This is a genomic window from Thiospirillum jenense, from assembly GCF_014145225.1.
Lineage (GTDB): Bacteria > Pseudomonadota > Gammaproteobacteria > Chromatiales > Chromatiaceae > Thiospirillum > Thiospirillum jenense.
In genome coordinates, this window is sequence record NZ_JABVCQ010000027.1 from 1 (window position 1) to 47,044 (window position 47,044).

Below are 47,044 nucleotides of genomic sequence, written 5' to 3' on the forward strand. Positions count from 1 at the left end.
GTTAGTAAATAATGGACGATTCACAAATTATTTTCAATAAATGCGATGAGTTGAGACTTTGATGCCGCGCCAACTTTAATCGCTTCCGCTTCACCCTCTTTAAATAAAATCAGGGTTGGGATACCGCGCACATTAAATCGTTCCGTCACAACACGATTGTCATCAATATCAATTTTTGCAATCTTGAGACGTCCGGCGTATTCAAGCGCGATCTCCGCCAATATAGGCGCAATCATTTTACACGGTCCACACCAATTGGCCCAATAATCCACCAATACCGGCAGCGGTGATTGCAAAACTTCTTGTTCAAACGTTGCATCAGTGACATGAATAATCTGTTCATTCATGGTGTATTTAATCTACTCAGTGGGTGCATTATAATCGCACCGTTTTAATTCCTACGTTTTATTCTGTTAAATAATCTGCAATTCACTGACCCGCAGGGCTGCAAACATTTGACATTAATCATGCGTGGCATTGTCAGTCAAGGCAGCAATCTTGCGTTCAATACGAGCGCGGCGTTGTAAATCAGCCACAACTTGTTCAAAGTGCGCCTGCGCCTGCGCCGCCGTCAATACCCGCCGCTCTTCCGCCTGCGCCGTTGCCTCCAACGCGCCATCTTCGACCACCGTCACGCGCACCACAAACGCATCAGCACCCAACCGCCCAGCGCCATCACTCGCTTGACCGACAGCAGGTCGCGGCAATGTGAAAGCGTGATCTAAAATCGCCGCCGGCACCTTGTCACTATTACGCGACACTGCACCACCACTGGTCACGGTGAACTGTTGCGCGACAGCCGCAAATTCCTCGCCCTGTTGTAACCGCGCCAACATCGCCTGCGCTGCCGCAAAGGCCGCGTCAGATGCCGCACGTTCTTGAATTTTATTCACAATTTGCTCACGCACGTCGGCAAATGGCTTTACCGCCGCCGTGCGATGCTCATCAAGCCGCAACACTAATGCTTGCATTTGACTGGGATCCGGCTCCAGCACCTCGCTGTTATGCGCGAGGTTCAACACCTCATCACTAAAGGCGGCGGCGATGACTTTTGGATCAGCAAACATCCCCGCCCCGCCCGTCATGCGCGTGATCCAATCACTGGTTTCGATCTTGAGACCAAGGGCTTCCGCCGCCGGCACTAGACTATCTGGCGTTTCATACGTCAAGGTCGCCAGCCGCTCGGCCTGGTCAAAAAACTGCTCTTCTGCCGAAGTTTTCGCCAATTCTTGCGCCAACTGATCGCGTACTGCCTCGAAACTTTGCACAATTTTTGGCGTGATCGCCGTCACTTCAATCAAATGATACCCAAACCGACTGCGCACAGGTTCACTCACGACCTTGGGTGCAAGCTGAAACGCCATTTGTTCAAATGCCGGATCAAGCATTCCGAGTTTCACCTCACCCAATTGTCCACCATTGGCGGCGGTGGATGTGTCCTCCGACTGCGCCTGAGCCACTGTGGCAAAATCTTCACCGTTCACAATACGGTGGCGCAATTCCAACAGCCGTTGTTTAACTGCCTCAGTCGCGGCCGCATCCGCCTCGGCGGGGACTGTCAACAAAATGTGGCGCACGTGCCGCTGTTCAGGCGTGGTGAATTCGGCCAGCCGTTCGGTGTAACGCGCCCGCAAAGTGTCTTCATCAATCGTGGAATTTGCCGGGGCGGCGGCGGTCGAGAGTTGGAGATAATTCACCCGCACCTGCTCAGGAGTCGAAAAGAGTGCTTGATTATCCTGATAAAATTTTTGCATCACCGCTTCGGTTGGCGCTTCTTTTGGCATGAACGCGGTGGCGGGCAGTTGCACAAAACTCACAGTGCGCTGTTGCCGCAACAGACGCACGGCAGCATCAATATCGGCAGTCGTCGCAAATGCGGTTCGCGTGATCGCACGTTCCAACTGCATCGTCTGCAACCGCTGGCGCAAGTCATCTTCGTAAGCTGTTGGCGTCGCACCCTGAAGCTGCAACACGCGCTCGTAAGTGGCTTTATCAAATTGACCGTTATGCTGGAACGCCGGTTCGGCCAAAATTGCGCCACGAATCAGTTGATCTGACACCGCCAAGCCGAGCGTGTGTGAAACATCCAACAGCAACGTTTCACGAATCATGCGCGCCAGCACTTGCTCGCGCAGAGCCTGACCACCGAACAACTGCGGATCGTAGGCCGCGCCAAGCTGATCACGCAGCTGCTGACGAGTCTGCTGCACTCGACGATTAAATTGCCACTCGGTGATTTGGGTGTCGTTGACAGTGGCAGCGAGCGGTTCACTGCTAATGCCCAAGTAGGATTGGATGCCCCATAGTGCAAAGGGAACGCTGATGAGGATGATAATCACCCACGCGAACCATCCCTGCGCACGCTCACGAATCTGCTGCAACATGGCACAAATTAGCCGTTGGTATTTGATTTAGATTGATCGAGGAAAATAAAACGGGGTATCAGCATAGGATACCCCGTTGTTAATAGAGAGATGGCGGAGTGGACGGGACTCGAACCCGCGACCCCCGGCGTGACAGGCCGGTATTCTAACCGACTGAACTACCACTCCTAAAATCGAGAGCCTAACTAGCGGCGAGGTTTAATTTACAACGGTTGGGCGGTATTTGCAAAAAAAAATTCATCAACCCGCATTTACCCTGCTGACGGCGCCCGCGTTGATCTCGTTAATTATTTGGTTTTATTGAATTTATTTGGTGTGTGATCGGGAGTTAGCCGCCGCCCAATGTTGCTTCACGTCCACTGCCGATTTAAGACATGGGTGCATGACTGCGCCACTGTTCCGCCTCTTCGGTGGTGAGGTGACGCGCCTCTTCCTCCAACATCACCGGGATCGCATCACGAATGGGATAGGCCAACCGGGCTGATAACGACAACAGCTCCAAATGCTCGCGGTCATAAATCAACGGCCCTTTGGTCACGGGGCAAACCAGTATTTCTAATAAACGTGGATCGAGCATACAAAAATTCCTTCAATTTTGGTCATTCGGTTATCTATTCTATTGCGGCCACAGCAGCGACCGCATGAGTACACATCAGCCAGTATAGATCAACACCTATACTGATTATCAACACAATCTAGTGGCGCACAGGATACGGCAGTCTATACTGGACATCAAGTTAAGTTACCTCAGCACTCATTATTGACCGAGCGGTGAATACGCAATGGTAACTGACTTGTCGGTCTGGCAGCGTCTTGACCCACGCTTTCATTTTTCAACCTTGCAGAGGATTGTCGCGCATGGCAAAAACTTATCACGCGGGCGTCAAAGAATACCGCGAAACGTATTGGATGCCCGAATACACGCCAAAAGATACCGATCTATTAGCCTGTTTTAAGATTACCCCGCAAGCGGGTGTACCGCGTGAAGAAGCTGCCGCCGCTGTTGCTGCCGAATCATCAACCGGCACTTGGACGACAGTGTGGACGGATTTATTAACTGATCTGGATTATTACAAAGGGCGTGCTTATGCGATTGAAGATGTCCCAGGTGATGATTCCTGCTTTTATGCCTTTATTGCCTACCCAATTGATTTATTCGAGGAAGGCTCGGTTGTTAATGTCTTCACGTCATTAGTCGGCAATGTGTTTGGCTTCAAAGCCGTGCGCGCCCTACGATTAGAAGATGTGCGTTTCCCGATTGCCTATGTAATGACCTGTAATGGCCCGCCGCATGGGATTCAAGTCGAACGCGACATGATGAATAAATACGGCCGCCCAATGCTGGGTTGCACCATTAAACCGAAATTAGGGTTATCCGCCAAGAATTACGGCCGCGCTGTGTATGAATGTTTGCGCGGCGGTTTAGACTTCACGAAAGATGATGAAAACGTCAATTCACAGCCGTTTATGCGGTGGCGGCAGCGCTTTGATTTTGTCATGGAAGCCATTGACAAATCTGAACGTGAAACTGGTGAACGTAAAGGCCATTATTTAAATGTCACTGCCCCGACGCCAGAAGAAATGTATAAACGTGCTGAATACGCCAAAGAAATTGGTGCGCCAATTATTATGCACGATTACATTACCGGCGGCTTCTGCGCCAATACCGGTTTAGCACAATGGTGCCGTGACAATGGCGTGTTATTACACATTCACCGCGCCATGCACGCGGTATTAGATCGCAATCCGCATCACGGCATTCATTTCCGCGTTTTAACCAAAATCCTGCGCTTATCCGGCGGCGATCATTTACACACCGGCACGGTTGTCGGCAAATTAGAAGGCGACCGTCAATCCACGCTCGGTTGGATTGATTTATTGCGCGAATCCTTTGTTAAAGAAGATCGCTCACGCGGTATTTTCTTTGACCAGGATTGGGGTGCAATGCCAGGCGCATTCGCTGTTGCTTCGGGTGGTATTCACGTTTGGCACATGCCGGCATTAGTCACTATCTTCGGTGATGATTCGGTTTTACAATTCGGTGGCGGTACGCTCGGCCATCCGTGGGGTAATGCCGCCGGCGCCTGCGCCAATCGCGTGGCATTAGAAGCCTGCGTTGAAGCGCGCAATCAAGGCGTGGCAATTGAAAAAGAAGGCAAGGATGTCTTAATGAAAGCAGCGGCGAGTAGCCCCGAATTGAAAGTTGCTATGGAAACTTGGAAAGAAATCAAGTTTGAATTCGATACGGTGGATAAGCTCGACGTGGCGCATAAATAAGCCCCTTGTGCCGTGTGTTATTTCAGGTGCGAATAAAATTAGATAATACCTGTTTGATTCCACCTGAATAGCCAACCATAACATTAGCATCCGTGTGGAGTTGTACTAACGATGAGTGAAATGCAAGACTATCAATCAAGCCTCGGCGATCCAAGCAGCCGTAAATTTGAAACCTTTTCATATTTGCCAGCGATGAGTGCCGATCAAATTCGCAAGCAAGTTGAATACATTGTGCGCAAGGGTTGGAATCCAGCCATTGAACACACCGAACCAGAAAATGCGTTCGATCATTATTGGTACATGTGGAAATTACCCATGTTTGGCGAAACCAATATTGATACCATTCTGGCCGAAGCCGAAGCCTGTCATAAAGCACATCCGAATAATCATGTGCGCTTAATTGGCTTTGATAATTATGCGCAGTCAAAGGGCGCAGAAATGGTGGTCTTTCGCGGCAAGGCGGTTTAATTCGGCATTTCAAACCACTTGAAATGTTGACAATAAAACCCCTGTGCCGCACCCCAGCGGGCGGGGGTTTTTTATTGCAATACGAATCAGTTTTTAACCCAGTTTTTTGGTCAAACGCATTGACTTATTGCATGACCCCAGCGTGAGGTGTATCACATGAGCGACATCAACTGCGATCAGTATCTGATTAAAACAGAACCCTACTATCGCTCCGTCCATAATGAAGTTGAATTGTATCAAGCCGCCTATGCCGCCCGAATGCCCGTCATGTTAAAAGGCCCGACGGGCTGTGGTAAATCGCGTTTTGTTGAATACATGGCGTGGAAACTCAATAAACCGTTAATTACCGTCGCCTGTAATGAAGACATGACCGCGTCGGATTTAGTCGGGCGGTTTTTATTAGATATTAATGGCACGAAATGGCAAGATGGACCCTTAACCGTTGCCGCCCGCATTGGTGCGATTTGTTATTTAGATGAAGTGGTCGAAGCACGGCAAGATACCACCGTTGTCATTCACCCGCTCACCGATCATCGCCGCAATTTGCCATTAGAAAAAAAGGGTGAGTTAGTCACCGCGCATCCTGATTTTCAAATCGTCATTTCCTATAATCCCGGCTATCAAAGTTTAATGAAGGATTTAAAACAATCCACCAAACAACGTTTTGGCGCATTAGATTTTGATTACCCAACCGCCGACATTGAAATGGAAATTGTCGCGCATGAAGGTCAGGTTGAGCGTGCTATTGCCGAGAAATTAGTACAGGTGGCGCAGCGCAGCCGTAATTTGAAAGGGCATGGATTAGATGAAGGCATGTCCACCCGTTTATTAGTCTATGCCGCGCAGTTAATTGGTAAAGGGATTAACCCGCAAGCGGCGTGTCAAATGGCGTTAGTGCGGCCATTAACGGATGATCCTGATATGCGCGATACATTGGATGCGGCTGTCAACACCTACTTTTAATTAAATACCAATGCACAGCACTTGGCTAACACGGCGAGGCTTTTATTATGACAGTTGATTTCAGCGCCTATGCTTTTTGCTTGAAAACGGATGCTCAACACGAGTATCAGCAAACGCTTGAAGCGAGTTATCACGAAGCCGCACGAATTATGTCACCACACGGTTTAGAGCATTATCTAACTGGCATGAAAGCCATGTGCGGGTTGAATAAAGGTGCCGATTTGGTCTTGACATATATTCAAGAAATGCCCGGTGTGGCGAAAGAAGTTGGTGAAGACATCATTGCCGAAGTCGTCAGCGCGTTAATGAAATTATCGTCGCACACCTCGGGCACGGTGGTGACGTTAATAATGGCGAGTTTGCCATTAGCGGCCAGTCGTTTAGGCGATGCGGATGTATTGCGTGGTTATTTGAATCTATTACATCAATTGGCCGGTAAAGCACCGCGTGGCTTGCGGCCAATGATGGAAAACATTGATGAGTTATTATCGAAATTGACGCTCGGTGGATTGCGGCGCTGGGCATTGTGGGGCGCTCAGGCTCATGCGCGTGATCTCGATGGTCAATTGGCGTATTTCGGATTGAAAACCGAATCAGCGCGGGCGGTTTTGCAAAAAGAACGGCGCGGCACGTTATTTGTTGACCAGCAGCGTAAATTGAATTTTTATTTGCGCGCATTATGGGCGCGGGCGTTTTTCATGCGCCCGACATCGGGTGATTATGAGTCACGGCAAGGATTAAAACCCTTTATTACTGATTTCCAGATTCATTTACCTGATGCCTTTGATACTTGGCGCGGTATTGCCGGCACGGAGATTTATCGTGCTGCCACCGCTCATGCCGCCGCGCATTTGGTTTATACCACGCAGCCATTAAGTGCGCAGGAATTGCGACCGGCGCAAATGAAATTTGTCGAATTATTCGAGGATGCGCGGATTGAAGCACTGGCAATACGCGATTTCCCCGGCTTGCGTAAATTGTGGTTGATTTATTTCACCGCGCCATTAACACCCGCCGATGATTCAATTGAATTACACCCGATGCTGGACATCATGTTACGCCTGGCGCAGGCGCTGCTTGATCCGCATTATCGTGATGAACTGGCAATCATTAACGATACCGCATTTGATTTTCACCGCGCATTAGACACTCGCGCAACGGATAATCGGTTGAGTTGGGAATTTGGCGTGACCTTTTATAATACGATTGTGCAAAGTGTCGCGCTACCCAATTTGCGCGTATTAGAAAACTGGCCACTGCCGTATCGTGATGATAATCGCTATGTATGGGAATTTAATGAAAACTTATTTGTCACTCGCGGTATTGATTATTTACCTACTACGCATCAGCAGGTGCGCCGTACCGTGAGTGTGATGGAAATGGTTAATGAAGTGGATTGCGAATTGGCGGGTGACGATGCGCAAGAGATTTGGCGTTTAACCACACCATTTTGGCTCGATCAAGAAGGCTGCACCATTAATGAATTGGAGGGGAAGGAGCCAGTTTCAGAGCCATTTCATTACCCCGAATGGGATTATCAGGTGCAATTATCGCGTCCCGATTGGGCAACGGTTATGGAGCGCCGTCAACTACGCGCTGATCCGATGATGATGGATGAGATTTTAATTAAATACCGTCCCGTCGCTAGTCGTATTCGGCATTTAATTGATGCCATGCAACCGCAGGGAATTGTGCGGCGGCGGGGCTATGAAGAAGGCGAAGAATTGGATTTGAACGCGGCGGTGCGGGCGATGATTGATATTCGCCGCGGGATTATGCCTAATCCACGCATTAACATTCGGATTACGCGCCATATTCGTGATTTAGCGATTCTCGTGTTAATGGATTTGTCCGCTTCAACTAATGAAAAAGTCGGGATTAAACAAGGTGAACCGGGCTATGAAGACGCGCCCAGTATTTTGAGTTTAACGCGAGAGGCAACCGGTTTATTAGCGTGGGCAATTGATGCTATTGGTGATCGGTTTGCGGTGCATGGTTTTGCATCGGATGGGCGACATAATGTGCAATACTATCGGTTTAAGGATTTTAATCAATCCTATGATGATGCGGCGAAATCCCGTTTAGCTGGAATGACGGGTGGATTATCAACGCGAATGGGCGCGGCATTGCGTCACGCCGGTTGGCATATTAGTCAACAACCGGCACAAAAGCGGTTAGTTTTAATTATTACCGATGGTGAACCGGCCGATATTGATGAACGTGATCCACAATACTTGCGGCATGATACGAAAAAAGCGGTAGATGAATTGCGAATGCGCGGGATTTATAGTTATTGTTTGACGTTAGACCCACACGCCGACCGTTATGTGGCGCGGTTATTTGGTGAGAATGCCTATTCAATTGTGGATCGGGTGGAGAAATTACCCGAACGGTTGCCGGCGGTCTTTGCGGCCTTGACGAGTTAAGGCGTTTTAATAATGACTATTCATCCTGAGGTGAATGAAAGATGAATCAAAAGTGATATGAGTGACGCGGACTAAACCACCCGCCCGCGTCGAGGTCAGCGCATGATTAGCGCATTAATTGGTTGTAGGGGCGGCAGGCGGCGCAGGCGGTTGCGGCATCGCGGGGTAATACGGCATCCCCATCGGCGGCATCATGTCACGCGGCGGCCCTTGCCAATTGCCACCCATCGGGGCGTGATTTGGACAGGGAACATCATCCCAATTGCGCGGAAAACCATGACGCGGAAAGCCATTTTTGCCCGGCAGCGGGCCAAATACCGCCTCCACTGCCTCTTTTTGCTCCGCCGTCAACTGATCCAACGTGGCACGATATTTGTCAAATTGCTCCTTCATGGCTTGACGCCGTTCCGCCGCAGCCTTCCAGGGCGGCGTCTCTGGCATGTCAATTCCCTGCGCGGCGGCACGCGCACGCGCTTCCTGCCAACGTTTTTCACGCATCGCCATCCGTTCTTCGGGCGTCATGCGCTGCATTCTTTCAGGTGACGCGGGCAAATCGGGCATTTCAAAGCCCAAGCCAGCGGCATATTTGCGCAATTCTTCATAGCGACGATCACGCTCGGCACGGGCTTCGGCATGGCGCTGTTCCATCTGAGCGCGGGCGGCATCCGCAGGTGAGGCGGGTGGTGCCGCTTGCGTTGTGGTAGCAGCAGCCGGCGCCGGCGCGGCCGGGGTAGCATCAGCGGCGAACGCGAGTGGTGCGGCCGCAACGCCGAGCGTGGCGAAGGCGACAGCGAGGGCGGTTTTGCGCAGTTGGGTCATGCAGCAGGTCTCCAATGGTTAGGGTTAAAAAACAGCAAAAATATGTGTTAAATCAAATAGTTTAGTGACAACTCAGATCGCGGCGGTGGCTAAATACGCGATCCGGATGCAGCGGGCAGATCGGCAGTGCACAACGCGATTATTCTATGTGGTTACGGTTGGTTTAGAAAAAAAGCCGGCGCCGTTGGTTTTAACACGACTGGGCAAACCTGTAAATCATTTGTTATTCCAATTCGCTGGCTTTATCATTCAATGCGGGCGGCGGTTTTATTGGCGAATGCCGCGAATGAGTTGGCGCCGTCAATTGCTGATAACGTTCAAATAATAACGCCACCCGCTCGGCATCGCTCTGCAATGTTTGTTTAGAATACGCGGCATCAACGGTGCGATCTAATTGCTGATGCGCTTTTATTAACGCCGGCGGCATCAATACCGGATCATACAGGGTGGCGAGTGATGATTCAGGATATTGATTCCGCGCATCTAATACCGCCTGCGCCGCTTGACTAATTTTATCATGCTGACGAGTGCTGATTGGATCCGGCCACGGGAAGTTATTATAAACAATGTTAATGGAATAGCGATAGCGGCTTTCAAGACGCCCGCACACGGCGCGCACCCATGCCATGTGCATAGCAGAAGTTAAAACACCGAAATGATAAAGCGCGGCATCTGGAATCACTAAATTTGCATCACCGCAAATCACATCACTGTTCATATAACCAACCGGAATATACTTTCGCGTTTCAGATGACACTCTTGGTACTAGCAAATAATTGCCACTTTCAGGTTGGCGAATCTCTCCAAATAACGTTGCTAAATGCGCAAGTTTTTGGGTCGCATTACGCGAACTATTTAGCCGATGTTGCTTCACTTTTTTAATGCGATGCGCAACTGTCGGCATTCGTTTTAATTGTTCAGGTGGGCAATTCATTAACCATAAACACCAGCGTTCAATACCGTTAATAAATTCCTCTGCACCAAGAAAACGTTTTAAGTATTGTAAAGCATTCGGTTCTTGTTGTAATAACTCTGCTTTTTCTTGCGCTGACAAAAGCAAATGTCCGCCATCATTTGGCATTGATCCAAAGATCATTTTGGGAACATTCGAGAGTGGCGTTCGCCGACTTTCTAATAAACAGGTTGGTGCATCAATTAAATAAGGATTGATGTGCGCGCCGGGTTTTTCAATTGGATCAGCTTGCACCGTTGCGTAATCAAACAGGCGTTTATGTGCCACATCATGCAACCCAAAACCAATAATCACACAATGCACCGCTGCTTTACCACTGGCTTCACTCGTCCATTGAAATGTCCGGTGTGCAAAATGAATATTCACCCCGCGCTGAATTAAATCAGACCACAACACGCCGACCTGTTCACCCTGCGTAATTGAATTGGTGGCAACAAAGGCGGTTTTAATAGCGGGATTGTGACGCATATAATCGGTTGCTTTGCGAAACCACGCGGCAACATAATCCAAATTACCCGCGCTTTTGACATCGTGGAATACCGCTGAAAAATCTTGTTTTTGTTCAACCGTTTGATACGCCTTGCCAACAAACGGCGGGTTGCCCAGAATAAAACTTAATTCGGCCGGTTGAATTAGATCGCACCAATCCAATTGCAACGCATTGCCGTGATGAATCGTGACGGATTGCGTTAATGGAATGCGCACATAATATTGGCCGAACTCTTCTGAAATGCGCAGGTTCATTTGATGATCCATTAACCACAATGCCAATTGCGCAATTTGTGCGGGAAACTCTTCAATTTCAATGCCATAAAACTGCTGAATATTACACAACACATTGAATTCACCAACGCCAATTGACGGTGCAATTGCGATGGAATGATTATCACCAAATAAAACGCGCAAAATCTCTAATTCTAATAACCGTAATTCTCGATAGGCAATGACTAAAAAGTTGCCGCACCCGCAGGCTGGATCAAGAAATTTTATATTCGCCAAACGCTGTTGGAATGCAAACAAACGCGGTTTATCGGCTTTAATTTGCTCGAATTCAGCGCGTAATTCATCTAAAAATAATGGGCGAATGACTTTGAGAATATTTTGCTCAGTCGTGTAATGCGCGCCCAATTGCCGCCGCGCCGCCGTGTCCATCACTGATTGAAATAACGCGCCAAAAATGGCGGGTGAAATTTTCCCCCAATTCAAACGAAAACTACGCAATAACAATGCGCGCATTTCCCAATTAAATGACGCGATGGGTAAGGGTTCAGCAAATAACTGTCCATTGATATACGGGAATGCCGCCAATTGTTGATCTAAATGTCGTCCACGTTGTTTGCGCGGGGTATTCAATACTTGAAACACATGCGCTAACCAATGACCGAGTACGACACCATCTTCAGTAGTGCGGTTGACAATTAAATCACGGAATTGATTAACTTCAAAAATGCTGGTGGCATCAGCAAATAAACAAAACACCAAACGCACCAAATACACTTCTAATTCATGCCCGCAATAGCCAGCGTCTAATAATTGGTCATGCAATAACCCCATTTGTTCCGCCGCTTTGACATTCACCGGATCCTGTTCTTGATACACGTTGGTTTGATAACCGGCAATGAATCCGAATAACTGAACGTGTTGATACAGTGCAGCTAATACGAATTCATGCTGCGTGTTATTTTCCAGATCATATAAACGAAACCGCGCAAAATCACTCACTAATACATAACGCGGTAATTCATATTCTTTTAATCCAGCAAAATAATCTGTCGCTTGTTGAAATGCGGCGTCTAAATCTTTACCGCGTGATTTTTGTTCGACTAATAATTGACCTTTCCACAATAAATCAATATAGCCATCACGTCCGTCAATCTTTTTAACGCGATGTTCAAAACTGGCAATGCGTTTGCGGGATACGCCAAAGATATGAAAAAAACCATCCCAAAATGATTTACTTTCGGCCTGTTCGGACGTCTCCTGCTCCCATTCACGCGCAAATTGCAGCGCCCGCTGTTGAATGTCATTCCAGGCAATTGGCATAATAGAATACTGGTCAAATGTTAAGACGACGAGTACAATCACGCAGCAAAATAGATGATTGCAATCACACTGATTGCGCAATTAAAACAGTTTAATCATGTGTATTGGCCAATGCAAATAACGCATGAAACGCGGCCACCACGAGCGTTGAACCGCCTTTGCGTCCTTTAACTGAAATCCAGGGAACATCCATAACGGTTGTTAATTGTATTTTTGATTCAGCCGCCGCGACAAATCCCACTGGTATTCCAATAATTAACGCCGGTCGAATCGCTTCTTCATCAATTAACCGCAATAATTCTAACAGCGCCGTTGGTGCATTGCCAATACCAATTAACGCATTATCTAATAATCCCAAACGAGCGGCTTTGCGCATCGCTTGCGTGGCACGAGTGCTACCTTCACGGTGCGCCGCTTGAATGACATCATCATCATTAATAAACTGATGTGGTTTTAAATGAAACTGTTGAATACGCGAGGTTGATAACCCTGCCACAATCATTGCCACATCGGCAATGAGTGTCCGCGCTGTGCCATGTTGCAGCGCGGCCGTGGCTGCTGGAATTGCAGCATAATGAAATTGGGTTAAACCATTTAATTCAAAATCGGCGGTGGCGTGAATCATACGTCGCACCACTTGCCATTGCTCAGGTGAATAAGTGTGTGCGCCCGCTTCGGCATCAATAATTGCAAAGGATTCACGTTCTATTTCACTGCCGGCGATGGTGAAATGATTATCAAAAAAACCGGTGGTTTTCATTTCTCAATGTCCTAGCGTTGCGGTTGTTTAATGAAATAGCGCAGTTGTGCAGTGACTAACGCCTATTTAATTAGGTTGATACGGACAGCCATCGCACAATAATAGCGTGTCATCTTCATTCGTGATGTGTTTGTCAGGACACGCCCGCTTGTCTAATAAATCAAATAAAGCGGTATCTGTTCCTAATGGTTGAGCGAGTGCAAAAGTCACAGTGGGATAGTGATGACGCAGGCGTTCAACCTGTAATGCAATGCGCTCGGTTAGTCGCCCAGCAAATAGATATGCGGGCAAAATCATAATTTGTTTCATATCCAAGCGTATTTGACGCTGTACCACCGTTTCTAATCGCGGCCAAGTAATGCCGGTAAAGGCTAAATCAATTAACTCGTGGTCATTATCTTCAAATAACCAGCGCGCCATTTTGGCTAATTGACCATTCGCACTGGCATCTGATGAACCGCGTCCGAGTAAAATAACGCCAGTGGTGCGTGGATCAGGCATACCGCAATTGGTCATTAACTGTTGCAATTGACGTTGTAACATCATGCACACTTCATGCCCCATACCTAAATGCGGTGCGCATTCAAATTGATGCTGCGGATGCCGAATACGCGCCGCGGCAATGGCGGCGGGTATTTCTAATTTGACATGCCGCGCTGCATTAAGAATCAATGGAATCACGCGCACTTGCGATGCGTGTGCCGCAGCCTGATCTAATCCGTTATCCAATAAAACATCGTCGTATTCAATAAAACAGGTGGTGATTTGCCAACTGGGATGACGTAATTGCCATTGCGCAATAAATGCATGAGTTTCGCTATTGCCGCCATGAAAACGGGTGCCGTGACCGACAATTAACAGATTCAGTTTTGCAGTATTCATCGTGAGGTGTTGCAATTAAAGTGATGACGGTGAAGCTAAAACATCAAGGATGTTAAGCAGTAAAAATAGTTTAGAATGATGCCGGCTATTTTCAACAAAGTTGGCATTGCAATGCCAATGAAAGCAGTGGGCGTGACTGTAATAAATCACGCACAGAATGCGTTGGTGTCTATGCGGAATTCAATAATAAGCGCTATTATTCATCGCCACAAACGAGTGAAGAACGGAATTGATGTGTGAATTCTGCATCATACAGTTTGGAGGGAGTAATCTCTGGCCAATTGCCCGCGCCGAGGGTCGGACTGGCAATCACCATTGCTTGGTTTTCAATTCCAGCCGCCCGCGTTTTTTCGGCAATATCTTGAATACAACCGCGCACAATTTGCTGCGTTAACCAGGTCGCCTTGTGAACGACCACCACCGGCGCGGTCGCGGCCCAACCGGCGGCGAGCAGTGCGTTCGCCACCGCGTCGAGTTGGGTTGCGGCCAAATAAATGCACAAACTGGTCTGATGTGCGGCTAATTGCGCCAATTGTTCACGAGTTGGCATCGGTGTCTGGCCGGCGATGCGTGTCAAAATCACCGTTTGAGTCACCGCCGGCAGCGTCAAACTTTCCTGCGCGACGGCGGCGGCGGCACAGGCGGACGTGACGCCAGGCACCACTTGCCAATGAATACCGGCGGCAGTTAATGGGCGCGTCATTTCAATTAACGCACCATAAAGACTGGGATCACCGGTTTGTAATCGCACCACCGTTTTATATTGACGCGCTGCATTCATTAACCATGCGGTGATTTGGTCCAGCGTCATGGTTTTTGAATCCTGCCGCTGACAGTGCGCTGAAGCGTATTGAAGTGCGGCAGCATCCACTAATGAACCGGCGTAAAGAATCGCGTCCGCTTGGCTAATTAACTGCCGCCCTTTAACGGTAATGAGATCGGGATCACCCGGCCCCGCACCAACAAACCAGACTGTGCCATTCATAATGCGGGATGATTAAGCGCGGGTAGGAAGTGTAATTAACTGCCGCAGGATCGGGCGGTCAAGATGCGGTTGTAATACCTTGACTAATCCGAAAGTGAACAGCGGTTCAAGCATCACCAGTGCAATATAGGATGCGGCAAATAATGCCCAATTAGAGAGGGCGACGGCTTCATTGCCGATCAGCAGCCAAAACCCGACCATCAGAGTCACGCCAGTATAATAAGCGCCGTCCAATTTGAGAATGGTTGGAATAGTAATCTGGGTAATACGCCGTCCCAAACCATAATGCACGGCAATTAACGGCAGCACCAATGACAGCGTATTGACGCTAAGATGCACTAAATCCTGTGGTTCAAATAACAGACCTTGCAGCAATAAACCGAGTGCAAATCCCAGCAGCGTTGGAATTAAACCAAACAGAATATAAATCGGCATGGCACCGACAAAGTGCAATTCGGATGCGCCCACCGGTAAATGAAAACTCTCCATGAACAGCGAGAAGAATAATGCCGCCAAAATGGTGCGGGGAATTAACAAGGGTTGTTTAAATAACGGCGGCAGCCAGGGGGTTAATACGCCAACTGCGGCGACATTCGCAGCTAATATTTTGGTGGCGGATAAATAACCGGGTTCGATGTGCATACTGAATTAACCTCAATAATAACATGCGCTTTAATACGCACGGGTGCGGGAGAATTAAGCGGGAATAATGACGCGGGGCGCACCTATTGAGGCAGAGCAGGCGGCGGTCGCGGTATTATTAAATAAAAACTTAATATAATGCAACACGCCTGATCGGCTTGAGCAACGCACCCCGCGGCTCCCACCAATACAACGCATTAGGTCGGTCTTCTGGCTCACCATCATTCGGACACCGCACCTTCCCGCATAGTTAATGCAGTGGTTATGAGCGGCGCCGTCAGGTTTACAGCAGCGGGGGCTGCGCCGGATTGGATGTTTTAATGATGTCCAACATTATCACCGGACTTCCCATTTCAACTGATAACGCCATTGTATTATCAGTCACCTAATGCGCCAGCAAAGTATAATGCAGACGATGTTTCGCTGTCTAGTTAAGAATAAACCGGCGGTATTTGCCAACATGAATCATTCGATTTAGCGCGCCGCCATCTGAGCGGGCGCACTGCGATTTTTATTAGCCAGCGCCACTCAGTTTGTTATTTATGCAATTCACTTGGCATGGTATCGCAATCAATGGCATCATGCTTACTTAATTCGTTAAACACCAGTTGATCTAACGTGAGTTCAATAATGATGCGCCACCTGTACACCGCCATTTTTTATTTATTATTACCGCTTGTGGTATTACGCTTACTGTGGCGCTCACGTCACACACCCGCCTACCGCCAGCGCATCACCGAGCGACTGGGCCGCGGGTTATCCGATCACGCCAGCGCCGCCGACGTGTGGCTGCACGCGGTGTCGGTTGGCGAGGTGCAGGCCGCGCAGCCGCTGATTCGTCACCTGCTCAATCACCGCCCGCCGCTGACGCTACTGGTCACGACCACCACGCCGACCGGGGCGCAGCGGCTGACCGAGTTATTTGGGCAACGGGTGCAACATCATTACCTGCCGTTCGATCTCCCCGCGGCGCAGCGGCGATTTTTAGCGCAGGTCAAGCCGCGCCTCGTGCTGGTGATGGAAACCGAAATTTGGCCAAATCTGCTCCACACCTGCGCCGCGCACCGCATTCCCGTCGTGCTGGTCAACGCCCGCCTGTCAGCGCGCTCGGCACACGGCTACGCCCGCCTCGGCGCATTCACCCGCACCACGTTGCAGCAATTCGACCTGATCGCCGCGCAAACTGCCGCCGATGCCGCCCGTTTCGTGCAATTAGGCGCAGATGCCGCTCAGGTGGCGGTGATCGGCAACCTCAAGTTCGATCAAAACGTGCCGGGCAGTTTGCAGGATCGTGCCGAAGCATTGCGGCGAGTGTGGGGGACAAATCGCCCGGTGTGGGTGGCGGCTAGTACCCACGAGGGCGAAGAGGCGGCAATTTTGGCCGCGCATCAGTTGATTTTGCGCCAGCACCCAAGCGCGTTGCTGATTTTAGTGCCGCGTCACCCCGAACGGTTCGAGCGTGTGGCCAATTTGGTCACACGCGCTGAGTTGACGCTGGCGCGGCGCAGTGCCAATCAACCTTGCACGGCGGCCGAGGCGGTGTATTTGGGCGACACGATGGGTGAATTGCCCGCGCTGCTGGCCGCTGCTGATGCGGCGTTCATCGGTGGCAGTTGGGTGAACGTGGGCGGACACAATCCGTTGGAGGCGGCGGCGGTGGGTGTGCCGGTGACATTTGGGCCGAATATGTTTAATTTTCAAGCAGTTGCGCAGTTATTGCTGGCAGAGCAGGCGGCGGTGCAGGTGACAACGGCGGCGGCGTTGGCTGACTGTTTGACGCAGTGGTTGGGGGATGCGGCGCAGCGCAGTGCCATTGGCGAGCGCGGGCGGCGGGTGGTTGTGGATAATCGCGGGGCGGCGGGGCGGTTATTTGAATTATTAGCGCCTTATTTATTTAACATAACGGGGTGTAATGCGCGATGACATGAAACATTTATGCGAATGATGCGGTTTGCAAGCTCACCGCATCCTACGGTCATGTCACGCTTAAAATGTGTGACGCTTAAGTATGGCGGAATAATTCCCACACGGCGCGGAAGTTTTCGCTGTTTGAATCCCCGACCCATTCAAATGCGACCGATTCGGTATTGACAATTTGAATGCCGGCGTGGCGCATTCTTTGAATGGCATTATCGCGGTGGGTGGTATGACGTGAACAAATGGCGTCTTCGGCGACAAAGACTTGATAACCCCAGCGTAATAAACCTGAGGCGGTTTGCATAATGCAAATGTGCGCCTCCATGCCGACCATGACGACCTGTTTGCGCTTGGGTTCATTGGTCAAATTGCGTTCAAAACCGGCGGCGGTGCAACAAGAAAAACAGCTTTTTTCGGTGGCAACCACTTGCGCGGGTAATTGCTCGCGCACTTTAGAGATGGTTTTGCCCAAGCCGGCTGAGTTGTGTTCGGTGGTAATAATTGGAATGTTCAAAATCTTGGCCGCTGTCACCAGCCGCAGCATATTGGTTTCAACACGCGCTAATTCGTCAGGCGACATGGCGGCTGCCAGACGTTCTTGCGCATCAATGATTAACAATTGCGCAGTTGAGCTATAACACAGTGGCATGGAGGCGGGGTTACTCATACTATCAATTATCCTCTAATTACATCATTTAACAATCAATAAACAAACCAATCATTCTGTCATTAATACGTTGGCATACTGAAATCCACTTCTCGCGCCCACGCATCAATGCCACCACGCAAATTGATGACTTGCCGCAAACCGTGGTGTTCTAGATAACGAGCGACCTGTTGACTGCGAATGCCATGATGACAAATGACCACGACTGGGCGATCTGGATCAAGGGTGGGCAATAGGTCGGGAATTTGGCGCATCGGCACCAATTGCGCATTGTCGAATTGACAAATGCTGAATTCCCAGGGTTCGCGCACGTCAAGCAGCAACGGTGGCTCGGGACTGGTACGCAGGAAGGTGGCAAGTTCTGAGGGCATCAGTTGGCGCATGGTTTAACAACTCACATGATTAAAAAACGAAACTACCTGGCTGCGGGACGTTACACAGTGGCGGAATGCAGGTTTCAAACAACTGCTGGCGCTGGATGTCGCCGTTAGATAGGCGGGTGATGAGCCACGCTTGCATCAGCGGCGCTTGACCAATTACCACAAATAACCGTCCACCAAGGGTCAATTGTGCGATCAAATACGCGACGGCGGTCTCATCGGGCAGCGAACCGGTGACGGCAATGGCGTCAAAAGGTGCGCCAATAATGGGGGTATCGGCCGCGAAAATGTCGGCAGTTTGCACCGATAACCAGCCCAACTCGTGCGCTGCCAGGCGACTGTAGGCGGTGTCCACCAGCATCGGATTGATGTCCAAACTGCGCACTTGACCCCCCAATTGCGCCAAACAGGCGGTGACATAGCCACTGCCGGTGCCGATTTCCAGCACCTGCTCGCCGGGCTGGACGTTGAGGGCTTGCAACAGGCGGCCAACGATGCGCGGCGGCAACATTGACTGCTCATCACCCAATGGAATTTCAATATCGGCATACGCCAAATTGCGGTAATCGGCGGGGACAAAATCTTCACGCGGGAATGCCGCCAGCACATTCAAAACGCGCTCGTCTAACACCTCCCACGGCCTGACCTGCTGTTCAATCATATTAAACCGCATTTGCTCAAAATTCGTTGTCATGGTGCGTTACACGGAGAAAATCCCGCCTCCTTTGTATTGTCGGTGACACGGTAGTTGTGAAAATAAAACCGCAGGGGCGGCGCAGACCGTGCCGAGTAAAAAATCTAGTAAGGCTACGGACTTTGTTGCCCAGTGGCAAGTCAGCCAGTTGGGAGTGCGCCCGCCGCAAAAAGTCTCTTAATAATACACTTTTTTGTTAAAAAAAACTACCAGCGGTGCGCCGCTCACATCATCACCACGCAATGATAACGCGCTGTTATTTTGCAAAATCATCGCGCATGGATCGAATTGATGAGTAATAAAAACAATGATATTCCCCGGCAACCAATCGGTCATCTTCACAATAAAACACATCATCACTTTACCGGTGCTTACTTGGCAAAATAGGGCACAAACTGAGTTAGAAAATAATAATCGGTTTATCCGCCCGCGTTCCTGATTAAATCAAGTTATTAAATAGACAGCACCAATCGCACCGCCGCCACCTAAATCACCGTGACAGGTCGCGCTGGTATGCGATAATACGCAAAACGCGGCGCGGGTGCCCCTGCGCGTATCCTTGACACCATGACGCTAACTACCCATGAGTACACAAAAAACCTACCTCGTTCTCTCCGCATTGGGCGAAGATCAACCCGGCATCGTCAACCGCCTCTCCCGAGTGATTTTAGAACACGGCTGTAGTATTGAAGACAGCCGCATGACCGTTTTAGGCGATGATTTTGCCGCGATTTTACTCGTCCAAGGCAAATGGAATACGCTCGCTAAAATAGAAAATCTATTGCCAGAATTGCAACGCCAATTGGGATTAACCATTATTAGCAAACGCACCGGCGAACGCAAACAAGTCGGCAATAAAATCCCCTATATTGTTGATGTCGTGGCAATGGATCACCCCGGCATTGTTAATAACCTCGCCAGCTTTTTCGCCGAGCGTGATATTAACATCGAAGACATGTCCACCAATACTTACCCCGCCCCGCATACCGGCACCCCCATGTTCTCTGTTCACATGACCATTGGCATTCCCGCCGATACGCATATTGCCACACTGCGCGAAGAATTCATGGATTATTGCGACGGCTTAAACCTCGACGCGGTATTAGAACCATTCAAAGGTGAATTCGCTTAAATTAGATCAACCCGTCCCAACTGTATTAGCACACATGTCGGCAACCCCACTCACGCTATTACGCCAACATTTCGGTTATCATAGCTTTCGTGGACAACAAGCCGCGATCCTTGCCCATGTGTGCGCCGGTGGTGATGCCATTGTTTTAATGCCCACCGGCAGTGGCAAATCACTTTGCTATCAATTACCTGCATTACTCCGTCCAGGCACCGCAATTGTCATTTCCCCCCTCATCGCGTTAATGCAAAATCAAGTTGACGCATTACGTCAAGCCGGCATCCGCGCCGCCTTTCTTAATTCCAGTTTAACCCCCACCCAAGCCCGCGCCGTTGAACACGCCTTTATTCAACAACAATTAGATTTATTATACCTCGCGCCCGAACGCATCCTCACCGAACACACCCTCACGTTATTAAAAAAAGTTCCACTCAGTTTAGTAGCAATTGACGAAGCCCACTGCGTATCACAATGGGGACATGACTTCCGCCCCGACTATCTCCAATTAGAACAACTTCGCAGTTTATTACCGCTACACATTCCCTGGTTAGCCCTCACCGCTACCGCCGATGAATTAACCCGTTTAGACATTCGCCAACGACTCGGCTTACAAACCGCCCAACTATTCATTAGCGGATTTGATCGCCCCAACATCCACTATCAAATCCACCAATACAGCAACGCCCGCAGTCAACTATGGCGTTTTTTAAACACACACCATTCCAATCACGCCGGCATTGTCTATTGCTTATCGCGTAAAAAAACTGAAGATGTCGCCACCTGGTTAACCGAACACGGCCGCTGTGCATTACCCTATCATGCCGGTTTATCAACCATCATGCGCAGTCAACATCAAGCGCGTTTTTTACAAGAAGACGGCATCATCATTGTCGCCACCATTGCCTTTGGTATGGGTATTGATAAACCCGACGTGCGCTTTGTCGCCCATTTAGATTTACCCAAAAGTATTGAAGCCTATTATCAAGAAACTGGCCGTGCAGGGCGTGACGGACAACCCGCTGATGCATGGTTATCATACAGTACATACGGCATTTCATTACTGCGCAAATTCATTGAAGATTCGCACGCTGATGAACAACAAAAACAAATAGAACGCGGCAAATTAGACACGTTAATTGGTTTATGCGAAGCAACCACTTGTCGCCGTCATATCCTATTATCGTATTTCGGTGATAACACCCCGCCCACCTGCGGTTATTGCGATAATTGCCAAAACCCACCACAAACGTGGGATGCTACTCTACCTGCCCAACAAGCGTTATCCGCAGTTCATCGCACTGGCAGCCGCTTCGGTGTGAATTATCTTATTGATGTTTTATGCGCAAACGACAAGGAGCCGCGTATTGAACAATACGGACATCATCAATTAAAAGTCTATGGTTTAGGGCGCGATCTTGATCCACAACAATGGCGATCTATTTTTCGCCAATTGATTGTGCGCGGTTTAGTTAAAGTAGATGTCACGCAACACAACAGTCTACATTTAACCGAAAAAGCCCGTCCGGTGTTGCGCGGTGAACAAGCATTGTTATTACGCCAAGACTCATTACCCATTAAATCAAAACGCCAGCCACGGCGCGAGCGGCAGCGCACTCGTACCTCCGTCAATGTATTCACCGCCAATTTCACCCCCGCCGATCAAGCATTATGGCAAGCATTAACGCAATTGCGGCGTGAATTAGCACAAGAGCAAGATGTGCCAGCCTATGTCATTTTTCACGACGCATTATTAGCGCGCATGGTATTAGAACGGCCGAATAATTTTGCCGAATTAGCGCAATTAAGCGGCATGGGTGAATATAAATTGACGCATTATGGCAATGCCTGCCTTGACATCATCCGTCAATTCGACACACCTAATCAGTTGACATGATAAACTCATGCAGCAAATCAGTGTTCAATACTTCTAAATGATTAAATTTAATGACCAGTGCGACTAGAACAGTATTGTTGACATTAAAACACTGGCCAACTTGGCTGCTCATTGGGTTATTACGCTTACTCGTTTATCTACCCTTTCCAATTCTTGCATTATGCGGTTACAGCATCGGACAGGTACTATACTTTTTTAATCGCCGCCGCCGACATGTCGCACTAACCAATATTCGATTTTGTTTGCCCGAATTAAATGAAAAACAACGGCGCCGTTTAATTCGCCAACACTTTGGCTATCTTGGTCAAGCCGCAGTCTGTCAGGGAATAAGTTGGTATAGTTCACGCCGCCGCTTATCTCGCATTGTGCGTATTAAAAATCGCGCTATTATTGACACTTATCTCGCACAACAACAACCCATTATTGTATTAGTACCGCACTTTATTGGATTAGAACTCGGCGGCACCGCATTCACCGCATTAGTTCACTCTGGAATGTACATGTATCAACGCTTGCGCAATCCAATCATTGATGGACAAGTCAAATATGGTCGCACCCGATTCGGCAGTATACCAATTGAACGTCATGCCAAATTGCGCCCTGTATTACGCGAATTAAAACGCGGTACTCCCCTATTTTATTTACCAGATCAGGATGCCGGCAAACGGCGTGGTGTATTCGTGCCATTTTGCGGTATGCCCGCCGCAACTGTGCCGACATTAGGGCGTTTAGCACAATTATCTAAAGCGCGTATCATTCCCGCGTATGCACGTTTTTTACCCTGGGGAATGGGATTAGAATTACGCTTTGGTGACGCATTATTAGACATTCCCAGCGGGGATGACATTGCCGATGCAGCGCGTATGAATCAATTGATTGAAGCGGAATTGCATACCATGCCGGCACAGTATTTTTGGGTGCATCGTCGCTTCAAAACCCGCCCGCCCGGCACAGCAGCAGTGTATTCATATTGAGATTAAAAATAGATGTTTCATTTTAACCGTCAAGCATCACCGCCGACGTCAGCCCCCGCCCACCCATTACAGCGTCACCGCCGCCGTGATTGGTTCATTGGCAGTGCATTGCTCTTTAGTTTAATCATTCTCGTCGAATATGCCATTGGTTGGAGTCAATTACTCACTCCCTGGCGCACTCTTCCATTATCAACAATTTTCATTCTATTCGGATGTATGGCGATCAGTTACACCTTGCGAGCGGTGCGTATTTATGACGATTTTTATTCGCTCATGCGCAGACGTTTTAAAACAACTTTGCGCTTATCTATTCTGCACACAACCGCCAATGTATTATTACCCATGCGATTAGGTGAAGTCGTTTTTCCCTGGCTTATGCAGCGGTATTTTAATCACAATATCTTTGCTGCCGGCGCATCACTTATTTGGATTCGTTTGCTTGACCTGCATTTTTTAGCACTCACTGGTTTATTCATTCTGTGGTTAGTTCAACCCTCGTGGTTATGGATATTTGCCATTTTATTGTGGCTATTCTTATTATTAGCACAGCGGTGGATTGCCAGTTTTGGTCAACGTTGGCGTGGACAAATTGTGCTTAACTATTGGCAACGTGGTGTGTTATTAATCGCCAATGCGGCGCCAGATGACACGATAAAAATGATTCGTCTTTATGTATGGACAGCGTTGAGTTGGATCACAAAATTCATCGCATTTACAACCGTATTGCAACACTTTTTACCGATCACTTTTTGGCAGGTACTCACTGGAGTCATTGGCGCAGAATTATCATCCGTGTTACCATTTCATGGAATCGCAGGCGCTGGTTCTTATGAGTTAGCACTGGTCGCTGCTGTATTGCCTTTAGGTATTAAAGCCACCGCCGCACTGGCGGGCGCTGTTAATTTGCATTTATTTATGCTAAGTTCAAGTATTTTACTTGGGTTGTTGGCGTTATTATTGCGGGTACAGCGAGCAAATGATTAAAATAGCACACAACTTATTTCGTTATCCATTAACACTAATGCGCACAACAGTATCAATCCAACCCGTTTTATTGATTGTATTATGGTTGACAATCTTATTCTCACATGCACCGATGGCAAAAAATTGGTCTGATAAAGAACAATCGGCAACCGTTTTAGTGTTGGGTGATAGTTTAAGTGCTGCATACGGTTTTTCAATTGAGCGTAGCTGGGTAGCATTATTGCAAAACCGGTTAACCCAATTGCAATTACCTTATCAAGTTATTAACGCCAGTGTTTCTGGTGAAACTACCGCAGGGGGAATCACTCGTTTGCCTGGTTTAATTGCCCAAAATCAACCGCGATGGGTTTTAATTGCACTTGGTGCAAATGATGGTTTGCGTGGTACATCACTACAACAAATTCAATTGGGGTTAGAGCGTTTAATTCAGTTAACGCATAGCAATGGTGCGCAAGTTGTGTTAATTGGTGTACGTTTGCCACCCAATTATGGAGTTGATTACACCGAAGGTTTTCAGCGCCTATATCCCACAATCGCGGCCAATATGCGGGTTGCGTTAATTCCTGATTTATTAACCGGCGTTGCGGATAATTGGCAATTGATGCAAGCGGATGGATTACACCCAACCGCCACCGCGCAACCAATCATATTCAATACAGTTTGGTCGAAATTGCAATCTCTATTAACACTGCCGCCGGTGCAAACGTCAGGAACACGCTAATGCAATTGGGAATAGACCGCCTGCTAAATGATGTGCATCTCAGATCAGCATTACGCGGGCGGCGGCTTGCGTTATTAGCGCATCCGGCATCAGTGAATCATATTGGGCGTCATACACTCGACGCCCTAATGACATTTGGTAATCGGGGTGATTTGCATTTAACCGCCGCATTCGGGCCGCAACATGGAATGCGCGGTGATAAACAAGATAATATGGTCGAATCAGAAGACATGGTTGATCCGCTTTATCAAATCCCCGTGTATAGTCTTTATGGCGAGGTGCGTTACCCAACCGCGGAAATGCTGGATTGTTTTGATGTACTGTTAATAGATTTACAAGACATTGGTACGCGCATTTATACTTATGTGACGACCTTAGTGTATTTATTGAAAGCCTGCGCTCATGCTAATAAAGCAGTGTGGATTTTAGACCGTCCTAATCCAATTGGGCGGCCGATTGAAGGTAATGTATTAAAATCAGGCTGGGAAAGTTTTGTTGGTGCGGCACCAATTCCAATGCGGCACGGATTAACACTCGGTGAGTTAGCCCAGTGGTTTATTGACCAGCATCATTTGGAATTAGAATTGCGCGTCATTGCATTAGGTGATTATTACCCAGAAGCAGCGCCAGGCTATGGTTGGCCAACTTATGAACTGGCATGGGTAAACCCCAGTCCTAATGCAGCCAGTTTGAATATGGCGCGCTGTTTTCCCGGTACCGTGTTAATTGAAGGAACGACTTTATCAGAAGGGCGTGGCACGACTCGTCCATTGGAACTAATTGGCGCACCAGACATTGATATTTACCGCGTATTAAAACGGATGGAGTCGTTACAGGCGAACTGGTTAGAAGGATGTCTCATTCGCTATTGTCATTTTACCCCGATGTTTCAAAAGCATAGCGGCGCCTTGTGCAACGGCTTCCAGATTCATACTGATACTGAATATTACCAATACTATCAATTCCGCCCATATCGGTTAATTGCATTATTCTTAAAAGCACTGCGCCTAGAATATCCTGATTATTCCATTTGGCGGCATTTCACTTACGAATACGAAACCCATCGCTTGGCGATTGATTTGTTGAGCGGTAGTGATTTTTTGCGGACATGGGTGGATGATAACCAAGCACAAGTTGCCGACCTTGAAGCCTATCTATTGCCTGATGAACTCAGTTGGATGAAACAGCGCCAGTCATTCTTAGCATATTAATGGTTTGATTCGCGTGGTTATCAATCATTGCCGCAAAGATTAATAAATGCACGAGTGACAGTTAAACCAATAATCTGTAATTAACAATATGAAAGAACCGCTACAGGTATAAACTCATTATGTTACTAATGATTGATAATTATGATTCCTTCACTTATAACCTCGTGCAATATTTTGGTGAATTAGGTGTCGAAGTCAAAGTATTGCGTAATGATGAGGTCAATGTCACACAAGCATTAGCTTATCATCCACAGCATATTGTCATTTCTCCCGGTCCCTGCACACCCAATGAGGCCGGAATTTCATTACCACTTATTCAAACTGCAATGGTGCAATCTATTCCACTACTCGGTGTGTGTTTAGGCCATCAATCAATTGGTCAGGCCTGCGGTGGTCAGGTGATTCGTGCCCACACGGTGATGCACGGCAAAACTTCACTCATTCATCATGCCGGTGCTGGCATCTTTGCTGAATTGACGCAACCCTTTACCGCCACGCGCTATCATTCGTTAGTTATTGACCGCTTGCAATTACCAACAGAATTAGAAATGACCGCATGGACATGCACTGATAATGGTGAAATAGATGAGATCATGGGTATTCAACACCGCGATTTACCAATACATGGCGTGCAATTTCATCCCGAATCTATTTTAAGTGAACATGGACATGCGCTTTTGCGCCATTTTTTAGCTGTGACCGTTTAGTTGCCAAATAGCATGGTATGAATGCCTTTTAATTATTATTCTACAATTCAAATGTGCATGACTACAATCACTCGTCTTGATCCCCTCACATTTCCACTCAGTGGCTCGCGGCTAATTGAAGCCAGCGCTGGCACGGGTAAAACTTTTACACTGGCTTTTTTGTATTTACGTTTAATCCTACAACACGGTCAAATTCACGCCTATCATCGCCCGTTATTTCCACCGGAGATTTTAGTTGTCACATTCACCAATGCCGCAACGAATGAATTGCGCGATAAAATTCGGCGACGTTTAGTTGAAGCTGCTGCGGTCTTACGCTATCAATATGCGGATCATCAAATTGATCCGTTGCTATTACAATTGCGTGAAGAATTAAAACAACAAGCAATAGAAGATGGCTGTGAACTATCCAGTTATGCGCGGCGTTTAGATCAAGCAGCGGCGTGGATGGATGAATCAGCGATTTCCACTATTCATGCCTGGTGTCATCGTATGTTACAAGAACATGCGTTTATGACTGGACACGCTTTCAATCAAATGCTTGAACAAGATCAAAGTGTTTTATTACAACAAGCAATAGAAGATTATTGGCGAAATTTTTGTGTTCCTTTACCCATCGAGCAACTAGAGTTATTTAAACAACATTGGAAAACCTTGACCGATTTGCGCCGCGCAATTCAATCTGTTTTACCGTTTACAGAACAAATTCCAATTAGTTTAACACCACCAGAACAATTGTTTAATCAATACATTACACAACATCGACAGGCGCTTGCCGCAATTAAACAGGCATGGCGTGAACAAGGCTGGATTGACCAACTTGCCACCTTGTTTGAAGATGCTTATCAACAACATTTATTTAATAGAAACCAACTCAACCAAACCAATCGTCGTGGCGTCATTTCAGCATTACGTCAATGGTTAGAAAACGACGCACAGGTCTGGCCTGACAAATCAAATAATAAGACATGGCGCTATATGTCGTCAGCTGGTGTCATGGACATTTGGATAGTTCCAAATCAAGCACCGGTGAATCATCCAGCCTGTCAAGCCTTGACACAATTATCAACTCAATTAGCTGAACTGCCCACTGTATCAAAAGAATCATTATTAGCTCATGCGCTACATTGGATAAAAGCGCGTATTGAACGCGAACAACGTCAACGGTCAGAATTAGGTCAACATGATTTATTAATTCGTTTAGCCGCCGCATTACAATCCGAACACGGCTCAGCATTAGCTGCGTTGATTCGTCAACAATTTCCAGTTGCATTAGTTGATGAATTTCAAGATACCGACCCGGTGCAGTATCGTATTTTTGATGCAATTTATCGTATTAACCAATGCGATGCTGCGACGGGGTTCTTTATGATTGGCGACCCTAAACAGGCGATTTATGCGTTTCGCGGCGCTGACATCTACACTTATTTAATGGCACGACGCGCTACTGATGGGCGCCATTACACCTTAAATGTTAATTATCGCTCTAGTGCGTCTTTAATAGCCGCGATCAATATACTTTTTAATTATGGTGAACAAGCATTACCGCACGGGGCATTTCGATTTCGTAATACGGATGATCCTGACAATCCGCTCCCTTTTTATACCGTTGAACCCAGTCCAATGGCAGAAAATATGGCGCTGTGGATAGATCAACAACCCAGTCCGCCATTACAAATTTGGTTATTAGAGAGCGCTAAAATTATTACAAAATCGCGTTATCAAGAGCAAATGGCACAGGCGACAGCGCGTACCATTGCACAATTGTTAATTTGGGGACGGCAGGGGCGAGCGCAATTATTAACTGACGGTACTGAATTAACTCGCCGCCCGCTCTGTGCGAGTGATGTTGCAGTGTTGGTCAATAATCGGCAAGAGGCAGATCACGTTCGTACTGCTTTACAGCAATTAGGTATTGCATCAGTTTATTTATCAGAACGCAGCAGTGTATTTGACACCGCGCTTGCGGAGCAACTGTTTATTGTATTAAATGCCATTGCCACACCGTTTGACGAATCGTTATTACGCCAAGCATTAGCCACGCCTTTAATGAGTTTAACATTACAGGATTTAGAACAATTAAATCAGGACGAGTGGTATTGGGAACATCAAGTTGAGCGCTTTCATACTTACTACATCATTTGGCAACAGCGGGGCATTTTACCCGCGCTTTATCAACTGATTGGCGATTATAGTGTGGCAATAAAACTATTAACAAAAACTGACGGTGAACGTCAACTCACGGATTTATTACATTTAGGCGAGCTATTACAAACCACTAGTCAAACATTAGATGGTTTACATTCAGTGTTGCGTTATTTTTCGACAGCGATCACAGAGGCAAAACACTCATATAATATGGCAGCTGACGAACAGCAAATGCGTTTAGAAAGTGATGCCCAATTAGTCAAGATCGTGACAATTCATAAAGCAAAAGGATTAGAATACCCGTTAGTTTTTTTACCGTTTATTCTCGCTTGTCATCCCAAAAAAGCGACTGATATTCCATTGATTACACACGATGCGCAATACCAAATGCACGTCCATCTTCATTCAACTGAAAACATTTTTAATCAAGCCGATCAAGAACGTTTGAGTGAAGATGTGCGTAAATTATACGTTGCCATAACACGCGCTAAAGTCGGCTTATGGCTAGGGATTGCAAATATTGCTGAATTATCTCAGTCGGCGTTGAGCTATTTATTAGCACTCAATTCAAATAACTTGCAAGAACAATTTACCGCTTTTCAATCTCATATCACGCTCACACCGCCGCCTGATACCGACTTGACCGTGCGTGATGATGTCACATCCGCCGCGCTCACCCCCGCACGCGCCGTGTTCATGCCGCCGCTGCCCAGTTGGCATATTGCTAGTTATAGTTCCCTAAAATATTCGACAATACAACAACTTGACTTACAAGCTTCCACCACTGCCGAGCAAGAAACCGCATGGGAAGCGCAGCGAGTGGACGCCGCCGATGCGCGTTCTGATGTCGCGCTCACGCCGCAACAATACATAGCATCATCGCTACACACCCTGCCGCGTGGCAGCCAAGTTGGCACATTTTTACACAGCTTATTGGAATGGGCGGCAGCGCAGCGTATTATGACAGATAGTGGACAATTATTATCGGGTTATGCCGCTGCTGTGTATGCCGCGTCATTACGCCAAACAATGATAATTGAGCGTTGTTCATTGCGCGGATTAAATGATTGGATCGAGCCACTCGATCAATGGTTAACCGCATTTCTTCAGCGGCGCTGGCAACTATCTAATTTGCCAGACTATAATGGACAAATCCCACAATTTTCATTCGCTGATTTATCATCTCATGCTATACAAATCGAAATGGAATTTTGGTTAGAAAGCTGTCACGTTCAAATAGAAATACTTGACAGGTTAATACAGCAAGCCATCTGTACCGGACAGCCTCGTCCGTCACTTGTGCCGCGCCAATTAAATGGCATGTTAAAAGGGTTTATTGATCTCGTATTTGAATATAACGGGCGGTACTATATTGTGGACTGGAAATCTAATTGGCTCGGCGCTGATGATAATGCCTATACCGAAACGGCAATGCGCGATACCGTTTTACACGCCCGTTATGATGTGCAATATGTGTTGTATCTATTAGCACTACATCGCTTATTATGTCTTAAACTTGCCGATTATGAATACGAGCGTCATATTGGTGGAGTCATTTATGTATTCTTGCGTGGCACAACGAGTGCCAGCCAAGGATTATTTATGGATCGGCCATCATCGCAATTGATGACGACACTCGATCATTTATTTAACAATCAACCCGTTGCTGCTGTGCCATGTGTGTAGATACCGTTCCTGGTCCGATCATGCTTGACCTCGCCACTATTGAATTAACCGCTGAAGATAAAGAATTATTAGCGCATCCAGCCGTCGGTGGCGTCATTCTATTTGCGCGCAATGCAGTTGAACCAACGCAATTAAATGCGTTAACCACTGCAATTCGTACTGCGGCAAAACAACCATTATTAATTGCGGTGGATCAAGAAGGCGGACGAGTACAACGGTTTCATCAAGGTTTCACACGCCTACCATCTGCCGCTACTTTTGGTCGTGCCTATCAACGTAATCCCAATCATGCAACAGCGGCAGCAACAGCAGTGGCGTGGTTATTAGCCACTGAATTACGCGCCGTTGGAATTGATTTTAGTTTTGCACCAGTATTGGATTTAGATTATGGAATAAGCACCGTCATTGGGGATCGCGCTTTTGCGAATGATCCAGCAACAGTGAGCGCAATAGGATTAGCATGGTTAGCGGGATTACATGCTGTTGGCATGGCGGGATGTGGAAAACATTTTCCCGGTCATGGCAGCGTCAGTGCTGATTCTCATACTGCATTACCAATTGATTCACGCCCCTATGCTGTCATTGCTAAAAATGATTTAGTGCCATTCAAACAAACCATTATGGCTGGATTAGATGCAATTATGCCAGCGCATGTTGTTTATTCAGATGTGGATGAACTGCCGGCGAGTTTATCACCCATTTGGTTAAAACAGATTTTGCGTCAACAAATTGGATTTAGCGGCGCAATATTCAGTGATGATTTAAGTATGGCGGCCGCCGCTGCTGGGGGCGATTATATTGAACGTGCTCATGCTGCATTAAGCGCAGGATGCGACATGATTTTAGTTTGTAATAATCGTGATGCCGCAATTACGATTGTTGATGCGTTGGGTGATCCGCAAATATTAATAGAAAATTGGTCAACATCGGCGATGCGCTTGACACATTTGCGCGGTAGTGCGCCAATTAACATCGGGGATGAACTGGCGCAAAGGCGGCGGGCATTAGCTATGATTACGCATTTAGACGATGACGATAGTCATGTATTACCGTAAATAATTCTTTATTCAAAGTGGAGCAACACATGACCCCAGAAACCTATCGTGGTGTGCTAGAACGTGCCGAATGTTTAATTTCCTGTGAGCAAGTGGAAGCCGCACTTGATCGCATGGCAGAACAATTAACTGTGCAATTGCACGATAAAGACCCAATTGTATTAGCGGTGATGACCGGCGGAATTGTTACCGCCGGTTTATTATTACCGCGTTTGCCATTTGCATTGCGCTTAAATTATATTCATGCCACGCGCTATCGTGATACCACTTCGGGTGGCACGATTGAATGGCGACATCGTCCGGGTACAATAATTCAGGGTGAAAATATTTTAGTGGTGGATGATATTTTTGATGAAGGAGACACCTTAACAACCGTTGTCAATGCCTGCCATGAAGATGGCGCCGCGGCTGTGACGAGCGCGGTATTGGTAGAAAAAAATCGTTCCCGTACCTGTACTTATCGTCCTGATGTGATTGGATTGGTTACGCCCAATCGTTATTTGATTGGTTACGGTTTGGATTATCATGGTTATTTCCGCAATGCTGCTGGTATTTATGCCATTGCCGATACGGATATTGATTAAAACGATTATATTTGTCGCAACGGCAATTGAAAAAATAAGAATTGAATGCTTAAATGTCAGGTTAAGTGATCGAGTGTACTGCAATTAACAGGCGACGCGAGTGAATAAAAAAATCACAGGATTTGTTTGCAACGCTTGCGGGGTGCAGTTATCAAAATGGAGTGGTCAATGCCCCGATTGTGGCGGGTGGAATACGATTAGTGAAACCCCCGCTTTTTCACCGCCCGCATCAATTAAACACCGCGCCGGTGGCTATTCGGGTATCGGATTAAGCACCCGCGCAATCGTGCAAGATTTAGCCGATTTACCGGTACAGGCTGAAAGCCGTATTCCCAGCGGCATTGATGAATTAGACCGGGTATTGGGCGGCGGATTAGTCCCAGGGTCGGTGGTATTGATTGGTGGCGATCCAGGAATTGGAAAATCAACTTTATTATTACAAGCATGCGCCACCTTTGCCGATAGTCCGGCGGCACAAACCATTGCACCACCGGTATTATATGTGAGTGGTGAAGAATCAGCACAGCAAGTGAAATTGCGCGCTCATCGCCTCGGTTTATTACAACCGCGTATTCGATTATTAACCGAAACCTGCGTTGAACACATTATTGCTATTGCCATTGCCGAGCGCCCGCAGGTATTAGTGATTGATTCAATTCAAACACTATTCGTGGAAGAATTATCTTCCGCCCCCGGCTCGGTCGCGCAAGTACGAGAAAGTGCCGCACGATTAGTACGTTACGCCAAAAATGGCATGACCACAGTCTTCCTCGTCGGGCATGTCACCAAAGAAGGGGCGCTCGCCGGCCCGCGTGTATTGGAACACATGGTTGATACAGTATTGTATTTTGAGGGCGAACCCGGCAGCGCCCATCGGCTCGTGCGAGCGGTGAAAAATCGCTTCGGGGCGGTCAACGAATTGGGCGTATTTGCGATGACTGACAAGGGGTTACGTCAAGTGACTAACCCGTCGGCGATCTTTTTATCCCGCCACAGCAGCGCCGTTTCGGGGTCGGCAATTCTTGTCACCCGCGAGGGCACCCGCCCATTATTAGTAGAAATCCAAGCATTAGTGGATGAAAGTCCATTAGCTAATCCGCGCCGTATTGCCGTTGGATTGGATCAAAACCGCTTGGCAATGTTATTAGCCGTATTGCATCGTCACGGTGGTGTGGCAATGTTTGGGCGCGATGTATTTGTTAATGCAGTGGGCGGGGTGCGTATTACCGAAACGGCGGCGGATTTAGCATTAGTATTAGCTATCCTATCCAGCGAACGGGATTGTCCATTACCCCCGCAATTAGCCGTATTCGGTGAAATTGGATTATCAGGTGAAATTCGTCCAGTGCCAAATGGTGCAGATCGCTTGCGCGAGGCAGCCAAACACGGTATGAAACAGGCAATTGTACCAATAGCAAATGTGCCAAAAGAAGGGGTTGCGGGATTAGAAATTCATGCCGTTGGGTCATTACGTCAAGCAATGGAAATTATTTAAATAACTTCTGGGATTGCTGAACGATAAAGCTATGATTGCTGTATGGAAAGCGCTTCACGATACAGTGCATTGCGGCTACCACCGGTGATTTGAGCGGTTAATGCAGTTGCTTGTTTTACTGGTAATTCAGCTATTAAAATGCGTAAAATTCGCTGCTGTTCTTGCAAAGTTTGTTGATTCACATCAGCCGCAGCACCGGCAATGATTAACACTAATTCACCGAGTTGTTGTTCTGGATTAGAAGTAATGAGTTGGGCTAATTCATCCAGACTGCCATGCAAAAAGGTTTCAAATTGTTTGGTCAATTCCCGCGCAATGACTACTTGGCGTTGATGACCAAAAACATGCGCAATATCAGTCAAGGTTGCGACAATACGTTTGCCACTTTCATAGCACACCAGCGTGCCGGGTTCATTAATAAAACTCATTGCCCAAGTGTGGCGTTGCGATGTAGTACGCGGTGGAAAACCCAGAAATAAAAACCGATCAGTGGGCAGTCCGGCCGCCGATAATGCACAAATGATTGCATTCGCGCCGGGAATTGGCACAACGGGTAAGTGCTGCGCCCGCGCTGTGCGCACGAGAATAAAGCCCGGGTCATTAATTAACGGGGTGCCGGCGTCACTAATTAACGCAACATTTTGGCCAGTTTTAAGACAGTCAATGAGCTGTTGCGTGGCAGTAATTTCATTATGATCATGATACGCAAATAACGGCGTGTTAATACCAAATCTGGCTAATAAATGCCGACTGTGTCTGGTATCCTCGCAGGCAATAAGATCAACCGTTTTCAATACCTGCTGCGCCCGCTCTGTTATGTCAGTTAAATTGCCAATCGGCGTGGCGACAATGTAAAGCGTACCGATTGAATTAGACACAGGTATTTCTCCAAAATAACGATGGTAACTTGGTAGCAAGGATACCATTATTTAAACTATTTTTAACCATTGCAACTGAAAAATAACGAGTTTTGCACTATGAATCATGTTAATCCTGAATCGGATCAAGAACAAAATAGCCCGATTGCCGATGAAAACAAGTTAATTGCTCAACGCCGTGAAAAATTGACTCAACGGCGCACACATGGCATTGCATTTCCGAATGATTTTCGCCGTGATGCGTTGGCGAATGAATTACTCACAACCTATGCTAATCACACCGCTGAAGCATTAGAAACACAAAACATTCAAGTCAAAATTGCGGGGCGTTTGATGAGTCGGCGTATTATGGGAAAAGCCAGTTTTTCCCATTTGCAAGATATGTCCGGGCGTATCCAGTTATTTATTCAACGTGATTTAGTGGGTGAAGAGATTTACGCCTGGTATAAAAAAGACCTTGATATTGGCGATATTTGTGGCGCCGAAGGGCGTTTATTTCGCACCAAAACTGGCGAATTATCTATTAAAGTTGAGCAACTCCATTTATTAACCAAATCATTACGCCCCTTGCCGGAAAAGTTTCATGGTCTTGCCGATCAAGAGAGTCGTTATCGCCAACGGTATCTCGATCTTATTATGAATGAAACAACGCGCACCACCTTTCAGATGCGCAGCCGTATTATTAGTTTCATTCGCAGTTATTTAGATCAACTAGGCTTTCTTGAAGTCGAAACCCCGATGATGCAACCGATTCCTGGCGGTGCATTAGCGCGGCCATTCATTACGCATCATAATGCACTCAATATGCCGTTATTTTTGCGCATCGCGCCGGAGTTATACCTTAAACGCCTAGTCGTTGGCGGATTTGAACGGGTGTATGAGATTAATCGCAATTTTCGGAATGAAGGTTTATCTACACGTCATAATCCCGAATTTACGATGCTAGAGTTTTATCAAGCGTATGCAGATTATCACGATTTAATGGATTTGACTGAAGTATTGTTGCGCAATTTGGCATTATCTATTCTCGGCACAACCACGCTATCCTATCAGGGTGAACAGTTTGATTTTAATCAACCATTCACACGGCTGACCGTGCGTGACGCATTATTAACTTTTAATTCCGATTGGTCGGCGTCAACTGTAGATCATTTTGATACCTTACGCAATTTAGCTACTCAACACGGTATTGCAATACAGCCGCATGATGAATTAGGTCATTTGCAAATCGCGTTATTTGAAAAAACCGTTGAACCATCCCTGCGTCTGCCCACTTTTATTACTGCTTATCCCACCGTTGTTTCACCGTTAGCGCGGCGTAATGATACCGATCCAACCGTGACTGATCGCTTTGAATTATTTATTGCCGGGCGTGAAATAGCGAATGGGTTTTCGGAATTGAATGACCCGGAAGATCAAGCCGAACGTTTTGCGCATCAAGTGGCTGCAAAAGATGCCGGCGACCATGAGGCAATGCACTTTGATGCTGATTATATTCGCGCTTTAGAGCATGGTTTACCACCGACTGCGGGTGAAGGAATTGGGATTGATCGGCTCACCATGTTATTTGCCGATGCGCCGTCTATTCGGGATGTGTTGTTATTTCCACATTTGCGCCCAGAATAAATCATTCTATGGCAAACTAATCAATGCCGTCACAGCAACTGAATACCGCTTTTGCATTGCGTTTACGGGTCTCATGGTGTTTATTATATTGCGTGAATTTTCTACACGCGACAACGGTATTAATTCTGTGGTTATCTCCGACATCATTTTTTTGGCATATCTTTTTAACCGCACTCATTATCGCCAGCGCCTGGTGGACGCTCCGTTATCAAGTGTTTTTCTATATGCCCTGGTCAATTATTAAAATCGGTTGGACAGGTCAAGATTGGCAATTAGAATTGTCAAATGGTGCAATTGTACCAGCCCAATTATTGCCAAGCACCATCATGACAGTGCCGCTAGTATTATTGCATTTTCGCTGCGGCCGCTGGTGCAGGCGATCTTTAATCCTATGTCCTGATAGCTTGGGCAAAGATGAATTAAGACAACTGCGATTTTGGTTACGATTTCATTCTAGTTTAAAACACGATTTAGACAAAAAGGGTAGTTAAAACAGTGAATATTTTATTAACGGGTGGCGCTGGTTATATTGGCAGTCATATTTTAGTTGAGCTATTAAATGCCGGTCATTATGTTGTCGTTGTGGATAATTTTTGTAATAGTAAAATAGACGCATTGCACCGTGTTCAAGAAATTACAGGACAGTCATTTATCACTAAAAAACTGGATTTGCGCGACGCAACAGCAGTCGAACAGGTGTTTAAAGAGCATTACTACGACGCCGTTATTCATTGTGCCGGACTTAAAGCGGTCGGTGAATCAACCCAAATACCTTTAACCTACTATGACAACAACTTAATTGGCACAATTTATTTGTGTAAAGCAATGGCACAAGCTGGCGTTAAAACCTTAGTCTTTAGCTCTTCAGCGACGGTGTATGGCTATCCAGCTACTGTGCCTATTGATGAAGACTTTCCGTTGGCAGCCACTAATCCATACGGCCGCACGAAATTATTTATTGAAGAACTATTGCGCGATCTCGCTGTTGCTGATTCAAGTTGGAGAATCAGTTTATTGCGTTATTTCAATCCAATTGGTGCCCATCCGAGTGGACGCATTGGTGAAAATCCCAATGGCATTCCAAATAATTTATTGCCATACATGACTCAAGTTGCTGTTGGTAAATTACCAGAATTACACATATTTGGTAATGATTATCCAACGCCAGATGGCACTGGCATTCGTGATTATTTGCATGTCACGGATTTAGCGCGTGGCCATTTATGCGCAATTGAACAATTAACACAATGGGCGGGTGGCATGATGGTGCATAATCTTGGCACCGGGCGCGGCTATAGCGTATTAGAAATGGTCAATACATTTGAACAAGTAACAGGGCAAGCCGTGCCTTATCGTATAGTCGCTCGCCGTCCAGGCGATATAGCAATTTGCTATGCAAATCCCCAGCGTGCCAATCAAGAACTGGGATGGACTGCACAAATGAACCTCGATACCATGATCGCAGATAGTTGGCGCTGGCAAGTGAATAATCCACACGGTTATTAACATAAACTATGATTAGTTCAAGACAAGTTTTTTTATTGATTAAACCCTTGTTTTCATAAATAAACAACTTTTTCACAAACTCACATTCCACATGATGGCTGATACCATGAAAAGAGAAACGGTTAACAACACGACTGTGTTACTCATGACATTTGTCATCAGCGCCCTGTTTTTAACGATGATTCAACAGTTTTTAATGGCGCTACTGTTATCCGGTTTATTCAGCGCACTTGCACGGCCGCTGTATTTACGTTTAGTGTACTGGAGTGGCGGGCGCTACCAATTAGCGTCACTATTGACACTGCTTATCATAGTTGCATTATTGTTAATCCCAGCGGTAATTTTTGTCAGTATTGTCGTAGCGCAAGCAATTGATGTGAGCCAATCTATTACGCCCTGGATTAAAAATTTGCAAGAGCCTGGCGTATTTACTGACAAACTTAGCTATTTACCATTTTATAAAGAATTGCTGCCTTATCAAGATATTGTAATTGCTAAAGCCGGAGAAGCAGTCAGTTTAGTGAGTCAGTTTTTGATTAGTGGTTTGTCATTTGTGACCTTAGGTACTATTAACTTTGTGTTTATGGCATTTGTCACGCTGTACAGCATGTATTTTTTACAAATTGACGGGAATAAATTAGTGATGCGTATCCTGTATTATTTACCACTTAAAAGCAGTGATGAACATCTGATGTTAGAAAAGTTTACCTCAGTAACCCGTGCCACATTAAAAGGCACATTGCTAATTGGACTATTACAGGGCGGATTGGCTGGAATTGCATTTGCGGTTGCTGGTATTAATAATGCCGTATTTTGGGGAACCGTAATGGCAGTGTTATCTGTCATTCCGAGTGTTGGATCAGCACTTGTCTGGGTGCCAACCATCATTATTTTACTTATTCAAGGACAAATCATAACGGGCATTTTATTAGGATTATTTTGTGGATTAGTTGTGGGTAGCCTTGATAACGTGTTGCGTCCAATTCTTGTCGGCAAAGATACCAAAATGCACGAATTAATGATTTTTTTAGCCACCCTGGGCGGTATTTTCATGTTTGGTATTGCAGGGATTATCGTTGGTCCATTGATCGCGTCATTATTTATTGTCATTTGGGAATTATACGGCAGCACCTTTACGCACGTCCTGCCAGCAGTGGATTGGATGCCCACACTATCAGCCTTATCAAGTGAACACTTGTCGCCTCATTCAACTGCGACTTCATCAGGATCAAAAGAAATATCTATTGAAAAACAAATCACAAATGACAACACGCCGACGATCTTAACCAATAAAAATATACCGCCATCGCATGATGCGATTAACTGAAAAATCAGTTGTCAAATCACTATAATACCTGTAAGCTACTTTAATAATTAAACAACAAATCAGGTAAACACATTTAATAAATGTCTATGGTAGCACCGACACGCGACTCGCTGGATCCCGGCACCTATATTGACTGCTACCGCATTGTTCGTACAATTGGCAAAGGTGGATTTAGTTTAATTTATCTTGCCAAAGATGACGAAACTGGCGATGAAGCGGTCATTAAAGAATTTATGCCAAAAAAAATTGGGCGACGTGATACAAATAAATGCTTACAACCCATTGATGAAAATAACCGTCCTAATCTAATTCGTAGCCTGCGCTTATTCTTTCAAGAAGCCAAAGCAATGGCCGCGCTCCGCCATCCCAATATCGTTCAAGTGCGTGGGTTATTTCTCACTAATAATACGGGTTATTTAGTGATGCAACATGAACGCGGCCGCAATCTTGCACAATTTGTCCATGAACGCGGCGGCGGACTCAGCACCACTTTATTATTGCGTATCTTTTTACCATTACTTGACGCTTTAATGCTTATTCATTCGCGTGGAATGCTGCATTTAGATATTAAACCCGGTAATATTCATTTACGTCATGGGCATGATCCATTACTGCTCGACCTCGGCGCCGTGCAGGTCATGTCGTCGGGGCGCAGCCTCGGTGGTCAGGTGATTACTGCCGGCTATTCGCCACCAGAACAGTATACGGTCGGTGGCAACATCGGGCCGTGGACGGATGTTTACGCCGTTGGTGCGGCGATGCGTTCTTGTTTGGATGGCAAAACGCCGCCGCCGTCGCCAGAGCGTGTCGAAAATGACACAATGGTGCCGCTTGCCACATTATTGCGTGATCGTTATCCGCAAGTATTGCTCGAAGCCATTGATTGGACTATGGATTTACAGCCTGAGCGCCGCCCACAGGACGCTGGAGAATTTTTAGCAATGTTACATAGTCAAGAATCCGCCTTGCCCAAAGCAGCGCTGCGCGAGTTTATGCCAACGCGGTCGGCTGGATTAGAATCAAGCACTTTAACAACAGGTTTACGCATGGATACTTCGACCATGTCTTAATAAAAAAAGCGGTTTTATTTAAACTTTTTATTAATTTCCTACTCAGTTTCGGCAAATATCAATAATGATAAACCGCCCATCTCAACGCCGTAATGATGAATTACGTCCATTACAATTTATTCGGCATTATACCAGCCATGCTGCCGGGTCTGTATTAGTTGAATACGGCAAAACAAAAGTGTTGTGTACTGCCAGTTGCAATGAACAAGTCCCCGCTTTTTTACGCGGAAAGGGACAAGGTTGGATTACTGCTGAATACGGTTTATTACCGAGTGCGACACATCAACGCACCGAACGTGAAGCAACTCGCGGTCGCCAAACTGGCCGCACATTAGAAATACAACGGCTCATCGGTCGCGCATTACGCATGGCCGTTGATTTAAATGCATTAGGTGAACGAACGATTACATTGGATTGCGATGTGCTTCAAGCAGACGGTGGCACGCGCACTGCGGCAATTAGTGGCGCGTGGGTGGCATTGCACGACTCATTGGATTTTTTAATACAAAAAAAATTGCTGGTTCATTCACCCTTGCGCCATCAAATCGCGGCGGTCTCAGTCGGTATTTGGCAAGAATTACCGATATTAGATTTGGATTATGCGGAAGATGCACAGGCAGCAACGGATATGAATGTGATTATGACAGCGACGGGTGATTTAATTGAAATTCAGGGTACGGCTGAACAACAACCATTTAATCGTCATGAACTCAACACACTGCTCGATCTCGCCACCTCCGGTATTGAAATCATCCTTGCCGCACAGCGTTCGAGCCTCGCTTAATCGCGTCAATTAATTAGGCACATTTGTGACATGACTACTATTTCCCAGCAACGTATTGTATTAGCCAGTAATAATGCAGGCAAAGTGCGCGAAATTGAACAATTATTAGCACCAGCCGCATTAACAATTATTCCACAGGGCCAATTTGGCGTCACTGACATTCAAGAAACGGGATTAACTTTTGTAGAAAATGCAATTATCAAAGCGCGCCATGCTGCCGCTCAGACTGGTTTGCCGGCAATTGCAGATGATTCAGGTTTAGAAGTCAAAGCATTATCCGGCGCTCCCGGTATCTATTCAGCGCGCTATGCTGGAATAGGTGCAAGCGATGCGGAGAATTGTGCCAAGTTATTAACTGCTTTAGCAGAACAATCAAATACAGATCGGCGAGCGCGATTTCAATGTATTATGGTTTATTTGCGTCATGCGACTGATCCAACGCCAATTATTTGTCAAGGAACCTGGTATGGTGAGATTTTATTGGCGCCACGGGGTAATAATGGTTTTGGTTATGATCCGCTCTTTTGGGTCGCCACCGAAAATAAAAGCGCCGCTGAACTTGATGCTGACACCAAGAATGCGTTGAGTCATCGTGGCCACGCATTACAGCAATTAGTGCAATATTTAACTGGCGCAAATTATCAATGGTAACTTTGGTTTCTACGCAGTCTGAAACACTGCTTGACGCGCAATTAGCGGCAATAAGAATGCGCATTCAAACGGCCGAAACGCAATTCGGCCGCCGCCCCGGCAGTGTGGCGTTATTAGCGGTTAGCAAGCAACAGCCAATTACACGACTGCTTGCGGCTTATACCGCCGGGCAACGGGCATTTGGTGAAAGTTATGTGAATGAAGCCTTGACGAAACAAGCCGTTTTGCGCGAGCAATTAATAGATTGGCACTTTATTGGGCGCATTCAAACAAATAAAACACGCTTAATTGCAAACCATTTCAATTGGGTGCATAGTGTGTCAGATTTTACCCACGCCCAGCGGCTGTCTCAACAACGCCCACCGGATTTACCACCATTGCACATTTGTATTCAAGTGAATATCAGTGCTGAAGAAACTAAAAATGGATTAGCGCCGGCGGCGCTTGCAGATTTTATTAAAATTGTGCGTGAGTTACCCAGGTTATCCATTGAAGGTTTAATGACATTACCGGCGCAGACGGATGATTTTTCAATACAACGCCGGACATTTGCGGATTTGCGAACATTGCGCGATCAATTAGCCAAACCAGAATTACCGCTGACGACGTTATCAATGGGCACATCCGATGATCTGGAAGCGGCGATTGCTGAAGGTGCAACTATTGTGCGAGTGGGAACAGCATTATTTGGCGCTCGGGCGGGAGATCATTTTTAAAAGTGAATTGTACCAATGTGAATTGATCGTTCCTGCGTGAGAATGCAATCTTCTTTAAATAAATAATCAGTTAGACTCTAAATAGAGTCATTCCTGATAGATAGTAATTGTTCAATCGCTGCCTAATTAAAAATTGCCATTTTGACATAACGCATTGTCGTCGTTAATTTAAATGATAGCCTTATGTGTTTGACACAAATATCATTATGATAGCAAATAAGAGCTAGTCGTTATGTTATTAAGCGGCGTAGATTGCGCAACGTAAATGATATGTATGAATGGTACCGCTAATTGTGATAGATTTAGGCGTCTAACGTGCACCAACATCTTCAGTTATTACAATGAGTGATGCGGTACTGCTTATCAACTGATGTGTCATTTGATATTGGCACATTAAAATATTCACGCGCTCTGCCGCGCTTTGTTTTAGGAATCAAATCGGTTATGCCCGCTAGTCACATGATGGTTTTTTCCGGCAATGCTAATACAGAGCTGTCTAATGAAATTGTCGGTCATTTGAGTATTCCATTAGGTAAAGCCATTGTCGGACAGTTTAGCGATGGCGAAGTCATGACTGAAATTCAAGAGAATGTGCGCGGGCGTGATGTCTTTGTCGTTCAATCAACCTGCGCTCCGACTAATGATTATTTAATGGAATTATTAGTCATGATTGACGCGCTGCGTTGGGCGTCGGCAAAACGTATTACGGCGGTCATTCCTTATTTCGGTTATGCCCGTCAAGATCGTCGTACCCGCTCGGCACGAGTGCCAATTACGGCGCGTTTAGTGGCGAAAATGATTGGCTCAACTGGCGCGGATCGCGTATTGACAGTTGATTTACATGCCGATCAAATACAAGGCTTTTTTGATATTCCAGTAGATAATGTCTATGCTTCACCTATTCTGCTGGGTGATATTTGGCGGCAAAAATATCCTAATTTAATTGTGGTGTCGCCCGACGTCGGTGGTGTGGTGCGGGCGCGGGCATTAGCGAAACGATTAGATGATGCCGATTTGGCAATTATTGATAAACGCCGCCCGCGGCCGAATGAAGCAAAGGTAATGAATATCATTGGTGATGTGCGCGGGCGCTGTTGTGTATTAGTAGATGATTTGGTGGACACCGCCGGCACCTTATGTAAAGCGGCTGGTGCATTAAAAGCGCACGGCGCGGAAAAGGTGGTTGCTTATTGCACTCACGCGGTTTTATCAGTGCCGGCTGTGGAAAATATCATTGCTTCGCAATTAGACGAGTTGGTGGTGACTAATACCATTCCATTACGGCCAGATGCGCAAGCCTGTCAAAAGATTCGTATATTGAGTATTGGTGAATTACTTGCCGAAACAATGCGGCGAGTGTCAAATGAAGAATCGGTCAGTTCGCTGTTTATTGATTAGTGATCCTGTGATGTTCATTAAACAGATGTAATGGTCGTGTCATGCAATAATTCCCAATTTTGTTTGGGGTATTACTGCGGATGTCATACCGCCGATCTGGTCGCGGATCGGCGGTTTTATTTATTGTAACAAGGAGTATTTTCATGAGCGAAACTTTTATTATTAATGCCGAGCCGCGTAGCGATACGGGGAAGGGTGCGAGCCGCCGCCTGCGTCGTCAAGGTTGGGTGCCGGGGATTGTGTATGGCGCAAATCTACCGCCGCAAATGATTAGTGTTGAGCATAATGTGTTAGTTAAACAATTGGCGCATGAGGCGTTTTATTCCACACTAATCAATTTGTTATTGGATGGTGAAACGACGCAAGTGGTCTTAAAAGATTTACATCGCCATCCGTCTAAACCATTTATTTTGCACCTAGATTTATTGCGTGTTAATCAGGATGAAGCATTGCGGTTGACAGTGCCAATTCACTTCTTAAATGAAGAAACCTGCAAAGGTGTCAAGCTGGGTGGGCAGGTATCCCATCATATCACCGAATTAGAAATCACCTGTTTGCCGCGTGATTTGCCCGAGTTTATTGCGGTTGATATGATTGATCTTGATATGGGCGATAGTATTCATTTGGCGGATATGACTTTGCCAGCCGGGGTTGAATTGGCGCATGCGCTTGATGCGGATACGTTAATTGTTGTGGTCCATACGCCACATACCACAGGTGATGAAAGTGGTGACGAGAGTAGTGCCTCTTAATTATTAACAAGGCGTTGTATGGAATTGACTCACTGAGGAATGATGTGTGGTGAATACGGCAATTCAATTATGCGTGGGATTAGGTAATCCGGGTGCGGAATACGCAATGACGCGCCATAATGCTGGGTTTTGGTTAATTGATCGTATTGCTGCCGTCTATGGTGAGCAATTCCGTACTGAGGCACGGTTTCATGGTCAAGTGTGTCGCATTCATTGTCATGGACAGGAGGTACGCTTATTGAAGCCCATGACGTTTGTGAATCAAAGTGGTCGGGCAGTAGCCGCAATTGCGCGTTATTTTAATATTCCGTCAGAACAGATTTTATTGGCTTATGATGAATTAGATTTACCACCGGGGCAGGTACGATTAAAACAAGGCGGTGGACATGCGGGTCATAATGGTGTGCGTAATACATTGGCATTATTAGATGATGGCAACTTTTGGCGCTTGCGCATTGGTATTGGTCACCCGGGTACAAAACAGCAGGTGGTGAATTATGTATTAAATGCGCCATCAAAAACGGATACTGATTGTATTGATACGGCATTAACATTGGTGGTACAGCAGTGTCCAGAGTTATTTGCTGGGCAATTCCAGCGCGTGATGAATCGGTTGCATGTTAAACCAGCGAGTGAATAAAACATGATGATTGGAATGGAACAACTGACTAATTGGATTAATACTGTGAATGGCGTGGTGTGGGGTCCGCCAATGCTGGTGTTAATTCTCGGCACGGGCTTTTTTTTAATGCTTGGCTTGCGCTTGATGCCGTTAATGAAACTCGGCTTAGGTTTCCGAATGGTGTGGCAGGGGCGCCGGCAGCAGGGCGCGGGTGATATTACACCATATCATGCGCTGATGACGGTGCTGTCGGCGACGGTCGGCACGGGCAACATCGCGGGCGTGGCGACGGCGGTGTTTCTCGGCGGGCCGGGCGCAATTTTTTGGATGTGGTGTACGGCGTTAGTCGGAATGGCAACAAAGTACGCCGAGGCGGTGTTGGCGATGCACTACCGCGAGGTGGACGGGCGTGGCAATCATCTCGGCGGGCCAATGTATTACATTAAGCTCGGGTTGGGCAAAAAATGGCTGTGGATGGCGACCGCATTTGCGCTGTTTGGGGTGCTGGCGGGGTTTGGAATTGGGAACACTGTACAGGCCAATTCTGTCGCGCAGGCTGCGCTGACGTCATTCGGAATTCCTTTGTGGATCAGTGGGTTGGTGATGAGTATCTTTGCCGGATTGGTGCTGCTGGGCGGTATTCAGCGCATCGGCGTGGTCTCCGCAGCATTAGTACCGTTTATGGCGATACTCTATGTTAGCGGCGGATTAGTGGTATTAACAATGCACATTGATCAAATTATTCCAGCGCTACAACTCATTATTCATCAGGCATTTTCTCCAACGGCAGCGGTTGGTGGTTTTACTGGCGCAAGTATTGCCGCGGCAATTCAATTCGGTGTGGCACGCGGGATTTTTTCTAATGAAGCGGGATTAGGCAGCGCACCTATTGCCCACGCCGCCGCGCAATCTAATGATCCTGTCGCGCAAGGCACGGTGGCAATGATTGGCACTTTTATTGACACCTTAGTGATTTGCACCATTACCGGCTTGGTAATTATTGTTTCTGGCGAATGGACATCTGGATTAACTGGGGCGGCCTTATCCACCAGTGCATTTGAACATTCATTACCGGGTGTGGGCGGTTACATCGTGGCAATTGGGCTGGTGTTATTTGCCTATACCACTATTCTTGGTTGGAGTGTGTATGGAGAACGGTGCGCGGAGTATTTATTCGGTGAGCGGGTAATTGTGCCGTTTCGAGTATTGTGGGTGTTAATGATTCCAGTTGGCGCATTGGCGCAGTTGGATTTGATTTGGTTAATTGCTGATACGTTGAATGCGTTAATGGCACTGCCGAATTTGGTAGCATTGTTATTACTTAGTCCAGTGGTGTTTCGCTTAACGCGGGAGTATTTTACAATTAAATAAGCGATAGTTCTATTACGCATCTCCGGGCGTACTGCGCTCGGATGTTGCGTAAATCTTTTTATTCCCCCTGCTTTTTTTATTACTCCTTTCCGCCTTATTGTGTCATTTTGAGTGGCGTCAGTAAACCTGATTGCTCAAGTGACCATTCTATATCAATTATGATGTGGAATGAACTGCATCACTTCAGCTTTCTGAAAATTTGTAATGATGTGGGTTGAAAAACGCCGCATTTGATTATTTATTTCTGAAGCAATCTATTGCCATTTACATTGTCATTCTTCATTAAAAACTGGTGCCATTATCCATGAACCATGCCATTCAACACTATCAACGCCAATTAGATGATTTACAGCGCGTTGCCGGTGCTGATAATGAAGGCAGCTTGCGTGATGCGTTTCAAACTTTGTTAAAAACGCTCGGCCATGAACAGCAGTTAATTCTGGTGAATGAATACGAAATCAAAACTGCGGCGGGT

42 protein-coding genes, 1 tRNA gene and 1 riboswitch are annotated in these 47,044 nt (G+C 46.8%); of the genes, 28 read left to right on the forward strand and 15 right to left on the reverse strand.

Annotated features, from left to right (window positions below):
- Nucleotides 1–20 precede the first annotated feature (20 nt).
- The 4 genes from trxA to HUK38_RS11395 all read right to left on the reverse strand — a co-directional run bounded on the left by trxA (nt 21) and on the right by HUK38_RS11395 (nt 2,961).
- Nucleotides 21–347: a thioredoxin TrxA gene (trxA, locus tag HUK38_RS11380; RefSeq protein ID WP_182584456.1), complete on the reverse strand. Its 327-nt coding sequence runs from the start codon at nt 345–347 to the stop codon at nt 21–23.
- Between the two features lie 114 nt (nt 348–461).
- A complete protein-coding gene (locus tag HUK38_RS11385) occupies nt 462–2,384 on the reverse strand; it encodes a SurA N-terminal domain-containing protein (protein WP_182584457.1) in 1,923 nt (640 codons plus the stop codon).
- A 91-nt stretch (nt 2,385–2,475) separates the two neighbouring features.
- Nucleotides 2,476–2,552: transfer RNA gene (locus tag HUK38_RS11390), tRNA-Asp, on the reverse strand.
- 199 nt (nt 2,553–2,751) lie between these two features.
- A complete protein-coding gene (locus HUK38_RS11395) occupies nt 2,752–2,961 on the reverse strand; it encodes a Trm112 family protein (protein WP_182584458.1) in 210 nt (69 codons plus the stop codon).
- 281 nt (nt 2,962–3,242) lie between these two features.
- Between HUK38_RS11395 and HUK38_RS11400 the strand changes: the two genes are divergently transcribed.
- The 4 genes from HUK38_RS11400 (at nt 3,243) to HUK38_RS11415 (ending at nt 8,518) form a co-directional block, all read left to right on the forward strand.
- Nucleotides 3,243–4,661 carry a form I ribulose bisphosphate carboxylase large subunit gene (locus HUK38_RS11400; RefSeq protein ID WP_182584459.1) on the forward strand — a complete coding sequence of 473 codons (1,419 nt, stop codon included), beginning with the start codon at nt 3,243–3,245 and terminating at the stop codon, nt 4,659–4,661.
- Nucleotides 4,662–4,772: 111 nt separating this feature from the next.
- Entirely contained in the window at nt 4,773–5,129 is a 357-nt protein-coding gene (locus HUK38_RS11405; RefSeq protein ID WP_182584460.1) for a ribulose bisphosphate carboxylase small subunit, read from the forward strand.
- Nucleotides 5,130–5,285: 156 nt separating this feature from the next.
- Nucleotides 5,286–6,092, forward strand: coding sequence for a CbbQ/NirQ/NorQ/GpvN family protein (locus tag HUK38_RS11410; RefSeq protein ID WP_182584461.1), 807 nt, complete (start codon nt 5,286–5,288; stop codon nt 6,090–6,092).
- Between the two features lie 47 nt (nt 6,093–6,139).
- Nucleotides 6,140–8,518: a nitric oxide reductase activation protein NorD gene (locus HUK38_RS11415; RefSeq protein ID WP_182584462.1), complete on the forward strand. Its 2,379-nt coding sequence runs from the start codon at nt 6,140–6,142 to the stop codon at nt 8,516–8,518.
- Between the two features lie 114 nt (nt 8,519–8,632).
- On the opposite strand, the gene HUK38_RS11420 is transcribed toward HUK38_RS11415, so the two are convergent.
- The 6 genes from HUK38_RS11420 to HUK38_RS11445 all read right to left on the reverse strand — a co-directional run bounded on the left by HUK38_RS11420 (nt 8,633) and on the right by HUK38_RS11445 (nt 15,622).
- Nucleotides 8,633–9,337, reverse strand: coding sequence for a hypothetical protein (locus HUK38_RS11420; protein WP_182584463.1), 705 nt, complete (start codon nt 9,335–9,337; stop codon nt 8,633–8,635).
- A gap of 223 nt (nt 9,338–9,560) precedes the next feature.
- Nucleotides 9,561–12,395, reverse strand: coding sequence for a DNA methyltransferase (locus tag HUK38_RS11425; protein WP_338065408.1), 2,835 nt, complete (start codon nt 12,393–12,395; stop codon nt 9,561–9,563).
- A 49-nt stretch (nt 12,396–12,444) separates the two neighbouring features.
- Nucleotides 12,445–13,113 carry a precorrin-8X methylmutase gene (locus HUK38_RS11430; RefSeq protein WP_182584464.1) on the reverse strand — a complete coding sequence of 223 codons (669 nt, stop codon included), beginning with the start codon at nt 13,111–13,113 and terminating at the stop codon, nt 12,445–12,447.
- Between the two features lie 66 nt (nt 13,114–13,179).
- Nucleotides 13,180–13,995, reverse strand: coding sequence for a sirohydrochlorin chelatase (locus HUK38_RS11435; RefSeq protein ID WP_182584465.1), 816 nt, complete (start codon nt 13,993–13,995; stop codon nt 13,180–13,182).
- A 196-nt stretch (nt 13,996–14,191) separates the two neighbouring features.
- Nucleotides 14,192–14,980 carry a precorrin-4 C(11)-methyltransferase gene (gene cobM / locus HUK38_RS11440; RefSeq protein WP_182584466.1) on the reverse strand — a complete coding sequence of 263 codons (789 nt, stop codon included), beginning with the start codon at nt 14,978–14,980 and terminating at the stop codon, nt 14,192–14,194.
- Nucleotides 14,981–14,992: 12 nt separating this feature from the next.
- Nucleotides 14,993–15,622 carry an energy-coupling factor ABC transporter permease gene (locus HUK38_RS11445; RefSeq protein WP_182584467.1) on the reverse strand — a complete coding sequence of 210 codons (630 nt, stop codon included), beginning with the start codon at nt 15,620–15,622 and terminating at the stop codon, nt 14,993–14,995.
- A 183-nt stretch (nt 15,623–15,805) separates the two neighbouring features.
- Nucleotides 15,806–16,026: riboswitch (cobalamin riboswitch) on the reverse strand.
- A gap of 226 nt (nt 16,027–16,252) precedes the next feature.
- Here HUK38_RS11445 and waaA point away from each other — a divergent pair.
- Nucleotides 16,253–17,545 (forward strand): lipid IV(A) 3-deoxy-D-manno-octulosonic acid transferase, encoded by a 1,293-nt coding sequence (waaA, locus tag HUK38_RS11450; protein WP_202985555.1) that lies wholly within the window; start codon nt 16,253–16,255, stop codon nt 17,543–17,545.
- A 79-nt stretch (nt 17,546–17,624) separates the two neighbouring features.
- On the opposite strand, the gene HUK38_RS11455 is transcribed toward waaA, so the two are convergent.
- The 4 genes from HUK38_RS11455 to HUK38_RS11470 all read right to left on the reverse strand — a co-directional run bounded on the left by HUK38_RS11455 (nt 17,625) and on the right by HUK38_RS11470 (nt 19,637).
- Nucleotides 17,625–18,206, reverse strand: a complete 582-nt coding sequence (locus HUK38_RS11455; protein ID WP_182584468.1) for an isochorismatase family protein — start codon at nt 18,204–18,206, stop codon at nt 17,625–17,627.
- Between the two features lie 62 nt (nt 18,207–18,268).
- Nucleotides 18,269–18,589: a rhodanese-like domain-containing protein gene (locus HUK38_RS11460; protein WP_182584469.1), complete on the reverse strand. Its 321-nt coding sequence runs from the start codon at nt 18,587–18,589 to the stop codon at nt 18,269–18,271.
- A gap of 19 nt (nt 18,590–18,608) precedes the next feature.
- Complete coding sequence (locus HUK38_RS11465) at nt 18,609–19,280, reverse strand: protein-L-isoaspartate O-methyltransferase family protein (protein WP_182584470.1); 672 nt, start codon at nt 19,278–19,280, stop codon at nt 18,609–18,611.
- 177 nt (nt 19,281–19,457) lie between these two features.
- Nucleotides 19,458–19,637, reverse strand: a complete 180-nt coding sequence (locus HUK38_RS11470; protein WP_238787618.1) for a hypothetical protein — start codon at nt 19,635–19,637, stop codon at nt 19,458–19,460.
- A 226-nt stretch (nt 19,638–19,863) separates the two neighbouring features.
- Between HUK38_RS11470 and HUK38_RS11475 the strand changes: the two genes are divergently transcribed.
- The 11 genes from HUK38_RS11475 to radA all read left to right on the forward strand — a co-directional run bounded on the left by HUK38_RS11475 (nt 19,864) and on the right by radA (nt 33,868).
- Nucleotides 19,864–20,412 (forward strand): glycine cleavage system transcriptional repressor, encoded by a 549-nt coding sequence (locus tag HUK38_RS11475; protein ID WP_182584472.1) that lies wholly within the window; start codon nt 19,864–19,866, stop codon nt 20,410–20,412.
- Nucleotides 20,399–22,303 carry a DNA helicase RecQ gene (recQ, locus tag HUK38_RS11480; protein ID WP_338065409.1) on the forward strand — a complete coding sequence of 635 codons (1,905 nt, stop codon included), beginning with the start codon at nt 20,399–20,401 and terminating at the stop codon, nt 22,301–22,303. Before HUK38_RS11475 ends, recQ begins: the two co-directional genes overlap by 14 nt.
- A 50-nt stretch (nt 22,304–22,353) precedes the next feature.
- Nucleotides 22,354–23,277 carry a lysophospholipid acyltransferase family protein gene (locus HUK38_RS11485; protein WP_182584473.1) on the forward strand — a complete coding sequence of 308 codons (924 nt, stop codon included), beginning with the start codon at nt 22,354–22,356 and terminating at the stop codon, nt 23,275–23,277.
- A gap of 12 nt (nt 23,278–23,289) precedes the next feature.
- Nucleotides 23,290–24,261 (forward strand): lysylphosphatidylglycerol synthase transmembrane domain-containing protein, encoded by a 972-nt coding sequence (locus HUK38_RS11490; RefSeq protein ID WP_182584474.1) that lies wholly within the window; start codon nt 23,290–23,292, stop codon nt 24,259–24,261.
- Between the two features lie 112 nt (nt 24,262–24,373).
- Complete coding sequence (locus HUK38_RS11495) at nt 24,374–24,982, forward strand: arylesterase (protein WP_182584475.1); 609 nt, start codon at nt 24,374–24,376, stop codon at nt 24,980–24,982.
- Nucleotides 24,982–26,193 (forward strand): exo-beta-N-acetylmuramidase NamZ family protein, encoded by a 1,212-nt coding sequence (locus HUK38_RS11500; protein ID WP_182584476.1) that lies wholly within the window; start codon nt 24,982–24,984, stop codon nt 26,191–26,193. The genes HUK38_RS11495 and HUK38_RS11500 overlap by 1 nt, the downstream gene beginning before the upstream one ends.
- Nucleotides 26,194–26,312: 119 nt before the next feature.
- Nucleotides 26,313–26,900, forward strand: coding sequence for an anthranilate synthase component II (locus HUK38_RS11505; RefSeq protein WP_182584477.1), 588 nt, complete (start codon nt 26,313–26,315; stop codon nt 26,898–26,900).
- Nucleotides 26,901–26,957: 57 nt separating this feature from the next.
- Entirely contained in the window at nt 26,958–30,734 is a 3,777-nt protein-coding gene (recB, locus tag HUK38_RS11510; RefSeq protein ID WP_182584478.1) for an exodeoxyribonuclease V subunit beta, read from the forward strand.
- Nucleotides 30,725–31,789: a beta-N-acetylhexosaminidase gene (gene nagZ / locus HUK38_RS11515; protein ID WP_182584479.1), complete on the forward strand. Its 1,065-nt coding sequence runs from the start codon at nt 30,725–30,727 to the stop codon at nt 31,787–31,789. Before recB ends, nagZ begins: the two co-directional genes overlap by 10 nt.
- A 29-nt stretch (nt 31,790–31,818) precedes the next feature.
- A complete protein-coding gene (locus HUK38_RS11520; RefSeq protein ID WP_182584480.1) occupies nt 31,819–32,373 on the forward strand; it encodes a hypoxanthine-guanine phosphoribosyltransferase in 555 nt (184 codons plus the stop codon).
- A 100-nt stretch (nt 32,374–32,473) separates the two neighbouring features.
- On the forward strand, nt 32,474–33,868 hold the full coding sequence (gene radA, locus HUK38_RS11525) for a DNA repair protein RadA (protein WP_182584481.1): 1,395 nt from the start codon (nt 32,474–32,476) through the stop codon (nt 33,866–33,868).
- Nucleotides 33,869–33,897: 29 nt separating this feature from the next.
- On the opposite strand, the gene rsmI is transcribed toward radA, so the two are convergent.
- Nucleotides 33,898–34,746: a 16S rRNA (cytidine(1402)-2'-O)-methyltransferase gene (gene rsmI / locus HUK38_RS11530; RefSeq protein WP_338065410.1), complete on the reverse strand. Its 849-nt coding sequence runs from the start codon at nt 34,744–34,746 to the stop codon at nt 33,898–33,900.
- Nucleotides 34,747–34,845: 99 nt separating this feature from the next.
- Here rsmI and lysS point away from each other — a divergent pair, with 99 nt between their 5' ends.
- The 12 genes from lysS (at nt 34,846) to HUK38_RS11590 (ending at nt 46,569) form a co-directional block, all read left to right on the forward strand.
- A complete protein-coding gene (gene lysS / locus HUK38_RS11535) occupies nt 34,846–36,372 on the forward strand; it encodes a lysine--tRNA ligase (RefSeq protein ID WP_182584483.1) in 1,527 nt (508 codons plus the stop codon).
- Between the two features lie 23 nt (nt 36,373–36,395).
- Nucleotides 36,396–36,863, forward strand: a complete 468-nt coding sequence (locus HUK38_RS11540) for a protein YgfX (protein ID WP_182727292.1) — start codon at nt 36,396–36,398, stop codon at nt 36,861–36,863.
- 4 nt (nt 36,864–36,867) lie between these two features.
- On the forward strand, nt 36,868–37,878 hold the full coding sequence (galE, locus tag HUK38_RS11545) for a UDP-glucose 4-epimerase GalE (RefSeq protein ID WP_182584485.1): 1,011 nt from the start codon (nt 36,868–36,870) through the stop codon (nt 37,876–37,878).
- A 145-nt stretch (nt 37,879–38,023) separates the two neighbouring features.
- Entirely contained in the window at nt 38,024–39,205 is a 1,182-nt protein-coding gene (locus HUK38_RS11550) for an AI-2E family transporter (RefSeq protein ID WP_338065411.1), read from the forward strand.
- A gap of 80 nt (nt 39,206–39,285) precedes the next feature.
- Complete coding sequence (locus tag HUK38_RS11555; RefSeq protein ID WP_238787619.1) at nt 39,286–40,275, forward strand: serine/threonine protein kinase; 990 nt, start codon at nt 39,286–39,288, stop codon at nt 40,273–40,275.
- Between the two features lie 64 nt (nt 40,276–40,339).
- The gene (gene rph, locus HUK38_RS11560; RefSeq protein ID WP_182584487.1) at nt 40,340–41,059 is read left to right on the forward strand and encodes a ribonuclease PH; all 720 of its coding nucleotides are present in this window, start codon (nt 40,340–40,342) and stop codon (nt 41,057–41,059) included.
- Between the two features lie 30 nt (nt 41,060–41,089).
- Entirely contained in the window at nt 41,090–41,710 is a 621-nt protein-coding gene (gene rdgB / locus HUK38_RS11565; protein WP_182584488.1) for an RdgB/HAM1 family non-canonical purine NTP pyrophosphatase, read from the forward strand.
- The gene (locus HUK38_RS11570) at nt 41,704–42,426 is read left to right on the forward strand and encodes a YggS family pyridoxal phosphate-dependent enzyme (protein ID WP_182584489.1); all 723 of its coding nucleotides are present in this window, start codon (nt 41,704–41,706) and stop codon (nt 42,424–42,426) included. Before rdgB ends, HUK38_RS11570 begins: the two co-directional genes overlap by 7 nt.
- Nucleotides 42,427–42,870: 444 nt before the next feature.
- Entirely contained in the window at nt 42,871–43,824 is a 954-nt protein-coding gene (locus HUK38_RS11575; RefSeq protein WP_182584496.1) for a ribose-phosphate diphosphokinase, read from the forward strand.
- Between the two features lie 143 nt (nt 43,825–43,967).
- The gene (locus tag HUK38_RS11580) at nt 43,968–44,576 is read left to right on the forward strand and encodes a 50S ribosomal protein L25/general stress protein Ctc (RefSeq protein ID WP_182584490.1); all 609 of its coding nucleotides are present in this window, start codon (nt 43,968–43,970) and stop codon (nt 44,574–44,576) included.
- A 49-nt stretch (nt 44,577–44,625) separates the two neighbouring features.
- Entirely contained in the window at nt 44,626–45,216 is a 591-nt protein-coding gene (gene pth / locus HUK38_RS11585; protein WP_338065412.1) for an aminoacyl-tRNA hydrolase, read from the forward strand.
- A 15-nt stretch (nt 45,217–45,231) separates the two neighbouring features.
- Nucleotides 45,232–46,569, forward strand: a complete 1,338-nt coding sequence (locus HUK38_RS11590; RefSeq protein WP_182584492.1) for an alanine/glycine:cation symporter family protein — start codon at nt 45,232–45,234, stop codon at nt 46,567–46,569.
- The last annotated feature ends 475 nt before the right edge of the window (nt 46,570–47,044 follow it).

What these genes read in the sequence shown, in the direction of transcription:
- trxA (WP_182584456.1), bottom strand. Translation starts at nt 347, where the DNA reads ATGAATGAACAGATTATTCATGTCACTGATGCAACGTTTGAACAAGAA.
- HUK38_RS11385 (WP_182584457.1), bottom strand. Translation starts at nt 2,384, where the DNA reads ATGTTGCAGCAGATTCGTGAGCGTGCGCAGGGATGGTTCGCGTGGGTG.
- HUK38_RS11395 (WP_182584458.1), bottom strand. Translation starts at nt 2,961, where the DNA reads ATGCTCGATCCACGTTTATTAGAAATACTGGTTTGCCCCGTGACCAAA.
- HUK38_RS11400 (WP_182584459.1), top strand. Translation starts at nt 3,243, where the DNA reads ATGGCAAAAACTTATCACGCGGGCGTCAAAGAATACCGCGAAACGTAT.
- HUK38_RS11405 (WP_182584460.1), top strand. Translation starts at nt 4,773, where the DNA reads ATGAGTGAAATGCAAGACTATCAATCAAGCCTCGGCGATCCAAGCAGC.
- HUK38_RS11410 (WP_182584461.1), top strand. Translation starts at nt 5,286, where the DNA reads ATGAGCGACATCAACTGCGATCAGTATCTGATTAAAACAGAACCCTAC.
- HUK38_RS11415 (WP_182584462.1), top strand. Translation starts at nt 6,140, where the DNA reads ATGACAGTTGATTTCAGCGCCTATGCTTTTTGCTTGAAAACGGATGCT.
- HUK38_RS11420 (WP_182584463.1), bottom strand. Translation starts at nt 9,337, where the DNA reads ATGACCCAACTGCGCAAAACCGCCCTCGCTGTCGCCTTCGCCACGCTC.
- HUK38_RS11430 (WP_182584464.1), bottom strand. Translation starts at nt 13,113, where the DNA reads ATGAAAACCACCGGTTTTTTTGATAATCATTTCACCATCGCCGGCAGT.
- HUK38_RS11435 (WP_182584465.1), bottom strand. Translation starts at nt 13,995, where the DNA reads ATGAATACTGCAAAACTGAATCTGTTAATTGTCGGTCACGGCACCCGT.
- cobM (WP_182584466.1), bottom strand. Translation starts at nt 14,980, where the DNA reads ATGAATGGCACAGTCTGGTTTGTTGGTGCGGGGCCGGGTGATCCCGAT.
- HUK38_RS11445 (WP_182584467.1), bottom strand. Translation starts at nt 15,622, where the DNA reads ATGCACATCGAACCCGGTTATTTATCCGCCACCAAAATATTAGCTGCG.
- waaA (WP_202985555.1), top strand. Translation starts at nt 16,253, where the DNA reads ATGATGCGCCACCTGTACACCGCCATTTTTTATTTATTATTACCGCTT.
- HUK38_RS11455 (WP_182584468.1), bottom strand. Translation starts at nt 18,206, where the DNA reads ATGAGTAACCCCGCCTCCATGCCACTGTGTTATAGCTCAACTGCGCAA.
- HUK38_RS11460 (WP_182584469.1), bottom strand. Translation starts at nt 18,589, where the DNA reads ATGCGCCAACTGATGCCCTCAGAACTTGCCACCTTCCTGCGTACCAGT.
- HUK38_RS11465 (WP_182584470.1), bottom strand. Translation starts at nt 19,280, where the DNA reads ATGACAACGAATTTTGAGCAAATGCGGTTTAATATGATTGAACAGCAG.
- HUK38_RS11470 (WP_238787618.1), bottom strand. Translation starts at nt 19,637, where the DNA reads ATGATGTGTTTTATTGTGAAGATGACCGATTGGTTGCCGGGGAATATC.
- HUK38_RS11475 (WP_182584472.1), top strand. Translation starts at nt 19,864, where the DNA reads ATGAGTACACAAAAAACCTACCTCGTTCTCTCCGCATTGGGCGAAGAT.
- HUK38_RS11485 (WP_182584473.1), top strand. Translation starts at nt 22,354, where the DNA reads ATGACCAGTGCGACTAGAACAGTATTGTTGACATTAAAACACTGGCCA.
- HUK38_RS11490 (WP_182584474.1), top strand. Translation starts at nt 23,290, where the DNA reads ATGTTTCATTTTAACCGTCAAGCATCACCGCCGACGTCAGCCCCCGCC.
- HUK38_RS11495 (WP_182584475.1), top strand. Translation starts at nt 24,374, where the DNA reads ATGGCAAAAAATTGGTCTGATAAAGAACAATCGGCAACCGTTTTAGTG.
- HUK38_RS11500 (WP_182584476.1), top strand. Translation starts at nt 24,982, where the DNA reads ATGCAATTGGGAATAGACCGCCTGCTAAATGATGTGCATCTCAGATCA.
- HUK38_RS11505 (WP_182584477.1), top strand. Translation starts at nt 26,313, where the DNA reads ATGTTACTAATGATTGATAATTATGATTCCTTCACTTATAACCTCGTG.
- recB (WP_182584478.1), top strand. Translation starts at nt 26,958, where the DNA reads ATGACTACAATCACTCGTCTTGATCCCCTCACATTTCCACTCAGTGGC.
- nagZ (WP_182584479.1), top strand. Translation starts at nt 30,725, where the DNA reads ATGTGTGTAGATACCGTTCCTGGTCCGATCATGCTTGACCTCGCCACT.
- HUK38_RS11520 (WP_182584480.1), top strand. Translation starts at nt 31,819, where the DNA reads ATGACCCCAGAAACCTATCGTGGTGTGCTAGAACGTGCCGAATGTTTA.
- lysS (WP_182584483.1), top strand. Translation starts at nt 34,846, where the DNA reads ATGAATCATGTTAATCCTGAATCGGATCAAGAACAAAATAGCCCGATT.
- HUK38_RS11540 (WP_182727292.1), top strand. Translation starts at nt 36,396, where the DNA reads ATGCCGTCACAGCAACTGAATACCGCTTTTGCATTGCGTTTACGGGTC.
- HUK38_RS11550 (WP_338065411.1), top strand. Translation starts at nt 38,024, where the DNA reads ATGACATTTGTCATCAGCGCCCTGTTTTTAACGATGATTCAACAGTTT.
- HUK38_RS11555 (WP_238787619.1), top strand. Translation starts at nt 39,286, where the DNA reads ATGTCTATGGTAGCACCGACACGCGACTCGCTGGATCCCGGCACCTAT.
- rph (WP_182584487.1), top strand. Translation starts at nt 40,340, where the DNA reads ATGATAAACCGCCCATCTCAACGCCGTAATGATGAATTACGTCCATTA.
- rdgB (WP_182584488.1), top strand. Translation starts at nt 41,090, where the DNA reads ATGACTACTATTTCCCAGCAACGTATTGTATTAGCCAGTAATAATGCA.
- HUK38_RS11570 (WP_182584489.1), top strand. Translation starts at nt 41,704, where the DNA reads ATGGTAACTTTGGTTTCTACGCAGTCTGAAACACTGCTTGACGCGCAA.
- HUK38_RS11575 (WP_182584496.1), top strand. Translation starts at nt 42,871, where the DNA reads ATGCCCGCTAGTCACATGATGGTTTTTTCCGGCAATGCTAATACAGAG.
- HUK38_RS11580 (WP_182584490.1), top strand. Translation starts at nt 43,968, where the DNA reads ATGAGCGAAACTTTTATTATTAATGCCGAGCCGCGTAGCGATACGGGG.
- HUK38_RS11590 (WP_182584492.1), top strand. Translation starts at nt 45,232, where the DNA reads ATGGAACAACTGACTAATTGGATTAATACTGTGAATGGCGTGGTGTGG.